Consider the following 57,671-nt stretch of genomic DNA (forward strand, 5'->3'; position numbering starts at 1 on the left):
GGCGACCGTCGACGGGTACGCGAACCCGCGCCGCGGATGGGAGCGCCTGTACGTCGACCACGTTCTGCAGGCCGATCAGGGCGCGGACCTGGACTTCCTCGTCGGATCGACCGGATCGAAGGTCTCCCGTGAGTCGCACTGACACGCTCATCGCACCGGATGGCGCGCTGATCGCTGCGCTCGAGAAGGAGGGCGCGCAGGTCGGCACGCGTGCGACCGACCGGCTCGCCGGCGCCCACGACGCGTCTCACTACCTGCTGACTCCGCAGGCGGTCGTCACCGCCCGCGACATCCACGACGTCTCGCGCATCATGGCGACCACGCGGGCCGCGGGCGTGCCGATGACCTTTCGCTCCGGCGGGACGAGCCTGTCGGGGCAGGCCGGCACCGACGGCATCCTGGTCGACACTCGCAAGGGCTTCCGGCGGATCGACGTCGTCGACGGGGGCCGCCTGGTGCGCAGTCAGCCCGGCGCCACGGTGCGTGCCGTCAACACTCGCCTCGTTCGCCACGGCCGCAAGCTCGGGCCGGACCCGGCCAGCGAGATCGCGTGCACCATCGGGGGAGTGGTCGCGAACAACTCCAGCGGCATGTCGTGCGGCACGCACGCGAACACGTACCAGACCCTCGAGTCCGCGGTGCTCGTGCTGCCGTCCGGGACGGTCGTCGACACCGGCGCACCGGACGCAGATCACCTGCTCCGACAGAAGGAGCCCGCTCTCTACGCAGGCCTCGAGCAGCTCCGCGACCGCCTGCGCGGCAACTCTGACTCGGTCGCGAGCCTGCGCCGGCTGCACGCGATCAAGAACACCATGGGGTACGGGCTGAACTCCTTCCTGGATCACACCGAGCCGGTCAAGATCCTCGAGCATCTCGTGATCGGCTCCGAGGGCACCCTCGCGTTCGTCGCCGAGGCCACCTTCCGCACCCTCCCGCTGCTGACGCACCTGGCCACCGGGCTGCTCGTGTTCGAGACCCTCGCGGACGCGACGGCGTCGCTGCCCGCACTTGTCGCGGCGGGATTCGCGGCGATCGAATTGATGGATGCCGCGTCCCTCCGCGTCGCGCAGCGCGACCCCGAAGCCACCAGCGACCTCGTCGATCTCACCGTCGCCGGTCACGCGGCGCTCCTCGTCGAGTACCAGGAGGAGACCCTCGAAGCCCTCGACGCCCGACTCGCCGAAGCGCCAGGCGTGTTCGCTGCGCTGCCATTGGCCGGCCCCGCGGTGCTGTCCACCGACGCAACGATCCGCGCGCACCTCTGGCACATCCGCAAAGGGCTGTTCACGGCCGTCGCCGGAGCCCGGCCGTCAGGGACGACCGCGCTCCTGGAAGACATCGCGGTGCCCGTGGATCGGCTCAACGAGACCTGCACCCGGCTGATCGGCCTGTTCGACGCGCACGGCTACGAGGGCAGTGTCATCTTCGGGCACGCCAAGGACGGCAACATCCACTTCCTCATCAACGAACGCTTCGACGACCCCGCCAACCTCGCCCGCTACGAAGCGTTCACCGACGACATGGTCGACCTCGTCCTCTCGCAGGGCGGCACGCTCAAGGCCGAGCACGGCACCGGCCGGATCATGGCTCCGTTCGTGCAGCGGCAGTACGGCGCCGAACTGTACGAGGTGATGTGGGAGGTGAAGCGACTCTTCGACCCCGAGCTGCTGCTCAACCCCGGTGTGCTGCTCACCGACGACCCGCAAGCCCACACTCGCAACCTCAAGATCGCACCCACCGTCGAATCCGAGGTCGACCGCTGCGTCGAGTGCGGCTACTGCGAACCCGTCTGCCCATCCAAAGACATCACCCTCACACCGCGGGAGCGGATCGTGCTGCGCCGTGAGATCCAGGCCGCCCGCGACCGAGGCGACGACACGCTCGCCCGCACGCTGGAGAGCGAGTACGGGTACGACGGTGTGCAGACCTGCGCCGTGGACGGCATGTGTCAGACCGCCTGCCCCGTGCTCATCAACACGGGCGATCTCGTCCGCCGCCTCCGCGCCGAGAACCAGAACACCGTCATGCAGGCGGGCTGGAAAGCCGCCGCGCACGGGTGGGATGCGGTCAGCAGCGTCGGCGGCGTCGCCCTGTCCATCGCGAACGCTGTGCCGACCGCGCTGCCCGCACTGGCCACGAAGGTGGCACGCGGCATCCTCGGCACCGACACCGTCCCGCAGTACACCGCGGACCTTCCCGGCGGCGGCAAGCGTCGCAAGACGGTCACGGCCGCGCAACCCATCGCGGTCTACTTCTCCTCCTGCACCACGACCATGTTCGGACCCGTGGAAGGCGACGGCGTCTCAGAGTCGTTCCTGCGGCTGTGCGACCGCGCGGGTGTCCAGGTCTCCACCCCGGACGATCTGCCCTCGCTGTGCTGCGGCACGCCCTGGAAGTCCAAGGGCCTCACCGACGGGTACGCCGTCATGAAAGCCAAAGTCACCGCCTCGCTGCTTCGCGCGACCGACGGGGGCCGACTTCCCGTCGTCTGCGACGCATCCTCCTGCACGGAAGGCCTCGAGATCCTCCTCGACGCGGCAAAGACTGACCGCATCCGGGTGATCGACGCGGTTGCCTTCGTCGACCAGCACGTCCTGCCCCATCTCCCGGCGGGCGACAAGGTGCGGTCCGTGACCCTGCATCCCACCTGCTCGTCCACCCACCTCGGCATCAACCCGGCACTGAATCGCGTCGCCGCGGCCGCAGCCGAAACGGTCGTGATCCCCGAGGACTGGGGATGCTGCGCCTTCGCCGGCGACCGTGGCATGCTCCACCCCGAGCTCACCGCATCCGCGACCGCGAAGGAGGCAGCTGGCGTCGCGGTTGCCGCATCCGACGCGCACGCCTCGGTCAACCGCACCTGCGAGCTCGGGATGACCAGGGCGACCGGGAACGACTACCAGCACATCCTGCAGCTGCTGGATGCCGCCGTGAACCGCACCCCGACGGGAAGGACCCGATGAACCCGTTCGAGCGCATCCCCACGATGGGCACCCCTCGCGTCGCGACGGGTGTCCCGCACTTCCTCGGCGAAGGACCCACCTGGGACCCGATCCGAGGGCACATCCTCTGGGTCGACATCATGTCCGGCGACGTGTACCGCGGAAGCTTCGCGCACGGCGGCGGCATCCACATCGAGGAGCGCATCGCCTTCCCGGATACCGCCGGCGCCGTCGCGATCTCACGAGACGGCGAGCTGGTCGTCGCGGGCACCCACCGCCTCTACTTCCGCGCCCCGGATGGCGCAATCACCGCCGGGCCGGAAGTCCTCGACGGCGACGAGCGACGGTTCAACGACGGCAAGCCGGATCCGGCCGGCCGCTTCATCGTGGGAACCAAGGGACCGACCTCTGCGGAGCAGCTCATCCGCTTCGAGCACGACACGAGCGTCACCGTGCTCGACGACGACCTCACGCTCTCGAACGGACTCGCCTGGACCGGGGACGGTCGCCTGCTCTACAGCGTCGACACCCTCACCCGCCGCATCCTCGCCCGCGACTACGACCCCGAAACAGGCGCCGTCGGCACGCGGACGCTGTTCGCCGAACTGCCCGGCGACGGGTATCCCGATGGGATCACGACGGACGCCGATGACCACCTCTGGGTCGCGGTCTGGGGTGGCGGCTGCGTGCTGCGCTATTCACCCGCCGGCGAGCTGGTCGGGCGTATCGACGTGCCCGCCCCGCACGTGTCGTGCGTCACCTTCGCCGGACCCGACCTCGACACGCTCGTGATCACGACCGCCACCGAGAACCTCACCGAAGAGCAGCTGGCCGAGTACGCGCTGGCCGGCCTGCTGTTCACTGTCAAACCCGGTGTCCGCGGCAACCATCCGAACCTCTGGGCGGGCACCGCCACGCACCTCGCCCCCATCTCCCTGGAAGGATCAGAATGAAGCTCCTGCGAATCGGCGCACCCGGCACCGAGAAGCCCGCAGCCCTCGTCGACGACACTCACTACGCCGACCTGTCAGACGTCGTCAGCGACTTCGACGAAGAGTTCTTCGGCTCGGGCGGGCTGAACCGTATCGCACCCATCGTCGCTCAGCGCGCAGCATCCGGAGCCGTGCTCCCGCTCGGCGATCAGCGGATCGGCTCACCCATCGCGAGGCCGCATCAGATCATCTGCGTCGGCCTGAACTACGCCGACCACGCCGCCGAGAGCGGACAGGCCGTCCCTGACGAGCCCATCCTCTTCACCAAGTCGCCGAACACCCTCATCGGCCCCAACGACGACGTCCGCATCCCGCGCGGCGCGACGAAGCCAGATTGGGAGGTCGAGCTCGGCATCGTGATCGGCAAGCGCACCACCTACCTCGACACGGTCGAGCAGGCGGCCGAGCACATCGCCGGGTACGTGCTCGTCAACGACGTCAGCGAGCGAGCCTTCCAGATGGAGCGCGGCGGACAATGGCTGAAGGGTAAGTCCGCCGAGACGTTCAACCCCGCCGGTCCTTGGCTGGTCACACAGGACGAGGTGGCCGATGTGCGCGATCTGGGAATGTGGCTCGACGTCAACGGCATCCGTCGCCAGACCGGCTCGACATCCACGATGATCTTCGACCCGTATTTCATCGTGCACTACATCAGCCAGTTCATGGTCCTCGAGCCGGGAGACCTCATCAACACCGGCACCCCGCCCGGAGTGGGCTTGGGATTCAACCCCCCGATCTGGCTTCAGGTCGGTGACGTGATGACCCTCGGCATCGAGGGGCTGGGAACGCAACGACAGACGGTGATCGCGCCACGATGAAAGCCCTCGTCATCTCAGGGCCGCATCGCGCCACCGTCGAAGACATCGAAGCACCGGTTCCCGGACCGGGCGAAGTCGTCGTCGATGTGCAGCGGGCCGGGATCTGCGGAACGGACATCGAGCTCTTCACCGGCGAGATGCAATACCTGCACGACGGCAACGCGTCGTACCCCATCCGCATCGGCCACGAGTGGATGGGAACGGTCGCGAGTGTCGCGGAGGACGTGGATGCCTCATGGATCGGCCGCCGTGTGACCGGCGACACGATGATCGGCTGCGGGGTGTGCGACAGATGCCGCACCGGCTTCCACCACGTCTGCGACTTCCGATTCGAGCTCGGGATCCGTGGCGGCAAGCCGGGCGCCCTGGCCGAGCAGGTCGCGGTGCCTGCGCGGTCCCTGCACCCCCTCCCCGACACCGTCGACGACGCCGCCGGCGCCATGGTCGAACCCGGAGGAAATGCCTGGCGGTCCGTCGACGGAGCCCAGCTGCGCCTCGGCGACAGGGCGCTCATCCTCGGCCCGGGCACCATCGGTCTGCTGTGTGCCATGTTCGCGCGCGCGGCAGGCGCGGAAGTGCATCTGATGGGGCGGCCGGGGCGATCCCTGGAGTTCGCCCGGTCTCTGGGATGGGACGGGGTGTGGGCCGCCGATGAGCTGCCTGACCTTCCCTGGAACACCGTGATCGACTCCTCAAACGCTCCTGAGCTCCCCGCGCGGGCCCTCGAGTTGGTCGAACCGGGTCGCCGCATCGTGCACGTGGGGTTGGCGGGCAGTCCCAGCTACGTCGACACCCGGATCATCGCCCTCCGGGACGTCACCGCCGTCGGCATTCTCGGCGCGTCCGCTGGGCTCGCGCCCACCATCGCCGCATACGCAGATGCTTCCGTCGACCCCCGTCCGCTCATCTCGACAGCTGTCACCCTCGCCGAACTTCCGGAAGTCCTGGCCGGCCATCGCCCGGCAGGAGCCGGCCCCGGGCCCAAGATCCATGTCGACATCACTGCATCCTGATCGGAACGGAAACCCATGAAACGAGCACTCATCACCGGCGCGGCCAGCGGACTCGGCGCAGCCTCCGCCGATCGCCTCCGCGCGGAAGGCATCGAGGTCGTCACACTCGACGTCGCGGGCGAAGTCGACCTCCACGTCGATGTGACCGACGAAGCCGCCGTCGCACGTGCCGCTGAAGCGGCCGGCCCCATCGACATCCTCGTGAACTCGGCAGGTATCGTCGGCCCCAACGTGCCGCTGCTGGAGACGACCCCCGAGGCATGGCGCCGCACCCTGGAGGTGAATGTCATCGGCGTCGTCAACACGATCCATGCGTTCGCCCCCGGAATGGTGCAGAGCGGATGGGGACGCATCGTGAACTTCGCGAGCATGGCAGGCAAGGACGGCAACCCGAACCTCGCCGCCTACTCCGCATCGAAGGCCGCGGTCATCGCGTTGACGAAGTCGGTCGGCAAGGAACTCGCCACTACCGGCGTACTGGTGAACGCCATCGCGCCCGCGGTGATCGCAACGCCGATGAACGAGACGACGGCGCCCGACGTTCTCGCGCACATCACGAGTCTCATCCCCATGAAGCGCGTCGGGCGGGCCGAAGAGGTCGCCGAGCTTGTCGCCTGGCTGGCCTCCGACAAGGTGTCCTTCTCGACCGGGGCGGTCTACGACATCAGCGGCGGGCGCGCGACCTATTAGGGGCGGCGCTCCACTGGTTCAACGTATGTGCGGATCGTCGTTCCGAACGCGAAGCACGTCTTCGCGACGGTCGCGATCCTCACGATCCTGAGTTCGTGGGGACAGGTCCTCTGGCCGTCGCTGGTCACCTCGGATTCTGCCTGCCCATGCCGTCCTGCTATTTCATACCGTAGGTATATATCACTGGTATGCTTATCGAGTGAGCCGCGACCATGACATCGAAACACTCATTGTGGCGGCGCACGCGCTGACGCGCGTCGCCGCTCTCGAGACGCGAAGCGAGACCCCCGCCGCGCAGTGGCGCACGCTCACGATCCTTCGGGATCGCGGACCGCTGCGCGTCGGCGACCTTGCCCGCCTGAGTCGAGTCACGCAGCCCGGCATGACTCGGCTTGTGGGCCAGATGGACGACCTCGGCCTTGTGGAGCGGTCGACGGATGCCGTCGACTCGCGCGTGACGATCGTCGCAGTGACGCAGCTCGGCCGCGAGGCCCTCGACACGTGGCTCGTGCAGCTGACGGCGGCGCTGGCCCCGCATTTCGAAGACCTCACCGATGCCGAGTGGGATGCGCTGCGAACGACGGCCGCACTCCTCGCCCGTAAGACCGCGGCCGTCGAGGTCGCCCGGTGAGCGCCGGAACGGGGGTCAGCGTGTGGCGTCAGCCCAGCCAGGTGTGGGCCGTCGCTTTCGCGTGCGTCGTGGCATTCATGGGGATCGGACTGGTCGACCCGATCCTGCCTGCGATCGCCGAGTCGCTGCAGGCGAGCGCGGTGCAGACCGAACTGCTCTTCACCAGCTACCTGCTGGTCACGGGGCTTGCGATGCTCGTCACGAGCTGGATCTCGAGCCGCATCGGCGCCAAGGCGACGCTGCTCATCGGGCTCGGACTCATCGTCGTGTTCGCGCTGTTGTGCGCTCTGAGCGGCAGCGTCGACGCGATCATCGCCTTCCGGGCGGGGTGGGGGCTCGGCAACGCGCTCTTCATCTCGACGGCGCTCGCGACGATCGTCGGCGCGGCGTCGGGCGGGAGCGGAGCCGCGATCATCCTCTACGAGGCGGCCCTCGGCCTCGGCATCGCGATCGGGCCGCTCCTGGGTGGCATCCTCGGCGAAGTCAGCTGGCGCGGACCCTTCTTCGGCGTCGTCGCGCTCATGGCCATCGCGTTCGTCGCGGTGCTCACCCTGCTGCGCGGGCCGTTCGAGAAGCGGGAGCCCATGCCGCTCTCGGCGCCGTTCCGTGCGCTGCGCCGCCCCGCGCTCGCGATCCTCGCGATCGCCGCGCTGTTCTACAACATCGGCTTCTTCGTTCTCCTGGCCTTCTCACCATTCCCGCTCGGCTTCGGCGCGCTCGGCATCGGGCTGACCTTCTTCGGGTGGGGCGTCGCGCTCGCCGTGGCGAGCGTGTGGATCGCCCCGCTGCTGCTGCGCCGGTTCGCGCGGACGACCGTCATGCTCGGCGTCTTGCCCCTCCTCGCGATCGACCTCGTCGCGGCGGGCATCCTGGTCGCAAACCCGGCTGCGCTGGTGGCGTGCATCGTCGTGGGGGGCCTGGTGCTGGGTGTCATGAATACCGTCCTCACCGAGTCCGTCATGGAGGCGACGGACTTCCCGCGGTCCGTGGCCTCGTCTGCGTACTCGGCGGTGAGGTTTCTGGGCGGTGCCGCCGCTCCGCCGATCGCGGCTCTCCTGTGGCACGCGTACGGCCCGTCCATCCCGTATCTCTTCGCCGCGGCATCCGTCGCGGTCGCGGCTCTCGTGATCGCCGTGGGCCGAAAGACCCTCCGCCGCATCGATGACACAGAATCGGACGCCGCCGAAGAGGCGATCGCTCTGCTCATCGGCGAAGCGGCCTGACAGCTGCGATGGTTCCCGCGCGGCGTCAGGTCGTATCGCGCGCGATCACCGTGGCGGCCCTGCCGTCATCGTCGTCGACCGCGAGGCCGAGGAGGGTCCGCGCCGCGCGCCGCCCGAACATGCCGCCGTCGATCCGGACGCTGGTGAGCGCGGGTCGCCAGGCGGCGGCATAACGGCTGTCGTCGAACCCGATCACGGCGAGGTCGTGCGGCGCGGAGAGTCCGAGGTCGGCGAGCGCCGCGAGCGTACGGAAGGCCGCTTCGTCGTCGAAGGCGGCTACTGCCGTGACCTGCGTCTCGTGGCGCAGTTGCGCGAGGGCGTCCCGGGCCTCTTCCGGATCGGCGGAGAGACGGATCGTTCGGGGGGCATCGATCCCCAGGCGGCGGCTGGACTCCTCGGCGAACCGCCGGCGAAGTGCGGCGAGTCCATCGAGGTCCTGCTCTGCGGGGAGGGCGAACGCGATCGTGCGGTGTCCCCGGTCAGTGAGGTGCCGGAGCTGCGTCAGGGTGTGCGCCGCGACGCCGTCGACCCAGCCTCCGTCGTCGATATCGCCGTGAGCGGTGTAGATGCGTGCGAGGTCGATCACCGCGTGCGGGCGCAGGTCGCGCACCAAGTCGGAGTGCCCGGAGTCGCTCGCTGCGCCGGGATAGACCAATAGCCCGTAGCCGTGCGCGTGCAGCTCGCCGCTGATGCCCTGGATGAAACCCTCCAGGCTGCGCCCGCCTCGCAGGCCTCCGATTGCGAGCAGGACGATCCGGCTCTTGCCTTCGCGCAGTGCGCGCGCGAGCCCATGCGGCTGGTAGCCGAGAGCCGCGGCGGCGGCGCGCACGCGCTCCTGTGTCGCCGGGGGCAGGGTCTGGCCGGGCGTTTCGTTCAGCACGAAGCTCACCGTCGCGGTGGAGACACCGCTCGCGCGGGCGACGTCCTTCAGTGTCGCGCGACGCTCCGGCATGCTCTTCCCCTTTGCTCAGAAATCTACGGTACCGTTAACTAATTCGATTTAGTAACCTTGGATGCGGCGGCCGCACCGTCCGCTGCCCGGGTCCGACATCCATCCCGAGGAGCATCGCCATGAAGTCCGTCTACGTCACCGGTCCCGATACCGAATCCTGGGTCGACATCGCCGCCCCCGAGATCGGCCCCGCCGACGTGCTGCTGAAGATCAGGGCCTGCGGCATCTGCGGCTCCGACGCGATGTACTCGCACAACGGCGGCATCCCGCCGCGGATCGGGGCCACCCCGCTCGGCCATGAGCCGGCGGCCGAGGTCGTCGAGGTCGGCGCCGACGTGACGGGTTTCGCCGTCGGCGACCACGTCGTGATCGACACGATGGCCTTCACCGACGGACTGCTGGGCTCCGGTGGCGAGCAGGGCGGCTTCTCGGAGTACGTCGTGGTTCGGGATGCTGCGCCCGGTCGCCAGCTCAAGGTCATCCCGAACCACATCCCGTGGCATGTCGCGGCCCTCAACGAGCCGATGGCCGTGGCGTATCACGCTGTCAACCGCACGCAGCCGAAGCCCGGCGACAAGGTGGTCGTCTTCGGCGCGGGACCCATCGGCCTCGGTGCGGTGCTCGGCTACCGGCGCCGCGGGGCCTCGCACATCGTCGTGGTCGACATCATCCCGAGCCGCCTGCAGAAAGCGCTCGAGATCGGTGCGGATGCCGTCATCAATTCGGCTGAAGAGGATGTCGCGGCCCGCCTGGTCGAGGTGCACGGTGACGGCGCGACGCGCATGAACCGCGGCATCCGTCCCGGCACCGACATCTTCCTCGACGCCGCGGGTGTCGCCGTCATCCCGCAGACCGTGACGCGCATGGCCAAGCACGGCGCGACGCTCGGCATCGTCGCGGTCCACAAGAAGCCCGTCGAGCTCGACTTCGGTGCGGTCCTCACGAGCGAGCTGAACCTCGTCTGGTCGATGGGCTACCCGACCGAGATCTTCGAGGTGACCAACGACATCGTGCAGAACTGGGAGAAGTACGCGCTGATCGTGAGCCACACGTTCCCGTTCGACCAGTCGCTCGAGGCGCTGCAGCTCGCCAAGACTCCGGGCGCCGCCGACAAGATCGTCGTCACCTTCGACTGATCCCGACCCCTTCACGGAGACACCATGGCACTCACCGCACCGCTGATCGACACCGCGCTGATCGTCGTCGACATCCAGCGCGGCACCGCCAAAAACCCCTTCATCACCGCGTTCGACGATGTTGCCGCCCACGCGGCAGAGCTTGCGGCGGCCTTCCGCCGGCGCGGCGCACCCGTCGTGATCGCGACGTTCGCCCTCAGCCGCCCCGCGGCCGACGGACAGCCCGACCGACCCGAGCCGGAAGGGTTCCGCGAGCCGCTCGGGGTGCTCGATGTGCACCCCGACGACCTGACCGTCACCCGGCCGGCGTGGAGCGCGTTCTCGGGCACGGGCCTGGACCGGATGCTGTGCGACCACGGCATCACGCGTCTCGTCCTGGCCGGCGTCGCCACGAGCATCGGGGTGGAGTCGACGGCTCGCGAGGCGCGCGATCTCGGCTACGAGCTCGTGATCGCGTCGGATGCCGTCACCGACCTGCGCGCGGAGACGCACGAGAACAGCATCCAGCGGATCTTCCCGATGATGGCCGAGATCGCGACGACCGACGAGATCCTGTCCGCGCTCGGCGTCTGAGCAACCCGCTGCTGCCCTACTAAACGCGACGGCCGGCTGGTCAGGGCGGCGGCCGCGTCGCTAGGACGGCGACGCGGTCGTGCGCCGGCAAAGGCGTGCGCCGGCACAGTAGACGGGTTAGCGGACGTACGGGCGTCAGGACGCCGAACCGGCCAGCTGCGAGTAGAGCACCTCGATGGGTGCGGCGAGCCCCGCCTTGAGGCGGGTCGAGGTGTCGTCGGCGAGCACTTCGAATTCGCCCGCTTCCGTCGCATCGAAGACGCGGGTCACGAGCACAGCGGGCTCCAGCTTGGCGCCCGCGGCGTTCGCCGCCATCGCCGTGTCGACGTAGCCGACGTGCACGCCGACCACCTGCACGCCGCGCGGGGCCAGCTCGAGACGCAGCGCATTCGTCGCGGACCACAGTGCCGCCTTCGAGACGCTGTACACGCCTGCCACCGCCCACCAGCTCAGCGCCGAGTGCACGTCGATGATCGCCGACGGGCCGTTGGATGTGAGGACCGGGGCGAACGCACGTGCCAGGAGCACGGGGCCGAAGAAGTTGGTCTCCATGTTCGCGCGCAGCTCGTCTTCGCTGATCGTCAGCAGGCTCGATGTGGACGGCGAGACGCCGGCGTTGTTGATCAGCACGGTCACGTCCGGGGCTGCCTGCACGGCGGCTTCGACGGAGGCGGGATCGGTGACATCGAGAGCGAGCGGAACGATCCGCTCGTCGTCCCAGGCGCGCGGTGTGCGTGCCGTGGCATAGACCTTGGCCGCGCCTCGTGCGAGTGCTTCGCGGACGAAGTGGGTGCCGATCCCGCCGTTGGCTCCCGTGACGAAGACGATAGCTCCATCGAGTGTTGTCATATTGCTCTCCCTTTCCCTGCGGCATACGTGACTACACTCATAAGTGAGTCTGGTTCAACCCTATTCCCGGAGGAATGACCTCATGAGCACCACGAGCCCGGCACCGCTCGGTCGGCGAGAGCGGAACAAGCAGCAGAAGCTCGAGCGCATCGTCGCCGCCGCGGGCGAGCTGTTCGCCGAGCGTGGTGTCGATGACGTCACGACGCAGGAGATCGCCGATCGCGCCGACATCGGCACGGGAACGCTCTTCCTCTATGCCAAGACCAAGGGGGAACTGCTTCTGCTCGTGCAGAACTCGCTGTACTCCGAGGCACTTGCGCGCGGCGAAGCGGCGGCGGAGGGCACCGAGGGCGTGCTGGATGGCCTCCTCGCGGTGGCACGGCCGATCGTCGAGTGCAATCGGGTCCAGGTCGACAACGGCCGCACCTACCTGCGCGAGATGGTGTTCGGTGATCCCGCCGAGCCGCACCACGCCGTTGCGCTGGCCATCGTCGCCGAGACCGAGGCCGTCCTCGCTGCGGTGCTCCGCCGGGATTCGCGCATCGACGAACGCGATGCGTCGAAGATCGCGCGCGTGATCTCCGCCGTGATGTTTCTGAGCATGGCGGGAAGCGCCGATGCCGGGGTGACCTCGCTCGATGTCCTCGCGGAGATCGAGAGCCAGCTCCGCGCGATCCTGCCGCGCTGACGCACGGCCGCGAGTCGGCGGGGCATCGGAGGGAGGAGTCGCTCCTCACTCCGTCGTCTGCGCACCGCTCCTTCGTCCACGAAGCGCGCGATCCGTCGCAGCCGGCCGCCACTCGCAGACATCAGCAGGCACTCGCAGGTGTCGCCGAGCCTCGCTGCCGCCCTCCGGCGCTCGCGTGGGGGAGCACCTTCTGCCAGAGTGCATCGGCGGCTCGATAGCATCGTCCCGTGCCGCAGCTGCAGACGAGATGGGCGGTCCTCGGACCGGGTGCGATCAGCCGAGACTTCGTGGTGGGGCTTCGCGCCTCACGACACGGCGTCCTTCACGCGGTGGGCAGCACGTCGGTCGACCGCGCCGGTGCCTTCGCCGCTGAGCATGGGGGAGCGGCGTTCGGAACGTACGACGAGATCCTCGCGCGCGACGACGTGGACGCCGTGTACGTCGGAACCGTCCACACGACTCACGCCGACCTCGCGGTCCGGGCCCTCGAGGCGGGCAAGGCCGTGCTGTGCGAGAAGCCCGCCAGCCCGACGCTCGACGAGGTCGAGCGGATCCTCTTCGCCGCGGAGCGTGCACAGCGCCCGTTCCTCGAGGCGTTCAAGACGCGGTTCGGACCCTTCGCCGATGCACTCCGCGAGCTCGCCGGCGGCGCGGAGCTGGGCGCGCCGGTGCGCTTCGAGGGTGCGTTCGGCTTCGACGCGGGCACCCGTGAAGGCCGTCTGTTCGATCCGTCGCTCGCGGGCGGCGCGATCCTCGACGTCGGGTGCTACCCGCTCGCCCTGGCCATCGATCTTGCGGCAGCTGCCGGGCAGCCGATCGACCCGGACTACCGCTCCTTCGAGGCAGAACTCGTCGACGGTGTCGACGGCACGGCCTCGGCCGAGCTCGCGTTCGGCGACCTGACGGCGGCGATCGCGACCTCCGTGGTCGAGAACCTGTCCGACACCGGCATCCTTCACTTCGCAGATGCCGAAGTGGTGCTTCCGAACGTGTGGGGGAGTCGCACCCAGAGCCCTTCGCAGCTCATCGTGCGCCGCGGCGGCGCGGAGCGGGTCATCGACCTGCCCGTCGTCCAGCCGATGGGCGCCGAGGCCGACGCGCTCTCGCTCGCGATCGCCGAGGGCCGCCTCGAGGTGCCCGAGATGCCTTGGTCGCACACCCGCGCGGCGGCTCGCGTGCTCACCGACTGGCGGGCGGCGGCCCTCGCGGGCTGACTCCGGCCCTTCCGGGGCGCCGACGCGAGTCGGGCGCCGGAGATCCGCCAGTGTGCCCGCACCTCCGCTCAGCGCAGGCGGCGGCCCCGCGCGAGGTCGGTGAGCCGCGACAGCACGTCGCCGGCTCGCAGGCCGTTGTGCTCGTGCTCGGTGGTGATCCAGGGCTTGACGCCCGGCACGAGCGCGGCGGTCTCCATGGCGAACTCGAACGGCACGTAGACGTCGTTGACGTAGACGGCGGTCGCCCCGCGCGCCCCGGATGCCGCGATCGCGGCCGCATCGTAGAGCTGCGGCCACTCGTGCTCGGCCAGCGCGAGCGTGACGTCGCGCCAGGGTCGCAGGCCCGGCACCGTGTCGAGCCACTCGCGGCGCGCGTGCTCTCCCGTGAGCAGCGTCGGATCGGTGCGGAAGTCTTCGGGCTCGACCCGGTCCGCCGACCATCGGGTGGCGTGGCCGTCGGCGTAGCTCGACTCGTGGAACACGTAGTACAGCGGGTTGCGGACGCTGAACGGGAGTGCTGCACCGAGGTCGTGCCGGAAGGCGTTCGTCGCCGGGTCCGCCTCGAGCAGCGACCAGAGGGTCTGCCACTCGTCGTTCGAACCGAGGAGCGTCCCGAGCGAACGCAGCCTCGACACCGAGACGACCTCGCCGTCCTCGAGCACGAGGCGCCCCGCAGCCGCGCGATCGACCAGGCGCCGCATCGCGTCGCGGTGGCCGGGGAAGCGGCGGTAATAGCGCTCCGACTCCGCGCGCATCTTGTCGTAGGTGAGGGAGTAGACATCGTCGGGATGCCGCCCCACGGCGCTGAGCCCGCCGGTGATGTAGACGTCCGCCAGGGATGCGGCATCCGTCGTCAGATAGGCGAGCGTCGTGAAGCCGCCGAAGGACTGCCCGAGCACACTCCAGGTCTGGGCGCCGAGATGCTCGCGCATGGCCTCGCAATCGCGGACTATCGCATCCGCGCGCAGGTGCGTGATGTACTCGGCGAGCACGTCGGAGCCGCGCTCGAGGTCGGAGTCGCTCACCGGCGTCGATCGCCCGGTGCCGCGCTGGTCGAGCAGCACGACCCGATACTCCGCCAGCGCCGCGTCGAGCCACGCCGGCTGGGTCGGCGAATGGAAGGGATGCGGCGCTTCGTGGCCCGGTCCGCCCTGGAGGAAGACGAGGTGCGGAAGCGCCTCGCCTCCGGAACGCGTGACGACGGCGGCATGGATGTCGATCGTGCGGCCGTCGGTCGAGTCGGACCAGTCCAAGGGGACGGTGAGCGTGTGGTGATCGATCGTGAGGTCCAGCATCGTGTGGCGCGTCGTCGGCATGTGACGAGCCTATTCAGGGGTTCGCGATCTTGAGCCGGCTGGATCTCCACCAGATCGATCGGATGACCTCCGGCGGGCGCGCGTCATCGAGTCGCCGGTCAGGGCGAGAGGACGGATGCCGCGGACTCGACGTACTCCGCCGGATCCCGGGGTCCGAGGATCGCGGTGTTCGCGATGTAGCCCTGCGCCAGAGCGGCGATGGTGCGCGCGGTCTCTGCCGCGAGTGCGTGGGCGGCCTCCTCGGACGCTGCCCGAGCGCGCGCCCAGGGCAGTGCGGCCGTCGCGAGCCCTCCGAACAGACGCCCGACCGTCCTGGTCATCTCGCCGTGGAGGTCGGGGTCGACCATCGCCTCGCCCCAGAACTGCAGGACGAGCCCGGGGGAGAGCCCGGCCGTGCTGAAGACCCCCAGCAGCGACTGCAGGATGTCGCGCGGTGCGACGAGTTCGCCGGCCAGACCGCGGGATTCCAGCTCGTCGATCTGCACGACGAGGAACCTGCCGACGATGTACCGCGCGAGCTCGGCCTTGTTCGTGAAGTGCGAGTAGATCGCCCCGGTCGAAAGACCGGACTCCGAGACGATGTCGGCGATCGAGGTGTCGCGCACGCCGTTGCGCTCGAGGCAGCGGATCGCGGCCTGCGCGATCTCGTCGCGCCGAGCCTCGCGATACGCCTCCGTGACCTTGGGCATGGAAAAAGAATAGCCGTTCTGTTATGGTCGCAAACAGAATAACCATTCTCTTTCAGGAGGGCATCATGTCCCACACCTCAGAGGTCACCCCTCGCCCCACCAAGTGGGGATTCGCCGCGCTCTTCGGAGTGCTCGGTGCGCTCATCGTCGCGATCGTCGTCATGGCGTTCGTCTGGCCCACTGCGACAGCGCAGGCCCAGAACCTCCCCGTCGGCATCAGCGGACCCGCGCAGGCAGTCTCCGCGATCGAAGACGTCCTCGCCGAGCAGGACCCGTCGCCGCTCGCGCTCGAAGCCGTCGACTCGCGCGCGGACGCCGTCCAGCGGATCGAGCAGCGCGAGATCTACGGCGCGATCCTGCTCGGTGACCAGCCCGAAGTGCTCGTCGCGAGCGCGGCGAGCCCCGCTGCCGCTCAGGCGCTGCGGGCGATCGCGACGCAGCTGCAGACGAAGATCGACGACACCGCGCAGGAGGCGCTCACGGCCCAGCTCACCGGGATCGTCGGCGCGCTGCAGGCCGGGCAGATGCCGCAGCTTCCCGAGGGCGCCGCGGGCGGCATCCCGCAGGTTCCGACGGTCACCGTCACGGATGTCGTGCCCCTCGCCGACGGCGATCACACGGGTGCCGGCATCGGAGCGTCGCTGTTCCCGCTCGTGCTCGGAGGCATGCTCGCCGGCATCCTGCTGACCCTCCTCGTGCAGGGCGTCGTCCGTCGCCTCGTCGGACTGATCGTCTTCGGGGTCGCCGCCGGTGTGCTCATCGTCCTCGTCATGCAGATGTGGTTCGGCATCCTCGCGGGCGACTGGCTGCTCAACGCCGCCGTCGTCGCGACGAGCGTCACCGCGACCGGCGCGTTCGTCATCGGAATGAGCGCCCTGATCGGCCCGCGCGGAATCGGCGTCGCCGCCGCCATCACGATGCTCATCGCGAACCCGCTTGCGGCTGCGGCGATCCCCGTGCAGTTCCTGCCCGAGCCGTGGGGCGCCGTGGGCCAGTGGTTCGTGCCGGGCGCCTCGGCGAACCTGCTCCGCTCCACGAGCTACTTCCCCGACGCGCCTACGACGGCGCAGTGGCTCGTCCTCGCCGCGTGGATCGTGGGCGGCGTCATCCTCGCCCTCATCGGCCACCGGCGCAACGCAGCCGAAATCGCGCCCGCACCTGAGCAGCTCGAGCACGAGCCGGCACTCGTCGCGGCCTGAACACGGCATGGCGGGCGGTCGCGCCTGGGCTGCGGCAGACTCAGGCGTGCGGGCGGTCGTGGGCCGCGATCGAACGGCGCCTGGTCCGAGCAGGATCAGCGGGGCCGGGCGCGATCGCTTGCGTCTCGACGGTGCCCGTTCTACGATCGGACAGACGGGTTGACATCGTTGTCAAGATGCGATCCAGGAAGAAGGACTCTCCATGCCCCGACTCGCAGCAGCGGCATCCCCCGGCGACTCGGAAGCCGACACCGCAGCCCGAACCGTCGACCGCTCGTCTGAGACAGCGGTCGAGGTGCTCGTCATCGGAGAGGCCCTCATCGACATCACGTCGGGTCCCGACGGCAGCAGGGAGGTGCCCGGCGGGGGACCGGCGAACGTCGCGCTCGGACTGGGGCGTCGCGGCGTCGACGTCGCGCTGCTCACGAACCTCGGACGCGACGCGCGGGGCAGCGCGATCACGCGCCATCTCGAGAAATCCGGCGTCTGGGTGCTCGCCGAGTCCTTCGTCCGCGACACCACCTCGACCGCCGTCGCGACGATCACCGCCGACGGCTCTGCCCGGTACGACTTCGACGTCCGATGGGCTGCCTCGCAGGCTCCCCTTCATGTGCGACCGCGCGCCGTGCACACGGGCTCGGTGGCGGCGTTCCTCGGTCCGGGCGACGCTGTCGTCCTGCAGCAGCTCGACCGGCTCCAGCCCGACATCGTGACCTTCGACCCGAACATCCGTCCTGCGCTCATCAGCGACGCTGCGCATGCGCGGTCGAGGTTCGAGGAGTTCGCCCGGCGTGCGACCGTCGTCAAGCTCTCGGACGAAGACGCCGAGTTCCTGTATCCGGATGTCGCCATCCCGGGCGTGCTCGATGCGATCGGCTCCCTCGGACCGCGCCTGGTCGCCGTGACGCGCGGCTCCCAGGGCGCCGTGCTCGCGGCGGAGGGGCTCGTGGTCGAAGTGCCCGGCAGAGCTGTGTCCGTCCTCGACACGATCGGTGCGGGGGACACGTTCATGTCGTCGCTCATCTTCGACTACATCGCGCTCGAGGAGCAGGCACTGTCGGCAGAGACCCTCGCCGACATCGGCGGCCGTGCGGCCACAGCAGCATCCATCACTGTCGCGCGAGCAGGGGCCGACCTGCCCTGGCAGCACGAACTGGCTGAGCTCGCCTGAGCCGCCCTCCGCGGCCTCCCGCCCTGTGCGACGGAGTCTGCTGACGGACGATCGCTTCGCGCCTCAATGAGGATGGGGAGCGCGCCGTGCATGCGGCGCGCTCCCCATCGGGGTCCTGCTGGTCAGGCTGTCGCCGGCTCCGCGGCGGGGGTGAGGAAGGTGAGCTGCGAACCGTCCTCGACGATCAGCTCTCTGAGCGCACGATTGAACGGTTCTCCGTATGGCGCCGAGATGTGCGCGGCGAAGGCGGCATCGTCGCGGTAGACCTCGAAGACGAAGAACCGGTCCTCGGCGTCCTTGACGCGATACGCGTCGAAGACGACGTTGCCCGGCTCTTGTCGCACGTCGATCACGAGCGCCGTGAGCAGCTCCTCCACGCGATCGGCGAGACCCGCGCGGGCGGTGAACTCGGCGTACAGGACCACAGGGTGGGCGTCGGTCATGAGATCTCCTCGATTCGATGGAGCGGCGCCGCGCGGAACGTGACCCAGTTCCGCGCGGCGCCGGTCGGTCAGGCGGCGGCTGCGCCCGTCATGATGGCGACGGCATCCGTCATGCTGTGCGACTGCGGCGTGATGGTCGCCGCGCGCTTGCCCAGACGCTGGATGTGGATGCGGTCCGCCACTTGGAACACGTGCGGCATGTTGTGCGAGATGAGGATGACCGGCACCCCCTGCTCGCGGAGCCGCTCGATGAGCTCCAGCACCTGGTTCGACTCGCGCACGCCGAGGGCGGCGGTGGGCTCGTCGAGGACCACGACCTTCGACCCGAATGCCGCGGCCCGGGCGACCGCGACGGCCTGGCGCTGTCCGCCCGAGAGGTTCTCGACCGGAACCGTGACGTCCTGCAGCGTCGAGACGCCCAGCCGTTCGAGGTGGCCCCGTGCCTCCTTGCGCATGCCCGAGGTGTCGAGCGCGCGGAAGACGGAGCCGAGCACGCCCGCCTTGCGCCGCTCTCGGCCGAGGAAGAGGTTGGACGCGACATCCAGCGCCGGTGAGACCGCCAGATTCTGGTAGACGGTCTCGATGCCGGCGGCGCGGGCGTCCTGCGGACGCTTGAAGTGCACCTCCTCGCCGTCCAGCAGCAGCTGGCCCTCGTCGGGGATGTACGCGCCGGTCAGGCACTTGATGAGCGTGGACTTGCCCGCGCCGTTGTCGCCGATGATGGCGAGCACTTCGCCCGGGTAGAGCTGCAGGCTGACCCCGTCGAGGCCGACGACGCGACCGAAAGTCTTGACCAGCCGCTTCGCCTCGAGGACCGGCATCTTCGTGGGGACGGCGGAGCCCGCCGGTCCCGTCTGGGGGAGTGTCATTTCCGAACCTTTCTGATCCACTGGTCGACGGCGACCGCGACGATGACGAGGATGCCGATGGCGAGCGTCTGATACAGCCCGTCGACGCCCGCGAGGAACAGCCCGTTGCGGAACACGCCGACGATGATGGCGCCCAGCAGGGATCCCCAGATGATGCCGCGTCCGCCGAACAGCGAGGTGCCTCCGATGACGACTGCCGTGATCGAGTCGAGGTTGAGGTCGGCGCCGGCGTTGGGGCTCGCCGCTCCGGAGCGGCCGATCTGGATCCAGGCCGCGACAGCGAGGACCGCGCCGGCGGCCACGTACACGCTCATGAGCACGCGGCTCGTCGCGATACCGGCCAGGCGGGCCGATTCGACATCGTCTCCCACGGCGTACACGTGACGACCCCACGAGGTGCGACCCAGGATGTAGGCGATCACGCCGTACAGCGCGAGCATGATGATGACGCCGACCGTGAGCCGCACATCGCCGATCGGCAGCGGCGTGGCCGTCCAGGTGAGCAGCTCGGGCATCTCCGACTTCCGCACCGTCTGGCCTCCGCTGTAGAGGAGCGTCAGCGCCACGAACACGTTGAAGGTTCCCAGCGTCGCGATGAACGGAGGGAGCTTCACTCGCGTCACGAGGAAGCCGTTGAGGGCTCCGGCCGCGAGGGCGGCGACGAGGCCGGCGAGGAGGGCCAGCACGGCGGGGAAGCCGTTCTGGTAGGCGGTCTGCGCCATCACCATCGACGCGAGGATCATCGAGGCGCCGACCGAGAGGTCGATGCCGGCGGTGAGGATGATCAGGGTCTGCGCGATCGCGACGGTGCCCACGACCGAGACCTGGTCGAGGATGAGCGAGAGGTTGGCCGGCGCGAAGAAGCGCGGGTTGATCGACCCGAACACGATGATCGACAGGACGAGGACGATCGCGGGGCTGATGGCCGGGTAGCGGTGGAGGATGCCGCGGATGCGGTCGAGCGGCGTGCGCCGATCGAGGAACTCCGCGGCGAGATCAAGGGTGCTGGTGGGTGGTGCCTGCTGGGTCACGAGGTTTCACTCCGTCTGTGTGGATTCGGGAGGGTGGGGGATGCCGCTCGCGACATCCCCCACCCCGCTGGTTACTTCTCGCCCCAGCAGATGCCGGCGGCTTCGGTGGTGTCGATCGAGTCCACGCCGTCGACGGGCGCGTCGGTCACGAGCGAGACGCCGGTGTTGTAGAAGTCGAGGCCCGGCGTGACCTCAGGGGCCTGACCCGTCTCGACCAGGTCGACGATCGCCTCGACGCCGAGCTCGGCCATCTTGACCGGGTACTGCTGGCTCGTCGCGTCGATGATGCCGTCGGCGACCTGCTGGACGCCCGCGCAGCCACCGTCGACCGAGACGATGATGACGTCGCCCGGGTCCTTGCCGGCCGCCTGCAGGGCCTGGTACGCGCCGTAGGCGGCGGGCTCGTTGATCGTGTACACGACGTTGATGTCGGGGTTCTTCGCGAGGAGGTTCTCCATCGCCGTGCGGCCGCCGTCCTCGGCGCCCTGCGACGCCTCGTTGCCTACGATCGTGTAGCTTCCCCCGCTGTACGAGCCGGTCGGCTCCTCGTCGCCGTTCGTCTGCGCGTCGGCGAGGTCGATGCCCATGCCGTCCAGGAAGCCCTGGTCGCGGCTGTAGTCGACGGTGACGACCTTGTCGTCGAACAGGTCGATGAGGCCGATCACTGCATCGCCCCCGTCGAGGGTTCCTGCCGTCCACTGGCCGATCAGCTGCCCCGCGAGGAAGTTGTCGGTCGCGAACGTGATGTCGACGGCATCGGCGGGGTCGGGCACGGTGTCCAGCGCGATCACGAAGAGGCCGGCATCCCGAGCCTTCTCGATCGCGTCGAGGACCGCGGGGCCGTTGGGGGTGATGAGGATGCCCTTGTCGCCCTTGGAGATGGCAGCCTCGATCGCCTGGATCTGGGTGTCTTCGTCGCCGTCCTCTTCGCCCGCGGCGAGCGTCAGGTTCACGCCGTGCTCCTCGGCCGCCGCCTTCGCGCCGTCCTGCATCGCGATGAAGAACGGGTTGGAGTTCGTCTTGACGATGAGCGAGACGCCGATCTCGTCGGACGCCGCCTCGGACGAGCCTGCAGAGCCGGACGACGAGCAGCCGGCGAGCGTGAGCCCTGCGACCGCAGTGAGGGCGGCGAGCGCGACCGCGCCCCGCCGGATCGGGTGCAGCATGTGATTCTTCATCGAATTCCTCTCGGTTCGCGTTGTCCCGCTGACAACGATGTCAGGAGCAATGTCTAGCCGACATCCATCGATATAGTCAAGACGAACTCAACGAATCGAGACCTGACCGTGACACCGATGTCAACTTCCGCCAATGCGTCCGGGCGTCGCCCGCACGCCACGATGAAGCACGTCGCTGCGCTCGCCGGCGTCGGCATCAAGACCGTCTCCCGGGTCATCAACGACGAGCCCAATGTCGCGCCTCAGACGGCCTCGCGCGTCTGGGATGCGATCCAGGCGCTCGACTACCACGTCGACATGCAGGCGGGCAGTCTGCGTCGAGCGGGTGGGCGCACGCAGACCCTCGGCCTGCTCGTCAGCAGTGTCGACAACCCGTTCGCGAGCGCGATGCACCGCTCGATCGAGGATGCCGCCCTGGCCCGGGGAGTGGCGGTCTTCGCGTCGAGCCTCGATGACGATGCCGAGCGCGAGGATCTCGCGGTCAAGGCGTTCCTCCGCCGTCGCGTCGACGGCCTCATCCTGACGACGGCGTCGCGCGCCCAGCCCTATCTCGCGTCGACGGCCGCGCGCGACATCCCCGTGGTGTTCGTCGACCGCGAGCCGGCATCCGGCGGTGTGGACGCGGTCGTGAGCGACAACCGGGCGGGCGCCGCCGAGGCGACCGCGCACCTCATCCGCCGCGGTCACCGCCGGATCGCCCTGCTCACCGACCGCGCGAGCATCCAGACAGCCGCCGAGCGTCGCCGCGGGTTCCTCGATGCGCTCAGCGCGGCGGGCATCCCCGCCTCCGACGGCGAGGTCGTCTCGGAGCTGCACGATTCGCAGACAGCGCAGGAGGCGATGACGGCGCTCCTCGCGCGCGACGAGCCTCCGACCGCCTTCTTCAGCGCCCAGAACCTCATCACGGTCGGCGTGCTCCATGCCCTGCGTGCCGCCGGTCGCACGCGCACCGCGGCGCTCGTGGGGTTCGACGACATCCCGCTCGCGGATCTCGTCGAGCCGGGGGTGACCGTGGTCGCACAGGATCCGCACGAGATCGGTCGCCTCGCCTCGGCGCGGGTGTTCGCCCGCCTCGAGGGGGACGACAGCGAGCCGCAGCGCATCCTCGTTCCGACCCGCCTCATCGAGCGCGGCAGTGGAGAGATCCCTCCGCCGCGTCCCTGAACTTTCCGAGGTCCGCGAGCAGCGGGCGACATCGATGCCAATCGATCTCGCCGGGCGGCTTGCTTTGTCCGGTGGACACTCCTTACGATCGGCCGCGCTACAACTGACATCGATGTCACGTCGATGCGCCACCGCTGGTGCATGGACGTTCGTGCGAAGGAGGACGACCGATCATGGCGATCACTGCCACACCGAGACGACGGAAAGACCGCCCCTGGCGTATAGGGGCGACAGCGCTCGTGAGCGCCGTCGCACTGCTGCTCACCGCAGTGCAGGCGATGCCCGCAACCGCGATCGGGGACGACAACCCCGCGGACCAGCAGTACCGTCCGCTCGTGCACTTCACGCCCGAGCGCAACTGGATGAACGACCCCAACGGGATGGTCTACGTCGACGGCACGTACCACCTCTTCTTCCAGCACAACCCGTCGGGCACGCGCTGGGGCAACATGAGCTGGGGCCACGCGACCTCGCCGGACCTGCTGACCTGGACCGAGCAGCCCATCGCGATCCCGCAGACCTTCAACGACGCCGGCGAGTCGATCGAGGACATCTTCTCGGGGTCCGTCGTCGTCGATGAGCAGAACACCTCGGGGTTCGGCGTCGCGGGCGGCCCAGCGCCGCTCATCGCGCTCTACACCTCGGCCTACACCGACCGGCACCCCACGCACGCGGGCAAGCAGGCCCAGTCGCTCGCGTACAGCCTCGACAACGGTCAGACCTGGACGAAGTACGCGGGCAATCCCGTCGTCGACCGCGGCTCGGCGAACTTCCGCGATCCGAAGGTCATCCGATACGAAGGGCGCGACGGGGCGTACTGGGTCATGGTCGCCGTCGAGGCGACGGACCACAAGGTGGTCATGTACCGCAGCGACAATCTGCGGGACTGGACGTACCTCTCGGAGTTCGGCTCGGCCAACGCCACCGGCGGCATCTGGGAGTGCCCCGACCTGTTCGAGATGCCCGTCGACGGTGATCCCGGCAACACGAAGTGGGTGCTCGTCGTCAACCTGAATCCGGGATCGGTCGCGGGCGGAAGCGGGGGACAGTACTTCGTCGGCGAGTTCGACGGCGTCACCTTCACGAGCGAGAGCACCGTGGCGGGCACGCCCGCCCCGGACGGCGAGACCTTCGCGAGCTTCGACGACGGCACCTACGGCGACTGGATCGTCGGGAACGAGCCGGGCAACGGGAAGAACGGCCCGTGGGGCGCCGCCCCCGCGGGGGGAACGCTGCCCGGACAGAACCCGGTCGGCGGTTTCATCGGCAGCGGACTCGTGAACGGCTTCCTCGACGGCGACTGGCCGCTCGGAACGCTGCAGTCGCCGGAGTTCACCGTCTCCGACCCGTTCATCAACCTGCTCGTCGGCGGGGGTCGCCACCCCCATGTCGCCGGCTCACAGCTGCGCAACGACCCGCCCGCGGGTACGACGCTGTTCGATTTCGAGCTGCCCGATGGGCAGACCCTCGCGGACTCCGGCTGGACCCTCACGGGTGACTTCGCGTCCGAGCCCGGGCGCAACCCGTCGACCGCCGGCGGCGACTACTACCTCGGCGCCAAGCGGATCAACACGTGGGAGGGAGGGCCGCGCGGCGACGACAACGTCGGCACGATGACCTCTCCCGCGTTCTCGATCGACGGGGACTACATCTCGTTCCTGATCGGCGGCGGCAAGCGGGGCGACGGATCGCTCCAGGCGGAGCTGGTCGTCGACGGCGAGGTCGTGCGCGCGCAGACGGGGCCCGAGGCCGGTCAGCTCAACTGGCGCTCGTGGGACGTCAAGGACCTGCAGGGGCGGGATGCCGCCATCCGCGTCCGCGACGAGGCGACGGGAGGCTGGGGCCACCTCACGCTCGATCACTTCGTGATGGGCGACGCTCCCGCCACCGTGCGCTCGGACGAGACATCCGTGAATCTCGTCGTCGACGGCGAGATCGTCCGCTCGGCTACCGGTGCCGACAGCGAGACGCTCGACTGGGCGAGCTGGAACGTCAAGGAGTTCGAGGGCAAGCAGGCCCACGTCCTCGTGATCGACAACAACCGCTTCGGGTGGGGCCACATCCTCGTCGACCAGGTCATGTTCGCCGACGCCGCCGCAGGAACGCGACTGGAGGGCTACGACTGGCTCGATTGGGGACGCGACTACTACGCGTCGGTGTCGTATTTCGGCGCGCCCGACGGCAAGCGGATCATGCAGGGCTGGATGAACAACTGGGACTACTCCCAGGACACGCCGACCACGACGTGGCGGAGCTCGATGGCGCTCCCGAGAGAAGTGCGCCTCGTCACCACCGACAAGGGTCCGCGACTGGCCCAGTCCGTCGTCAGCCAGCTCGACGCGCAGGTGGATGCGCCCAAGGCGCGGACGGTCGAGGACGTGTCCCTCGAGGGCCCCACCGAGCTCGGCCTCGAAGGCGATGTCGTCAAGATCGAGGCGGTGCTGCGTCCGTCGGAATCCGACCGCGCGGGGATCACGGTCTTCGAAGGCGGGGGCAAGGGCACGCGGATCGGGTACGACAGCGAGACCGGCCGCGTGTTCGTGGATCGTCGCAACTCGGGTGAGGTCGGCTTCCACCCCGCCTTCGCGTCTCTCGAGGATGCCCCGCTCGCGCTCCGCGAGGACGGGACCGTCGCGCTCGAGGTCTACCTCGACCGCGCGTCGGTCGAGCTGTTCGCCGGCGACGGTCTCGTGACGATCACCGATCAGGTGTTCCCCGTGGCGGGCGCGAAGGGGATCTCGGCGTGGTCCGAAGGGGGAGGGGCGACGCTGGAAAGCCTCACGGTCACGCCGCTGATCCCCACGATGTGGCAGCGCGCCAGCAGCGTTCCGGCCGACATCTCGATCGTCGGCGGCGACGCGCAGTCGCAGACGGCGGGTGCGGCCTTCGCCACGCCGCTCGCGGTCGTCGTGCGCGACGCGAAGGGCGCGCCTGTCCCGGGACGCGACGTCGTGTTCACCGTCGCCTCGGGGTCGGCGAGCTTCGACGGAAGCGGATCGACGACGGTGCGAACGGGCGCCGATGGCACAGCCGCCGCGCCGCTGAACGCCGGCTCGACGGCGGGGGCAGTCACGGTCAGCGCCGCCGTCGGCGGAGCTCCCGGCATCCCGGTCGCGACCTTCGCCGAGACGGTGCTCGCCGTCACGCACGCGCGAGCGGACCTGTCGGTGGGCATCGCGAATCTGCCGGCCACTCTGGCGGCGGGAGCGTCTCGCACGGTGACCGTCACGGTGACCAACAGTGGGCCGAATGCGGCGTCGTCGGTCCTGACGTCGATCAACGTCGGGCCGAAGCTGACGATCACGGCGGTGCCGGGCGGCAAGAAGTGGCTCGGCAACGCGGCGGCGACCTGGACCGCCTCGAGCCTCGGCTCCGGCAAGACGCTCACCTACACCCTGACGGTGAAGGCCGCGGATTCCGGCGGATCCTCGTTCGTCGCTGCCGCGGTCGTCTCGAAAGTCCCCGACCCTTCGCTCGGGAACAACGCGCTGGCGAGGACTGTCCGCGTCCGCTGACCGCCGGGGCAGCCCGCCCGGGGCGCCGAGGTGCGCCGTCCCACCGGTCGGGCAGGATGATCGTCATCCTGCCCGACCGGCCACGCCGGCACCCCAGAGCTCTTCGCCCCGGCACTGATACCATGAAGTTATACGATTAACCGCGCGTGCGACATCCGCCCCGACCAACGAGTACGAAAGCCGACGATGATCTTCGACCTCAGCTTCTCCGACGACCCGGTGACGGTCGTGGACGCGACACCCGGACGCGCATCGATCGTGGTCGACGCGCGGGCGTCGCAGCAGCGTGCCCTTCGCAGACCGCGTCTCGGGCCCACGCCCGGCGAGGCGGCGCTCTACTTGGACGGCTGGTCCACGTGGGTCGAGCATCACGGCCGAGCTTATGACGACATCGAGATCCGGCTCGCGACGTGGTTCGCACCCCGATCGATCGGGCGGGGCGACGCGCGAGGCTTCACCGCCTTGATCGACGCGACCGACGCCGACGAGGGAGTCGCGCTCGGCCACGCGCACACGGGGCACATAGCGGCCGTGGTGGGCGGTGAACTGCATGTGGGGGATGTGCGGCTCACAAGAGACCGATGGCATCACGTGGTGCTGGCGGTGACGGGAGGGGCTGCGCATCTGCTGCTGGACGGTGCGCTCGCGGGGCGGTTCGCGTTGCCGCGCAGGACTGTCTCCATCCCGGCGATCACCCGCATCGGCCGCCTCGGCGAATCGCCCCTCGTGGACGGGCTGTTCGTGCGCGGCGCAGCGAACGGTCTCATCGCTCGGACATCGGCGGAAGTGCTACGCGCGTGGAGCCCGAGTGACGAGACTTCTTCGTCGACGGAGACTCGCGTCATCGGCGCCTCTGCCGATACGGCTCCCGACAGATCCCGCTACGGGGCCGATCCCCATCGCCCCATCGCTCACGTCACCGCTCCCCAAGGCTGGATGAACGAGCCGCATGCTCCCATCGAGATCGACGGGACCTATCACCTCTTCTCCCAGCACAACCCGGCGGGTCCCTACTGGGGCGGCATCGCCTGGGCGCACACCGTGAGCGAGGACTTGGCGCACTGGCGCGACGAACCCCTCGCGCTCGCGCCGGCCGACACGACGGTCGCGCCCGATGGGATCTGGAGTGGCAGTTCAGTCAGCGGGCCCGACGGTGAGCACCTCCTGTACTTCACCGCGGGCGACATGTCGTCCTCGCCTGACCAGACGATCGCGGTCGCCAGGCCGGATGCACAGGGCTGGGCGGCCGATGGCGAACCCGTGCTTCGCATGCCCGATAGCGTCCCCGGCAGGCCTGAACCTCTGGTGGAGGGTCAGTTCAGGGACCCGTTCGTCTGGCGTGAGGGTTCGACGTGGTTCATGCTCGTGGGCGCCGGGCTCGAAGTGGCCGGCGGGACTGCTCTGCTGTTCGAGTCGAGCGACGGCAGGAACTGGCGACAGCTCGAGCCGCTGCTCGTAGGTGACGTCGAGCAGTTCCCCGCTTCCGGGGTGATGTGGGAACTGCCCGTCCTCCTCCCGATCGGCACCGGCGCGGACGGGCGTGACCGGCACGTTCTGCTGGTCGCCCCCTGGTGGGCGGGGCCGAGCGAGCACCACCTTCAGCACGTATGGCACTGGGTCGGCATCTGGAACGCGGCCGACCGGCGATTCATCCCTGACCACGCCGAGCCCCGCGAGTTCGACGGCGGCGGACACCTGACCGGGCCCAGCGGAACCGTCCTGAGTGACGGCCGATCGATCCTCTGGACGATCGCGCAGGACAAGCGAAGCCTCGAGGAGTTCGCCGCCTCGGGCTGGGCTCATAACGCGGGCTGGCCGCTTCACCTGGGTCTGCACAGCGACGGCCGGCTGTCGGTGAAGCCGGTCAGGGAACTGGAGGCGCTCCGCGGCGCGCGGCTGGCTGCGGGCCCGCATGGCGAACTCGCTCGCGGACGCCATCTGGACATCGAGCTCGATGTCGCCGGGGGCGGGTTCGAGCTGGAAGTCCTGCGTGCCGGCGATGGAAGTGAATGCACAGTCGTGGGCGTCGCGGGCCGCGACGTGTGGATCGATCGCAGCCGGAGCAGCGTGGCCGCCGAGCACCGGGAAGGCCGCAGGGGCATCGTCAGGCCGGACACCGACGCGATCCGGGCGCGTGTCGTGGTGGATGGCTCGATGGTCGAGTTCTACGTCGACGACCGCGTCTCGTTGACGTCGCGCGCGTACCCCCTCTCGCCGGACGCCACCGGCGTGCTGCTGCGTCTCGAGGCCGGCTCCCGCCTCGAGCGCCTGAGCATCCACCCGCTCGAATCGGCGTATCCATCAGCGGGTGCGGCACACGATGACCGTGGACGTGAGCGGCCGGCGGCGAAACAGTTGCATCGCTGATTGCCGGGTGTTACAGTCGGTTATACGATTAACACGATCACAAGGCGGTGAGCACGATGGCACGCAAGGCGACGGCGACGATGTGGCAGGTTGCCGAGCTCGCGGGCGTTTCGCAGGCCACCGTCTCTCTCGTCCTCAACAACACCGGCGGAAGCCGGGTCAACGAGGCGACGCGCGAACGTGTGATGGATGCGGTGCGCCAGCTCGGCTATCGCACCAACGCCTTCGCCAGATCTCTGCGCAGCGGCGAGTCGGGGATGATCGGGTTCATCTCGGACGAGGTGGCGAGTTCCCCGTTCGCAGGCCGTCTTCTGAAGGGCGCGCAGCTGCTGGCGTGGGAGACGGGAAACGTGATCCTCAGCGTGGACACCTTCACCGAACCCGATCTCGAGGCGGCCGCGATCGACATGATGCTGTCGTATCGCGTCAAAGGTGTCGTCTACGCGTCGATGTATCACCGGATGCTCGATGTCCCGACGGGGCTCGATGCCGTCCCCACCGTCATCGTCAACGCGCAGGACCGTGCGGGGCGGGTGCCCAGCGTCTTCCCGGACGAAGAGCTCGGCGGCTATTCCGCCACGCGCCAGCTGCTCGAGGCGGGGCACACCCGCATCGCAATGATCAACATCCAGCCTCCTGAAAGCGATCTCCCCGCAGGCATAGGCCGCCTCGCCGGCTACCGGAGGGCACTCGCAGAGGCCGGCATTCCCGACGACCCCCGCCTGCTGCGCAGCGGGAACGGGATCGTCGAGGATGGGCTCGCTCTCACTCTCGACCTCTTCTCGGGAGAGGATCCGCCCACGGCGATCTTCTGCGGAAACGACCGCACGGCCTGGGGTGCGTACCGGGCGTTGGAATCGTTGGGGCTGCGCGTTGCCGAGGACTGCTCGATCGTCGGCTTCGACAACCACGAGATGATCGCGCCGTTCCTCGATCCCGGCCTCACCACCATCGAGCTCCCGTACGAGCAGATGGCCCGCCAAGCTCTGAACTACCTGTTGGGCGATGTGTCCACGGCCCCCAAACAGACCCTCGTGGAATGCTCGCCGATCCTTCGCGGGTCGGTGGCGAATGCAAAGGTGCACGCATGAGAACAACACCCCCCACGCCCGCGGTCGACGTCGCGGACCCTCGAGCTGTCGGATCCGATGCACCGCGTCCGCGACCCAGCAGGGTGCGCTCGCACCTTCGCCGCGCCCTCCATTCCTGGCAGTTATACGTACTACTAGCGCCGGCGGTCGTGTACGTCGTCATCTTCAAGTACTGGCCCATGTACGGCGCCCAGATCGCGTTCCGTGATTACAACCCCGCACTGGGATTCGCCGGCAGCCCCTGGGTCGGGTTCGAGCACTTCGCGCGCTTCCTCAGCTCGTTCCAGTTCGAGCGACTGATCGTGAACACGCTCACGGTCAACTCCCTGGGACTGCTGATCGCCTTCCCGATTCCCATCATCCTGGCGCTGATCGTGAACCAACTGCAGAGCGACCGGTTCAAGAAGTTCACCCAGACAGTCCTCTACTCGCCCTCGTTCATCTCGGTGGTCGTGGTGGTGGGCATGATCTTCCTGCTGTTCTCGCCCCGCTCGGGCATCGTCAACAACGCGATCGTCGCGTTCGGCGGGCAGCCCGTCTTCTTCATGGGGTCACCGGAGTGGTTCCGACCGCTCTACATCGGCTCGGACATCTGGCAGACCGCCGGGTTCTCGATGATCGTCTATCTGGCCGCCCTGACGGCGATCGATCCCGCACTGCATGAGGCCGCGCGCGTCGACGGTGCGAGCAAGTGGCAGCGCATCCGGCACATCGACATCCCGGGCATCATGCCGGTCATCACGATCCTGTTCATCCTCGCGATCGGGAATCTCTTCAACCTCGGGTTCGAGAAGGTCCTGCTGATGCAGACGGACCTCAACCTTCCGACCTCCGAGGTGATCCAGACCTATGTGTACAAGATCGGTCTCCAGCAAGCGCAGTTCAGCTATTCGGCCGCCATCGGCCTGTTCAACTCCCTCATCAATCTCGTCCTGCTGCTGACCTTCAACTGGGTCGCGAAGCGGGCCGGCCAATCGACCCTCTGGTGATGACGCCATGACTCACACGATCCCCGCACCAACGACCGCCGCCCCGTCGGTGTCTGACACGCAGCCGCATCCTCCCCGCCACACCGCCCCCCGCCGACCGCGCAGCAGGTGGCGAGACCGCGCAGCCGACCCTGTCTTCAACTTCTTCGCGATCGGGATGCTGCTGGTGGCGATCCTCGCCATCCTCTACCCCCTCTACTTCATCGTGATCGCCTCGGTCAGCGAGCCCTCCGAGATCCTGAACGGGAACGTCTGGCTCTGGCCGCGCGGGTTCACGCTCGAGGGCTATACGCGGATCTTCTCCGATCCGACGATCCTGCGCGGATTCGGCAACTCCGTGCTCTACACCGTGCTGGGAACCGCCATCAGCGTCTCCGCGATCCTGTGCGCCGCCTACGCGCTGTCCCGCAAGGATCTCTACGGCCGCACGTTCTTCATGCTGCTGTTCATCATCACGATGTTCATCGATGGCGGACTGATCGCCCGCTACCTCGTGGTCCGCGATCTCGGGATGCTCGACACCATCTGGGCGATCGTCCTGCCCGGCGCGATCGGGGTGTGGAACCTCATCATCGCCAGGGCCTTCTTCGAGAACAACGTGCCTGCCGAGCTTCGGGAGGCGGCTCAGCTCGACGGAGCCAACGACTTCCGGTTCTTCCTGCGAATCGTGCTCCCGCTGTCGAAGCCGCTCATCTTCCTGATGATCATGATCCACCTCGTCGCGAACTGGAACGCGTTCTTCGACGCGCTCATCTTCCTCAACGACGAGAGCAAATACCCCCTCCAGCTCGTGCTGCGCAACGTGCTCATCCAGTCGGAGGTGTCCGCCGCGGGCGGCACCGGCGCAATGGATTCCTATGCCGCCGCTCAGCGACTGGGCGAGCTGATCAAGTACGGAATGATCGTCGTCTCCACGATCCCCCTGCTGATCGTCCTCCCCTTCATGCAGAAGCACTTCACCAAGGGCGCCCTCCTGGGTGCCGTGAAGAGCTGACCCCTCCATCCCTTCTCCCGACCCACCAAGACCGACCAACCAACAAGGAAGAACACCATGAGACATCGTCGTTTCCTCACCGCCACAGCGTTCGCCCTGACCGGCGCGGTCCTCCTCGCGGGATGCACCGCCGGAGGGAGCACGGAGACCGAGGACAAGTCCGCCGACTACGGGTTCAACGAAGAAGGACTGCCCATCGTCGACAAGACCCTCACCCTCACGTACGGCGGAACGAAGGCGCCGCTCGCACCGGACTACTCCGAGATGCAGCTGGTCCAGCAATGGCAGGCCGACACCAACATCGCGATCGAGTGGGAGAACCTCCCCGACCAGGTGTACGCCGAGAAGAAGAACCTCATGCTCGCGAGCGGCGACCTCCCGGACGTGCTGTTCAACACGGGGCTGTCGGACGCAGAGATCGTCGAGAACGGGAGCAACGGCACCCTGCTGCCGCTCGAGGATCTGATCGAGGAGTACGCGCCCACTCTCACGGCGATCCTCGACGAGCGGCCCGATATCCGTGCCGCGATCACGGCCTCGGACGGGCACATCTACACGCTGCCCAATGTCGAGGAGCTCGGCATCGTGCAGTACCCGAACTTCCTCTTCATCAACACGGCATGGCTGGACGCGCTCGGCCTGCCCGTCCCCACGACGATCGACGAGTACCGGGACGCGCTCGAGGCGTTCAAGACGCAGGACCCCAACGGGAACGGCGTCGCCGACGAGATCCCGCTCTCGTTCCGCACCGACTCGTTCTGCGCCAACCCGCACGACCTGATCGCGGCGCTCGGCGGACAGCCCGAGAACAACGACCATCGCATCGTCCGTGACGACACCGTCGAGTTCACCGCGAACACCGACGAGTACAAGGCGGGAGTCGCCGCCCTCGGAGACTGGTATGCCGACGGGCTCATCGATCCGGAGTCGTTCTCGCAGGACGACACCGCGTACCTGGCCAAGGGCAAGGCCGGCACCCCGATCCTCGGCTCGTTCTTCTGGTGGGAGCTGAAGGAGATGGTCGGCGACGACCGACTGGGCGACTACGCGCTGCTCGGCATCCTGGACGGCGTCGACGGCGACAAGCTTGCCAGCGTCTCGAACTACCCGGACGTGAACCGCGGTGCGATGGCGATCACCCGCGCGAACGAGTACCCCGCCGCCACGATGCGGTGGGCGGACCGTCTGTTCGACCCGGTGATGTCGGCCCAGTCGAGCTGGGGACCGATCGGCGTCACGCTCGAAGAGAACGCCGACGGGATCCTCGTCCAGATCCCCGTCGGGCCCGGGGAGTCCGAAGGAGAGCGTCGACAGAGTGTGGCCCCCGGTGGGCCGAGGGTCGTGACGGCCGAGGACTTCGAGACGGTGGTCGCGCCTGAACCGCGGGCGAAGGAGCGCCAGGATCTGGTTCGCGAGTACTACGCACCGTACAAGGCCAATGACGGCTACCCGCCGGTGATGCTCTCGAACGAGGAGCTGGACCAGGTGTCGTTCGCGAACACCGACATCAACACGCTCGTCAAGGAGAAGTTCGCATCGTGGGTCGTCAACGGCACGATCGACGGCGAATGGGACGCCTATGTGTCCCAGCTCCAGACGCTGGGCGTCGAGGACGTCATCGCGACCTACCAGCAGGCGTACGACCGGTTCCAGCAAGGCGGCGAGTAACCGCGAACGGGGGCGGGCTCCTCTTCGCCCGCCCCCGTTCGCCGCATCCGCCCATCGATCATCGCCACTCAAAGCAGCCAGGAGCGCTCATGACCACGCCCCCGACCACAACGACGTCCGCCCTTCGTCCCGCCGCGCACTTCACCACCCGCAACACGTGGCTGAACGATCCGAACGGGCTGCTCTACCACGCCGGCACCTACCACCTCTTCTTCCAGACCAACCCGCACGGGACGACGTGGGGGAACATCTCGTGGGGCCACGCGACCTCGACGGACCTCGTCACGTGGATCGAGCAGGATGTCGCCATCCCGTACACGTCGGAGGAGATGGCCTTCTCGGGAAGCGCCGTCGTGGACGCGCACAACACCGCAGGCTTCGCCGGTCCAGGGGAGACGGCGCTCGTCGCCGTCTACACGAGTGCGCGTCCCGGTCGGGCGGGGGAGGCGACATCCCAGTCCCAGTCGCTCGCCTTCAGCGTCGACGAGGGAGCGACGTGGAGCCGCTACGCGGGCAACCCCGTCCTGGACATCGGGTCCGACGAGTTCCGCGACCCGAAGGTGTTCTGGTACGGCGGCGCCGACGGCCACTGGGTGATGGTCGCCGTCGAAGCCGTCGCGCGACGGGTCGTGGTCTACAAGTCCCAGGATCTGATCACCTGGACGTTCGCGTCGGGATTCGGGCCGGCCCACGCCACCGACGGCGTGTGGGAGTGCCCCGACCTCTTCCCCCTCACCGTCGCCGGCACGGATGAATCGCGCTGGGTGCTCGTCGTGAGCATGAACCCGGGAGGAATCGCCGGCGGCTCGGGCACCCAGTACTTCGTCGGCGACTTCGACGGAGCATCCTTCGTCCCGGACCACGTCAGCGACTCGATCGACCCCGTCGAATTCGACTGGCTCGACTACGGCCGGGACTACTACGCCGCCGTCTCCTTCAACAACGTCCCGGACGATCGCCGGCTCATGATCGGCTGGGCGAGCAACTGGGACTACGCGAACGACACGCCCACACATCCGTGGCGCTCGGCGATGTCGCTCGTCCGCGAAGTGAGCCTCGTCCGCTGCGCCGACGGAAGGCTGCGCGTCGCGCAGCGCCCCGTCCTGCCCGAGGATCGAGCCGGCCTGCACGTCTTCGAGCTCTCTCTGCCCGCCGGTCCGCACGACCATCACGCACTCGTGCTGACGGGAGCCGGAGACGATCGGCTCGTGATCACGGTCGACGGTGAGGATCGCAGCATCACGTGCGACCGGACTCGGAGCGGCGACACCGCGTTCCACGGCGACTTCCCCTCCGTGGACTGGGCGCCCCTGCCGGTCGGGCCCGACGGCGCCGTCGATCTGCTCATCGTCGTCGACGCGATGATCGTCGAGATCTATGCCGGCGACGGCCTGGTGACCATGACCGAGCAGGTCTTCCCGAGCGAGCCCCTTACGACATTGCAGGTCGAGACCCGCAGCGCTTGAGATGAGTCACCCAGGATGATGCGGAGTGAGCACCCCGAGCGGGCGGTGCTCACTCCGTGCGCTCAGGGAGTCTCGGTCTCGCGCAGCCCGAGCGCATCGAGCATGTAGGCCATCTGTCCGACGACGTCGAGTGAGCGGTCGTACATCCACTGGATCACGAAGCCGTCGAAGGCGGACGCGATGACGGCGGCCGCCGCAACAGGATCCGCATCAGCGGGGAACTCGCCCCGCGTCTGCATCTCGGTCAGGGCAGCGCTCGCGACCTCGCGGAACGACTCGTAGCGGTAGCGGATGAAGTCGTGGGCGATGTGATCTTCGCTCGTCGCCTCCATCGTGACGCTCAGCATGAGTCGGCTCCGCCCCGTCTCCTCGAGGCTGTCCGAGAGCGCTGCGAGGATGCGGGCGAGCAGCCCTGCGGTGAAGTCCGTGTGCTCGGGATCCACTTCGACGTTCACGATGTCGCTGTGAAACCGGAGGATCTCGAGGAACAGGGCGTCCTTCGATCCGAAGTAGTGCAGCAGTCCGTTCTGGCTCAGGCCGACGGCATCCGCCAGCTCCTTCACCGTCGCGCCGCTGTAGCCGTTCTGCGCGATCACGTCGAGAGCGGTCTCCAGGATCTCGGCGCGCTTCGCGACGCCCTTCGCGTACGGACCTCGAGCTGCCATAACCGCATGATATGCGGTTTCTGCTTGACGCGCACGAATCCCGCATGTCATGCTCTTTTCAGTTCGAGCGTGAGCGACCCCGAAGCCGACCGTCGAACTGCCCAGTCATCACCGAAGATGGGAGCCCTCCATGGCGGAGACCACGGCCACCGCGCCGAAGCAGAAGGGGAACGTGTTCCTCGACCCGATCGATCCCGGCACGTCGCCGATCCTGATCAAGGGGCCGCTCTCACGGCGCTACCTGACCTGGTACACGATGGTGACCCTCGCGATCACGGCCGTGTGGGGCGCGTCGAGCATCCTGCTCGCCAACCACGTGCAGATCCTCGAGTTCGGGCAGTGGTTCACGGGCAACGACGCGGGAGTCGACCTGCAGGCCCTGACGCTCCTCAAGCAGCAGATCGACGCCGGCGCGGCGACCGCCACCCCCGAGCAGGCGCGCCAGCTCGAGATCCTCGCCGGCTTCGACGCCTCGCGCGCCCAGTCGCTGTCGATCATCGCGTCGATCGGCGTGATCCTCACGATGTTCATCCAGCCGCTCGTCGGCCTCGCGTCCGACCGCACCCGCAGCCGGATGGGTCGTCGTGCCCCATGGATCCTCTTCGGGACGCTCGCCGGCGCCGTGCTCCTCGCGGGCCTGCGATTCGCGCCGACCGTCGCCGCGCTCGCCCTCATCTGGATGCTCGCGCAGGCCGTCCTCAACACCGCGTCGGGACCGCTCGTCGCGACAGTCGCGGACCGCATGCCCGAGAACCGGCGCGGCACTGCCTCCGCTCTCGGCGGCTTCGGCAACTTCTTCGGCGGCGTCCTCGGCGGCGTGACGGCAGGCTTCCTGTTCGGCGCCGTCGGCCTGGACTTCTACTTCCTCATCGCCGCCGCCGTGGCCCTCGCCGGGGTGCTGTTCGTCATCTTCGCCCGCGACGCTTCGTCGAAAGACCTCGAAGTCCCCGAGTTCAACTGGAAGGAGTTCTTCGTCGGCTTCACTGTCGCCCTCCGCTCGCGCAACTTCCGGTTCGTGTGGTTCGCACGCATCCTGCTGACCTTCGGCTACGCGGTCTCGACGGCGCTCAGCCTGTACATGATGCAGAGCTACGTCCAGCCGGCGCTGAGCTCTGCCGAGGCGACGCAGACGGCGGGGCTGCTGGCGCTCGTCGGCGTGCCGTTCATGATCATCGCGGTCCTGGTCGCGGGCAGGCTCTCGGACAAGCTGCAGAAGCGTCGCTCGTTCGTCGTCTTCTCGTCGGCGCTCATGGCGCTGTCGATGCTCATCCCGATCATCTCGCCGACGCTTCCCGCCCTGTTCCTCCAGGCGATCATCGGCGGCATCGCGTTCGGCGCCTATCTTCCCGTCGACCAGGCGCTGTTCATCGATGTGCTCCCCGACCAGAAGGCCGCCGGCCGCGACCTCGGCGTTGCAGCCCTCGGCTCGAACCTCGGTCAGGCGCTCGGCCCGGCGCTCGCCGGCGCCGTCGTCGCGCTCACCGGCGCCTACCTCGGAGTGTGGATCGCGGCCTTCGTGCTCGTCGCGCTCGCGGCCGTCGCCGTCATCCCGCTGAAGGGCGTCAAGTGAGCACCCCGCCGACCGCGGCGATGATCGCCGTCACCGGCGGCACCCACCAGCACACGGCGCCCACGCCGCGACTCATCACGACGGAGGCCCTCCGATGACCACCCCGCTCACGACCGATCTGCTCGACACCGCCTGGATCCTCGACGTCCCGGACTTCGGCACCCCCTACGTCGACATCGACGAGACCCGCGGGACACCCGTCCCGCACCGCTACGTGCACGGCGGATTCGCGGGCACCGACACGCGGTTCTCGTTCTACTTCCCGGCCCCGGAGGCCTACGAGGGTCGCTTCTTCCAGCACGTGACGCCCGTGCCGCAGAGCGAGCACCTCGCGCAGCACGCGACGGGCGAAGAGGACAAGATCACCTTCACGCTCGCGAGCGGGGCCTACTTCGTCGAGACGAACGGTGGGGGACCGGATGCCGCGAACCCCTTCTCGGGCATCGACCCGACGATCGGCGCCTACCGTGCCAATGCCGCCGCCGCGCAGTTCTCGCGCCTGGTCGCATCGGCGATCTTCGGCGAGCACCGACCCTTCGGCTACCTGTACGGCGGCAGCGGCGGCGGGTTCCGCACGATCGGATCCGCCGAGAACACGACGGGGGCCTGGGACGGCTACGTGCCCTACGTCATCGGCAGTCCCATGGCGATGCCCAACGTGTTCAGCGTGCGGATGCACGCCCAGCGCGTGCTGCGCGACGTCTTCCCGGCGATCGCCGACGCGTACGACGTCGGCGGCGACCCCGCGTCGCTGCAGCTGACCGACGAGCAGCGTGCCGCGTTCGACGAGGTCACCCGCATGGGATTCCCGCCGCGCTCGTGGTTCGGCTGGCAGACGATGGGCATGCACGGGTTCAGTGCGCTGTACCCCGGGGTGCTCGCGGCAGATCCGACCTTCGCGCAGGACTTCTGGTCGGTTCCCGGCTACCTCGGCGCCGACCCGTCCTCGTCGGTCCACGCCGACCGCGTCGTGCACTCCACGACGGTGGCGGAGCTCGGATCGCGCGATGCGCACGCGGGTGAGAACACCGGTGGAGTGGACGAGTCCTACCAGCACGCGGCGGGGACGGATGCCGCTCCCGCGGGCCTGCGCCTCGCGCTCGCTCCGACCGGCTGGATGCTGGGCGCCGAGCTGCGCATCACGAGCGGCGCGGCATCCGGTCAGACCCTCCGCGTCGAGTCCGTCGACGGCGACCTCGTCACCCTCGAGCCCGGGCAGTCGCACGTCGTGGAGGCGCTCGCGGCGGGCGATGCCGTCGTGCTCGACAACTCGAGCTTCCTCGCGGCGCAGACCTACCATCGCCACCAGGTGCCGGGAGCGGACTACCCCGTGTGGGACCAGTTCCGTGACGAGGACGGCGCCCCGACGCATCCGCAGCGCCCGATGATCCTCGGGCCGCTGTTCACCGCGAACGCCTCCGGTTCCGTGCCGACCGGCGGCGTGGAGGACAAGATGATCATCGTCGCCTCGCTCCTCGACCGGGAGGCCTTCCCGTGGCAGGCCGACTGGTACCGCCGCCGCGTCGACGAGCACGCCGGCGGCGACGCCTCCGACCGTCTGCGCCTGTGGTTCATGGACAATGCGACGCACGGCGACGACGAGACGCAGCAGAACCAGACGCACACCGTCCCCTACGTGGGCGCGCTGCACACGGCGCTGCGGCAGCTCGCGGCGTGGGTCGAGGACGGCGTCGAGCCCGCGGCATCCACGGCCTACATCGTCGAGGACGGACAGGTCTCGATCCCGGAGTCCGTCGCCGAACGCGCGGGCGTGCAGCCGATCGTGCGGATCACGGCGAACGGGGCAGGCTCGGCCCGTGTGCGGGTCGGCGAGACGGTCGCCGTCGAGATCGCCGTCGACGCACCGGAGCGCGGCCTGCCGGTCGTCGGGATCGCGACCGATCTCGAGGGCAGCGGCCTGCTGAGCGAGATCGTCAGCGTCGCGCCCGCGAGCGATCTCGTCCTGACCGAGCGCACGTCGTTCGACCGAGCCGGCACGTACTTCCTCGCCGCGCGGGCGACGACGCAGGCGATTCGAGATGCCGGCACCGCTGCGGGTCGCGTGCACAACATCGCGCGGGCGCGCGTCGTCGTGACCGACTGACACCTATGCCTCGGCGGGTGCCGTTCGGCGCCCGCCGAGGGCCCGCACCGCCTTGGGGCGGCTCAGCGGCCGAGAGTGGCGGACGGATTCTCCCCGAACTGGGCGCGATATTCCGCGGCGAAGCGCCCGAGGTGGCCGATGCCCCAGCGATGCACGACCGCGGCGACCGTGGTCTGCGTCGGATCCGAATCGCGCAGCTCGGCGTGAACCTGCCGCATCCGGGCTTCGCGAAGGTGCCTGCTGGGGGTGACCCCGAACTGACGGATGAAGCCGTACTCCAGCGATCGCACCGAAACGCGCGCGGCCTCGGCGATCTGGGTGATCGAGATCGGCTCAGCGAGGTGCTCGTCGATGTAGTCGACGGCACGGCGAAGCGCGCGGGGCAGAACGTTCGCGCCCACCGGCGGCGACACGTCTCCCAGGACAGGGAACGCGACGAGCAGCGTCGTGATCACCAGGTCCTGGAGCACGCTGGCGCGGATGGGGGAAGCGCCGTCGTCGTCGGCGACCATGTCCGCTGTCGCATTCCACAGCCGCGCCCCGTGCGGGGAGGGCTTGCTCAGGCCGGCTGTGGGGGAGAGCAGCTTCCGTCCGGAGCCCTCCAGGTGGCGATCGGCGAGGCGGCGAACGACCGCGGGCTGAAGGCTGATGAGCTCGGCGCGCGAGTCTTCGAAGCGGACGACGGACTGGCCCTGCGGGCGCAGGTAGGGCCGAGTCGTGTCGATCCTCTCCGGACCGTATTCCAACGCGATCTTCCCGCCGAGTCGGCGAACCAGGGCGAACTCGTCCGGGTAGTACCCGGAGCTGTGGATGACACCTCCCACGTCGACGCGCGAGTAGGTGATGAAGCCCCTCTGCTCACGCGAGTGGAAGAAGCGGAACGGGCGTCCATCCGGACTCGGTGAGAGACCGAGTCCGGGGAAACTCCGGCTGAGCGCCTCGGCCGCGACATCCCGGTCCGACGTGTCGACGATCATCGTTCACCCCGTTCACCCGTGTCACGCCCAGGGTACGTCGCCGCACCGCCGTCCCGACAGGCATCGGGTGCACGAGTCCGCCGTGCACTGCGGGCATCGGCGCTCCGAAGATCAGCCGACCTTCTCGGCAGCACCCGCGATGAGTTCGACCACGCGTGCGGGCTCATCGATGCCCACTGAGAACACATACGTGGCGGCGAAGCCGAGCTCGCCCAGCGACGACACCACCGCTGCGATCGAGTCCGACGTCGACGCGGGGTTCACGCCGATCATCGCGGTCTTCTCGATGTCGTCGTAATCACGGCCGACGTCGTCGCAGTGGGCGCGCAGAACGTCGAGCTTGTGCGTCGGCATCTCGTCGCGCACGCCGAGGTTGCAGGCATCCGCGTACTGGGCCACCAGCCGCAGGGTCTTCTTCTCGCCGCCGCCGCCGATCATCAGGTATGGATGCGGCCGCGTGATGCTCTGCGGTGAGTTCAGCGCGCGCTCGAGCCGGTAGATCGCGCCGTCGTACGGCTCGTCTTCTTCGGCCCACATCTGCAGGCAGATCTGGATCGTCTCCTCGAGCTTGACGAACCGCTCCGCCAGCGGCGGGAACTCGAAGCCCAGACCCTTCGATTCCTCCTCGTTCCACGCGGCGCCGATGCCGAGGCCGACGCGACCGCCTGAGAGCACATCCAGCGTCGTGACCTGCTTCGCGAGCAGCGCAGGCTCACGGTAGATCACCCCCGTGACGAGCGTGTGCAGCAGCGCCTTCTCGGTGTTCGCGGCGATGAAGCCGAGCGTCGCGTAAGCCTCGAGCATCTCGTGCTCGACCGGACCGATGCCGGGCAGCTGCCAGAAGTGATCCATGACGGTGATCCGCTGGATGCCCGACGCCTCGGCGTTGCGCACGTGCCGCGCGAGCGCCGGCCCGAGGTCGCGCTGACCGCTCGACCACGTGAAGTCTGCGATGTGAAGACCGAATTCCATGCTGTGAGGGCTCCGTTCCGTCCACGGATCCGGATGCCGCACCCGCCCGCCCTTGTCACTTTAGGCGTCGACTCGAGGGGTGTCCTCGTTCGCGCGCAACCCGTCTCCGCTGATCGTCAGCGGACTCGCCGCGGATCAGCGCTGGAGCTGAGCGACCGGCGCAGGCGCGAGCGCGCCGAGCTGCAGCCAGGTCGCGATGACGGCATCCGGATTCAAGGACATCGAGCGGATGCCCCTCTCCATGAGCCATGCCGCGAAGTCGGGATGATCCGACGGCCCCTGTCCGCAGATGCCGACGTACTTGCCACGCCTGTTGCACGCCGTGATCGCGCGCTCGAGGAGCACCAGGACTGCCGCATTGCGCTCGTCGAAGGCGTCCGCGACGAGCTCGGAGTCGCGGTCGACGCCGAGCGTCAGCTGCGTCAGGTCGTTCGAGCCGATGGAGAAGCCGTCGAACAGATCGAGGAAGTCGTCCGCGAGGAGCGCGTTGGCCGGGATCTCGCACATCATCAGGACCTCGAGGCCGTTCCGGCCGCGGCGCAGGCCGTTGTGCGCCATCGCCGCGAGGGTCCGTTCGCCTTCGCTCCGCGTGCGGACGAAGGGGATCATGACCTGGAGGTTCGTCAGCCCCATGTCGTCCCGCACGAACCTGATCGCCTCGCATTCCATCGCGAAGCACTGCTCGAAGCTCTTCGTGGCGTAGCGGGATGCGCCGCGCCACCCGAGCATGGGGTTCTCCTCCTTCGGCTCGAAGAGATCACCGCCCAGAAGACGCGCATACTCGTTGCTCTTGAAGTCGCTCAGTCGCACGATCACCGGCTTCGGAGCGAATGCCGCCGCGATGGTCGACACGCCCTCGGCGACCCGTCGCACGAAGTAGTCCCGCGGCGATGCGTAGGCGGCTGTCCGTGAGGCGACCTCCGTGCGCAGCGGCTCGGCGAGCTCGTCCGCCTCGGCGAGCGCGCGCGGATGGATGCCGACCATCGTGCTGACGATGAACTCGAGCCGGGCCAGTCCCACGCCGTCATTGGGGAGCTGCGCGAGCGAGAACGCCTGGTCAGGCACCGCGACATTGAGCATCACTTCGATGGGGAGGTCAGGCAGGTCGTCCACCACCGTCTGCTGCACGTCGTACTCGAGCGCTCCGCGATAGACGAGCCCGTCCTCGCCCTCGGCGCACGAGACGGTGATGCCGACGCCGTCGTCGAGGAGGCGCGTGGCGTCCGCCGTGCCGACGACGGCGGGGATGCCGAGTTCTCGCGCGACGATCGCCGCGTGACACGTGCGCCCGCCGCGGTCCGTGACGATCGCGGAGGCCCTCCGCATGATGGGCTCCCAGTCCGGGTCGGTCCGGTCGGCGACGAGGACGTCTCCCTCGTGGAAGAGGTGCATCTCGGCGAGGTCGTGCATGACGCGCGCCGGGCCGGCGCCGATCTTCGAGCCGACGGCCCTGCCCCGCACGAGGACGTCGCTGCGCTCGCGCAGCGCGTACCTCTGCAGGACGCCCCTGTCGAGATGGGCCACGGTCGTCTCGGGACGGGCCTGCACGATGTACAGCCGCCCGTCGATTCCGTCGCGGGCCCACTCGATGTCCATCGCGCGGCCGTAGTGGCCCTCGATGACGAGGGCACTGCCCGCCAATTCCTCGACGTCTTCGTCCGAGATGCTGAACCGCGCGCGATCGTCGGCGGGCACCTCCACCGTGACCGTGCTCGCCCCGACGCGGGTGCCCTCGGCGAACCGCATGGCGATCGCCTTCGTACCCAGCTCGCGTTTGATGATCGCGGGCCGCCCGACGCGCAGAGCCGGCTTGTACACCGAGAACTCGTCCGGGTTCACGGCGCCCTGGACGATCGTCTCGCCGAGGCCGTAGGCGCTCGTGATCACGACAGCCTCGTCGAAGCCGGACTCGGTGTCGACCGTGAACATGACGCCGGACGCCCCGACATCGGATCGCACCATCCGCTGTATCCCCGCCGAGATCGCGACGGACTCCGCCGCGAACCCGTGCTGCGCACGGTAGACGATGGCCCGGTCGGTGTAGAGCGACGCGAACACGCCGCGCACGGCATCCAGCACGTTCTCGACGCCTGCGATGTGGAGGAAGGTCTCCTGCTGGCCGGCGAACGAGGCATCCGGCAGATCCTCCGCCGTCGCGGAGGACCGCACAGCCCACGTCACGCCGTCCGGGTGCGCCTGTGCGGCGACGAGCGTCGCGTGCGCGGCGCGGATCTCGCGTTCGAGCGTCGCGGGGAACGGCTGCGCGAGGATCCACCGGCGGATCTCAGCGGCGGTCAGGGCGAGCATCGCGACGTCCTCGACGTCCAACGATGCGAGCGCGGCCTCGATCCTATGGTCGAGGTCCTCGTGCTCGAGGAACGAGCGGAACGCGCCGGCGGTCGTCGCGAATCCCTCCGGGACTCGCACCCCCGCACGGGCGAGGGTGCCGATCATCTCGCCGAGCGAGGCGTTCTTGCCGCCGACCACGGGGAGATCCGCCATCGTGATCTCACGGAACCAGAGAATGCTGCTGTCCTGCATGAGACCAGGATTCCCGGCATCCCCTGGCCGCCGAAGGGTCGAAGGTCCTGCGAGCGGAGCGGGCAGGATCGCTTCAGGCCTCGAGCTGCGGGCGTGCGCTCAGCCCCACCGCGATCGGCGCGGCGGAAGGCGCGAGGTCGATCGGCCGACCGCTCAGGGCGCGCAGCGCGAAGAGGATCGTCGCGAGATCCACGAGCTCCTGGGTGAGCGCGCCCGCCACCGCGGGAATGGCGCCGGTCGTGGCGACGAGCATCAGCCCCAGGCTCACGCCCATGCCGATCCAGATCGCGGTGAGGGCGACCGTGAGCGTCCGGCGTGCGATCGAGACCGCCTCGACGACCTTCGCGAGCGAGTCGACGAGCACGACGATGTCGGCCGCCGCGCCGGCCGCCGTCGCGCCCTTCGCGCCCATGGCCACGCCGACGTCCGATGCCGCGAGCACCGGGGCATCGTTGATCCCATCGCCCACCATGACGACGGGCCGTGGCTGCAGTCCCGCGGCCAGATCGATCTTCTCGGCAGGGAGCAGCTCGGCGTGGACCTCGTCGATCCCGACGGCGCGCCCGATCTCCTCGGCGGTCGTCCGCGCGTCCCCCGTGAGCATCGCGACCCGCTCGACGCCGTGCGAGAGCAGCCAGTCGACGACCGCGCGCGACTCGGGGCGGGGATCGTCGGCCAGGATCAGGGTGCCCGCGAAGCATCCGTCGACGGCGACGTACGCCGCGGCCTGTCCCGGATCGATCTCGGCGGTCGGGACGCCTCGCACCAGATCCTGGATGAACCGCCGCTTGCCCACGGTGACGGAGTGGCCTTCGATGTCCGCCATGACCCCGTCGGTGGCCGCTTCGCTCGCCTTCTCGGCATCCGCCAGCGTCATTCCCCGCTCGACGGCCGCGTGTCTGATCCCCTCCGCGAGGACATGCGTCGAGTACTGCTCCGCGGACGCTGCGAGCCGCAGCAGTTCGCGAGCCTCGAATCCCGGTGCGGGGCGGACGGCGATGAGGGCCGCCTTGCCGCGGGTGAGGGTCCCGGTCTTGTCGAACGCCGCCGTCTTCGCCTGCGCGAGACGCTCGATGGCGGATCCGTCCTTGACGACGACGCCGTTCCGCGCGGCGCGGGACATGCCGCTCACGAAGGCGACAGGTGCCGCGATGAGCAGCGGGCAGGGCGTCGCGAGCACCAGCACCTCGGCGAAGCGCGTCGGGTCGCCCGAGAAGAGCCACGCGAGCCCCGCGATCGCGAGCGAGACCGCCGTGAAGGGGATCGCGAACCGGTCGGCGAGTCGAACGACGGGCGCACGCGACGACTCAGCGTCGCGCACCAGTGCGACGATCTGCTGATACTGGCTGTCTGCGCTGAGCCGCAGCGCCTGCACGCGCACCACCTGCCCCCCGTTGATCGCTCCCGACATCACCTCCTCGCCGGGCGATCGAAGGACGGGCATGCTCTCGCCCGTGAGCGAGGACTCGTCGAAGCTCGCCTCTGCGCCGAGCAGCATCCCGTCGACGGGGACGATCTCCGACGGCCGCACCAGCAGCACGTCGCCGATCGCGACATCGTCGACGGGAACGTCTGCGATGGCGTCGCGTCCCGAGTCCCTGGATCGCGTGAGCACGTGGGCGATGCGGGGCGACCGGTCCAGGAGCGCAGTGAGATCGCGCCGAGCGCGACGCGACGCGAATTCCTCGAGCGCTTCGCCCCCGGCGAGCATGAGGACGATGATGAGCGCCGCGACGTACTCGCCGACCGCGAGCGTCGCGACCATGGCCACGACCGCGAGCACGTCCAGGCCGACATGCCCGCGCATCACATCGCGCACCATGCGTGCGATGGTCCAGCCGACGAACGTGATCACCGCGGCGACGGCCACCCACCGAGCCGACCTGTTCGCGCCGACGGCGGACAGGCCCACGACGATCCCGAGCGCCGCGAGAGCTGCCACGATGACGGCGTTTCGACGCCCCGGGCCCTTCACCGCGGCACCGGCGCCAGCGCGCACCACTCCGCGGTCCGGCCGCGGGCGGCAGCGCGGCCGTCGTGGCCGAGAACCACCCGTTCCATGATGACCTCCGAGTGCGGCGCCGCCCGACGCCCTGTGCCGACGCTAGGCCGCGTGTGGTCACGCCGATGGGCCGAAGGTCCTGTCGACGCGACACCACGGGACCTTGGACCCGATCCGCCGCCTCGGAGAGGACTCGACTGAGGGGAAGAGAAGGGAACTCTGATGTCGGACCTCGGCCATCGCTTCACCGACTGCGCGATCATCGTCACGGGGGCCGGCTCCGGGATCGGCCGCGCGACCGTCGAGCGGCTCGTCGCCGAGGGTGCCCGCGTGGTCGCGGTCGATCTTCTGCCCGACCGTCTCTCGACCCTGACCGACGAGGTGGCGGGCGAGATCGTTCCCCTGGCCGTGGACATCACCGAGCCCGCCGCAGCCTCCGCCATCCTCGAGGCCGCGGGACCTCAGGTCGACGGCCTCGCCAACGTCGCCGGGATCATGGACGGATTCGAGCCGACGGCCGAGATCGACGATGCGACGTGGGACCGGGTCCTCGCCGTCAACCTGACCGCGATGATGCGCCTTACGCGGGCGGTGCTGCCGGGGATGGTCGAGCGCGGGCGCGGCAGCATCGTGAACGTCGGGTCGGAAGCAGGACAGCGGGGTTCGGCCGCCGGCACGCCGTACACGACCTCGAAGCATGCGGTGAACGGGTTCACCAGGAGCACGGCGTTCTTCTACACGCCGAAAGGCGTCCGGTGCAACGCTGTCGCGCCCGGCCCGGTCGCGACGAACATCGAGGCCCCGTTCCGCTCCGAATGGGCGCAGCAGCGCCTCGGCCCGCTCTTCCAGACGAACATCCCGGCGGTCGCGCGTCCCGAAGAGCTCGCGTCGGCGATCGCCTGGCTGCTGAGCGATGACGCCTCCAACGTCTCGGGGTCGGTGCTGTCCGTCGACGGCGGATGGGCGGCCATCTGATGGCCCGCGGATCGACCCTCCGATTCCTCGGTGCCACCGACACGGTCACGGGATCCCGATATCTGGTCGAAAGCGGCGGACGCCGCATCCTCATCGACTGCGGCCTGTTCCAGGGCTACAAGAAGCTGCGCGAGCGCAACTGGGGGTCCTTCGGCGTCGACCCCGCGAGCATCGACGCGGTCGTCATCTCACACGCCCATCTCGACCACACCGGCTACCTGCCCGCCCTGGTGCGCGACGGATTCCGCGGGCGCGTGCACGCGACGCACGGCACGACCGAGCTGAGCCGCCTCATCCTGACCGACAGCGGCCGCCTTCAGGAGGAGCAGGCCGCGTACGCCGAGCGACACCGCACGTCTCGGCACTCTCCGCCGCGGGCCCTCTACACGGAGGACGACGCGGAGGACGCGCTCGAGCGCTTCGTCGCCCACCCCTTCGACGAGGACATCGACGTCGAAGGAATGCGTGCGCGGTTCCTTCCGGCGGGACACATCCTGGGCGCTGCCCAGGTGCGGATCGAGGCGGACGGCAGGTCCGTCCACTTCACGGGCGATCTCGGTCGCGTCGACGATCCCCTCATGCGGCCGCCGCGCCCGTTCGGCGGCTCGGACGTGCTCGTGTCCGAGTCGACGTACGGCGACCGGGCGCATCCCGCGGTCGAGGCAGCGACCGCGCTGGGCGACATCATCACGCGAGTATGCCGGCGCGGCGGTGTCGTGATCATCCCGTCCTTCGCGATCGGCCGGGCCGAGAGCCTGCTGCTCCAACTCAGCAGGCTGCGTGCCGCCGACGCGATTCCGGAGGTCCCGATCTTCCTCAACAGCCCTATGGCGGTCGATGCCTCCGAGATCTACGCGCGCTACCCCGAGGAGCATCGCCTCTCACCGGGCGAGTTCGACGCCGTGTACCGGGTGGCGACGCTCGTGCGCTCGGTGGAGGAGTCCAAGCGGCTCAACCTCCTCGCGGGCCCCGCCGTCATCATCTCGGCCAGCGGCATGCTCGAGGGCGGACGCGTGCTGCACCACGTCGCGGCGTATGGCGGGGACCGTCGCAACGCGATCGTCCTGACCGGGTTCCAAGCGGGCGGCACCAGGGGCGCGGCACTTCGGCGCGGCGAGAGGTCTCTGCGGATCTACGGCCGCGACATCCCGATCCGTGCAGAAGTCCACTCGCTCGAGATGCTGTCGGCGCACGCGGACGCCGCTCAGCTGACGGACTGGATGGCCCATGCCGAGCGGCCGCCCGACGCCGTGTATCTCACCCACGGCGAGCCGACCGCGGCGGATGCGCTGCGCGTGCGCATCAGGCAGACGCTCGGCTGGACGGCGCACGTGCCCGAGTTCGGCGAGACGGTCGACCTGGGAGTGACGGGGGATCGGCGCTCGCCGGAGCCCGGACCGGCAGCCGAACCACGCCGAGGTACTTTCGGCCCGACCCTCGTGCGAGAAGCGACGTTCGCTGGAACCAGCGATCGCGATGCGGCGATTCGAACCGACGGAGATGACGCCATGAAGACAGCAGGCGATGAGACTGTGGTCTCGCTGACCGAGGACGAGTGCTGGGACCTGCTCGCGCGTCACGAGCTCGGCCGGCTCGCCCTGGCCGTTGCGGGCGAGCCGGAGATCTTCCCCGTGAACTACGTGGTCGATGGCCCCCGCATCCTCTTTCGAACGGCGCCCGGCTCGAAGCTCGCGGAGCTGACCGTCAATCCGCACGTGGCCTTCGAGGTCGACGAGTACGACGAGGATGCCGCGGCGAGCGTCGTGGTGAAGGGGACCGCCCACCGCCTCGAACTGCAGCGCGAGATCGACGAGGCCGACGCCCTTCCGCTCATGCCGTGGATCCCGACCCTCAAGTACCGCTGGGTGCGGATCGCTCCCACGGCGGTCACCGGCATCCGCTTCGCACGCGTCCCGGAGCCGGATCGGTACGTTGCGTCGACGACCGACGCGTGATCCGCCGTCCGGTCGCGGAGGGAGATTCCGCCACGACCACCGGAACGAACCCCGAAAGGTGAAGAAGATGAATGCACTGATCGTCTACGAGTCGATGTTCGGCAACACGAGGCAGGTCGCGGACGCCATGCGCGAGGCGCTCGAGTCGACCGACGTCGAGGTGACCCTGACGACCGCGGCCGGTGCGCCGGCGGATCTCGGCGGGTTCGAGCTCGTGATCGTCGGAGCGCCGACGCACGCGCACACACTCCCTCAGCCGACGTCGAGGGTCCAGGGCGGCGCATGGGCCGATGACCCCGAGAAGGATCTGCGGCTCGAGCCGGGCGCCCACGAACCGGGCGTCCGGGAATGGATCGAGCGCATCGCGACACCCGACACCGCCGCGCGCTTCGCATCGTTCTCGACGCGCGTCGACATCCCGCGTATCTTCTCCGGCGATGCGGCGCTCGCGATCGCGAAGCGTCTGCGCAAGCGCGGCATCGTCGTGACGCTCCACGCCGACTTCCTCGTCGACCGCGACAGTCACCTGCTGGAGGGGGAGGTGGAGCGCGCGCACGACTGGGCGACGCAGCTCCTGGCAGTGCCCTCGCGGTGAAACCCGGGCGGCGGACCCCCGCGGCGGCACGAGGTCGCGTCGCGGGGAAGAGCCGGCTTCTTCAGCGCAGTCCGCCTGCGAGGGGCCGGAGATGCGGGATGGGATCGGGTCGCTCAGCGCGGCTGGAGTGGTTGGGCGTCGGTCCCGCGAAGACGAGCCACACGTCTTCCGCGGTGATTGCTGACGTGGGCGTGGTCGGTGGGACCGGCTCGACGGGGCTTCCCTCTCGGGGGAGCAGTTCTTGTGCATTCATGATCGAGTCTCCTTCGTGCTTCCATCCCACCTCCGCTGCCCTTTCGGCGAGGGGACGAAGGTCCCTCGGGTGCGGTCCGGCCGCTCCCTCCCGGCGCCGCCCCGGGCGCACTGGCTACGGCGGACGCCGGAGCCTAACCTGACAGGTGACGGCGATCATGGGAGGTGACGCGGTGTCCGAGACCGACGCGCTCTCCTTCCCGGATGGGCCCAGGGCCGACCTCGAAGCGGCGATCACGAATCTGCTGGCCCAGGGCGAGCGGGTGATGCGGACCCAGGGTCGACTGCGCTCGCTGCTGCGCGCGAGCCAGACCGTCGTCGAGCAGATCGACCTGCCTCAGGTGCTTCGGCGCGCGGTGGAGGCCGCGATGGATCTCGTCGAGGCCGACTACGGGGCGATCGGAGTGCTCACGCCGGAGAAGGATGGGCTGGAGAAGTTCATCTACGTCGGGATGACGGAGAGGGAGGCCGAGGCGATCGGCCACCAGCCCTCGGGACAGGGTCTGCTCGGAGCTCTCATCGACGATCCGAATCCCATCCGACTGGACCGCGTCGCGGACGACGCGCGCGCCGTCGGGTTCCCCGCGGGGCACCCGCCGATGGACGCGTTCCTCGGGGTGCCGATCCGAGTCCGGGGCGAGGTGTTCGGGAATTTCTATCTCACGAATCGGCGACAGGGGACCTTCACCGAGGAGGACGAGCAGCTGCTGAGCGCCCTCGCGGCGACCGCCGCGTTCGCGATCGACAATGCGCGCCTCTTCGCCGATGTCGAAGTGCGCGAGCGATGGGCTTCCGCGGCTGCCGAGCTCGCCTCCGCGATCGTGTCGACTCCGAGCGACTCGGTGCTCGATCTGGTCGCCGGCCGCCTGCACGACGTCGCCGCGGCAGACCACGTCGCGATCCTGCTGAGGGGTTCCGACGACCGGCTTCGGGTCGCGGCATCCCGTGGCGACTCGCCTTCCCTCGTCCCGGGGTCGGTGGTCGAGCCTTCCGGCCTCGTCGCGTCCGTCCTGATCGACGGGCAGCCGCACGCTGAGGGGCGGAAGCCGGAGAGCGGCGAGGAGCCGCTTCTCGTATCGGGCGGCGGGGTCAGCGGTCCCGCACTCGTGACACCCCTCCATTCACGCGCCGGCATGTGGGGAGTGACGCTGCTCGCGCGCGCGCCCGAGGGGAGTAGGTTCTCGGCCGCCGAGATCGGCAGCGCAAGCGACCTCGCCTCTCGGGCGAGCATCGCGCTGGACCTCGCCCGCGCACGCGAGGACGCGCAGCGCGCCCTCCTCGCGGACGACCATCGACGTATCGCACGGGATCTGCACGACCACGTCATCCAGCAGCTCTTCGGCACGGGCCTCTCCCTGCAGAGCGTCTCGGCGCGCCTCGGCCCGGGCCTCGACAACGATGAGATCGGCGACGCGATCGACCATCTCGACGACGCGATCCGGCAGATCCGGACCGTCGTCTTCGCCCTCTCACAGCGAGACGAGGCATCCCTCCGGCATCGCCTGCTGGATGTCGTGGGTGAGCTGTCGTCGCACGGTCATCGTCCCCCCGCAGTGCGCTTCACGGGGCCCGTCGACCACCTGGTGCGCGACACGCTCGCCACAGAGGTGGTCGCCGTCTCGCGCGAGCTGCTGAGCAACGCCCTCCGGCACTCGAACGCGGATCGCGTCTCACTCGACGTCGCCGTCGCCGAGGATCAGGTCACGGTCGTCGTCGTCGACGACGGCGATGGAATCCCACCGGATGCCGCGCGACGCGGCCTCGCGAACCTCGACGAGCGGGCGCGCGCCCTGCGCGGCCGGTTCCACGTCGAGACGAGCCCACTCGGCACCTCTGCCACGTGGATCGCGCCACTCGGACAGCCCCTGGCAGTCGATGCGGAGGGTGTCGGGTGATCGGCGTCTTCCTGGTCGATGATCACGAGATCGTCCGGCGCGGGCTCGGCAACCTGATCGACGGCGAAGCGGACATGCACGTCGTCGGTGAAGCGGGCACCGCGCGCGAGGCGCTGGGCCGCATCGAGGCGACGCGCCCTGACGTGGCGGTCCTGGACGTCCGGCTCGCTGACGGCAGCGGGATCGACGTATGCCGAGACGTCCGCTCTCGCATGCCCTCCGTCGCCTGCCTGATCCTCACGGCGTACGACGATGACACCGCGATGTCGGCGGCCGTGCTCGCGGGTGCAGCCGGCTATGTCCTGAAGAACGTGCGGGCGTCGCACCTGACCGATGCGATCCGCGCTGTCGCGAGCGGTCGCACGCTGCTCGACGCCGACGCTCTGCGCACTGCCCGCTCGCGCATGCAGGATCCGGCCGACGACGACCCTCGGCTGGGTTCGCTCGGTCTGCGCGAGAGGCAGATCCTGCGCCTCATCGCCGAGGGCATGACGAATCGCCAGATCGGCGATCAGCTCGGGATCGCCGAGAAGACGGTGAAGAACTACGTGTCGTCGATGCTGAGCAAGCTCGGACTCGAGCGGCGCACCCAGGCCGCCGTCTTCCAGCGCGACCACCCGGATCCGGCCCGTCCGCGCGGCTTCGGCTCGTGACGACGCTGTCTCACATGCCGCACATCGGATCCGGTTCTAGGCTCTGACCGAGCCGACAGGGGAGCGAGGGTGTCCGAGATCACTGACGCAGCACGCGCCGAGCTCCTCTACGTCGAGGACGACGCCGACATCGCCGGCATGACCGTCGAGGTGCTGTCCGAGGCGTATCACGTCGACCATGCCGCGACGGGCGAAGACGCTCTGCGGCTCGCCCTCCGCGGTCGCTACGACGTGATGGTCGTCGACCGGCGGCTGCCGGGAATGGACGGCGTCGAGTTCATCCGAGCGGTGCGGACCGCCCGCATCACGACGCCGATCCTCATGCTCACGGCACTGGGCTCTGTCGACGACCGCGTATCGGGACTGGACGGGGGAGCCAACGACTACCTCGTGAAGCCGTTCGACTACGACGAGCTGCTCGCGAGGCTGCGTTCACTGCGGCGGGGATTCGCCGCGGACGCCGGTCGGCGTCAGCTCGGCGAGTGGGCGTTCACTCCGGCGTCCCAGGCGCTCTACGATCCGAGCGGCTACCGCATCGCGCTCACGGCGACGGAGAGCGCGCTGCTCGAACTGCTGAGCGGCAGTCCGGAGCACGTCTTCAGCCGCGAGGAGATCCTCGGGGCGGTGTTCCGCGAGGGGGAGACGGCGAGCTCCGTGGACACGTATGTGCACTACGTGCGGCGCAAGTCCACGCGGGACATGATCGAGACCGTCCGCACCCGTGGCTATCGCGCAGGCAACCCCTCATGAGCGACGAAGACGACCGCCGCAGGGTGCAGCGCGCGGCGCTGTCGATCGGGCTGTACGTCGGGATCGCGTCCGCGATCGCGATCGCCTGCGGCGTCGGCATCCTGATCGCGGTCATCCTGCTCAATCGCAGGGTCGAATCGGTCGAGCATCCGGGGGCGTTTCCCGGCAGTCACGGACCCGGCGACGATTTCGTCATCGACGTCGACAAGCTGGTTCCCGTCGTGGTCGTGCTGGGACTGCTGGGGGTGCTGCTGCTCGGCGCGGTCGCCTGGTTCGCCGCGCGCCGATCGGTCGGGCCTCTGGCCGAGGCGCTGCGGCTTCAGCGCAACTTCGTGGCCGACGCCTCCCACGAGCTGCGCACGCCGCTGACGACGCTGACGAGCCGCGTCCAGTTGCTGCAGAGACGCCGGCAGCGCGGCGAGCCGATCGACGAGACCATCGTCCAGCTGCGAGGCGATGCCGCGATGATGTCCGACGTGCTCGACGATCTGCTGCTCGCGGCGGAGGGAGGGGCCGCGGGCGCCGGAGCGTCGGCCTCCGTCTCCGCCGCCATCGGAACGGCCTTCGAGATGCTGCGCCCGCTCGCGGACGAGGCGGGCGTGGCGCTCGCCGTCGACGCGCGACAGCAAGCCGAGGTGCAGCTGGCCCCGGTGACGCTCGTGCGGCTCGTCGTCGCGCTCGTCGACAACGCGGTGCAGCATTCGCCGACGGGCACCACCGTCGCCGTCACGGCAGGGGTCGAGAACGGGATGGCCGAGATCCGCGTCTCCGACCGCGGCGCGGGCATCAGCGGGATCGAGCCCGATGCCGTGTTCGACAGGTTCGCGCGTTCGTCCGAGAGCGGTCGGCGCCGGAGCTTCGGGATCGGGCTGTCCCTCGTGCGCGACGTCGCGGTGCGCGCGGGCGGCAGCGTCGTCGTCGAGAGCACCTCGGGGGAGGGGGCGACGTTCCTGCTCCGGCTGCCGTCGGCGCGCTGAGCTCAGGGCACCGGGGCCGGTGCGGAGGTCAGCGTCGGGTCGGCGCCGACGACGTCGACGCCGGTCCCGCCGAGCCACCGCGCGACGCGGCCGTCATCGGCGATGAGGATGCCGGTGCGCGTGCCGGCGTGCGCGATCCACGAGCGGTCGTCGAAGCCCGCCACGACGGCGGCGGTCGCCCAGAGATCCGCGCGGGCGAGACTGCCGTCCACGACCGATGCGCTCGCGACGCCGACAGCAGGGTCTCCCGTGCGCGGGTCGACGATGTGATGACCGCGCTCCGCGGAACCGGATGTCGCGACCGCTCCCTCGACGATCTCGAGCTGTGCGACGATCTCGCCGGGCCGGCTCGGGTCGGCGATGCCGACCGTCCAGCGCCAGTCGGCCGTGGGGGCCGTGAACAGCTGCATGTCGCCGCCGGCGTTGATGCCGACCGCGACGTCGTCGATCGCGCGCGCGACCAGGGGGGCCAGATGCCGCCGCGCGGCGTTCTCGACCGACCAGCCCTTGACGTAGCCGGTGGGATCGAACCAGCCCTTCCAGTGCGCTCCGAAGAGTCCGCCTGTCTCGATCCGCGCTGCTCGGCAGGCCGCTGCGACCTCCGCGACACGCGGGTCGGCGTCAGCGAGGTCGAGCTCACCGCGCGCGATCCGACGGATGTCGGAGTCCTCACGGTAGGTCGAGAAAACGCGGTCGATGTCGCGGAGTTCGGCAAAGCATCCGTCGATCGCTCGCTGCGATGTGCCGCTGAGCGCACCGCTGTCGTTGAGCACATGGATGCTGATCGGCATCCCCATGATCTCTTCCACGCGCACGATGCGTCGCGGCGTCAGGCGGTCGGATCCGATCCGGGTCATCAGGAGCTCGCCTGATCGATCGCGCTCTGGAGCGAGGCGATGTACCCCTGACTCGTATAGGTGGCGCCCGAGACCATGCTGATCTGCGAGCTCTGCGCGCGAGTGGTCTCAGAGACCAGCACGGGGATCGCGCGCTGGTTGATCGCCTGATCGCGGCCGTTGCTGTGGGGGTAGTCGATGACCTGCACATCGGCGATCTGACCGTCCGACACGGTGATCTGCACCTGCACGGGGCCGTAGCGCGTGTTCGCGGACCCACCCGTGTAGGTGCCGTCGCTGAGGCCCGAAGTGGTCGAGTCGCTCCCCGACGACGAGGTGCCGGTGTCCGACGACGAGCTGTCGGACGAGTCCTTGTCCGACGCCTCGCCCGAATCCGATTCGTCGTCGGACCCGGACGCGTCGGAGGTCGTCGGTCCGGCTGTCGTCGTCCCGCTCGACGAGACAGGTTCGAGCGCGGCTCCGGGCTGGACAGCCTCGAGCGATGTGCGGTAGCTGAACAGCAGCACGAGCCCGCTGAGGGTCGCGAGCAGTGCGTAGACGATCTTCTTCATGATGGCTCCTGCTTCGGCGGGTCAGACCGTGAACGCTTCGGAATGGATGCGGTCGGGCGCGACGCCGGCGTCGCGGAGGTCGGCCTCGACGGACGCCATCCAGGGGATCGGTCCGCAGAGGTAGACGTCGTAGGCGTCGAGATCGGGCGCGACGTGGCGGATGAGCTCGGCTCCTCGCCACGCGCCGTGGCTCGCGGGAAGCCACGACGACGGCCCGGGCGAACGCGGCCCGGGCAGCGGCGCGAAACGGATGCCGCGCTGCGCGACGAGGTCGCCGATCGCGCCCAGGCGCAGCGCATCGCCTTCCGCGTGGTCCCGGGTGATGAGCATCGCGTCGCCGGGCGCGTAGGGCTGCTCCTCGAGCAGCGAGACGAGGGGCGCGACACCGGCGCCGGCACCGATCATCAGCAGCTTCGTCCCCTTCCGGGCGGCGCCGGTCATGTGTCCGTAGGGGCCCTCGACAAGCACCCGTGTGCCGGGGCGGAGGCGCGTGAGCCGCTCCGTGCCGTCTCCCGCGATGCGCGCCGAGATCGAGAGTCCCGCGGAGGCCGGTGCGCTCGAGAGCGAGAACGGGTGTCCGCGGGTCCAGCCGGGTCCGTCGGCGAATCGCCAGACGAAGAACTGGCCCGCCCGGGCTCCGAGCCTGTGAAGTCGGCGCCCCGACATCCGCACGGTCACTCCCTGGTCTCCGTCGCGCTCGACAGCCGTGACACGGATGCCGTGACGCGCTGACTTCAGCAGCGGCATCCCGATGCGGAAGATGACGACGGATGCCGCGGCCGCAGCCCAGAGCGTCCACCAGTACGCGGTGGCCAGGGGTGAGGAGAGGAAGTCGGCGCCGGTCCACAGCTGGTGAGGGAGGGCGAGCCCGACGCCGAGGTACGCGTAGAGGTGGAGGAGGTGCCACGATTCGTAGCGCAGCTTGCTCCGCGCCTTCCGGATCGACGTCACTACGACCAGCACGATCAGGACGGTCCCTGCGGTCGCGAGCAGCATCCCGGGGTAGTCCACGACGAACTGCCAGAGCTGCACGAACGGGTTGATCGCGGCGGTCGCGGCGTAGCCGAGCATGAGCAGCACGATGTGGGCTGCCAGCAGCCAGAACGACCAGAACCCGACGAAGCGGTGCATGCGGGTCATGGCGTCGCGACCGAATCCTCGCTCGAAGAGGGGGATCCGCGCCATGAGGAGCACCTGGTACAGCAGCAGGTTCGCCGACACGAGTCCCGTGAGCCGGCCCAGCGTCGTGAGCGTCTCGGCGGTGAAGCCGATCGTCGCCGTCACTCCGCCGCCGACGACCCACAGGGCGACGACGAACAGGCTCGTGAGCCAGATGACGATCGTCGCGCACGCGTGCCAGACGGCGGTGCGCGGGTTCTGCGGCACGAGGAGACGTGCCGGCGACGCCGTCGTCGCGATCCTTCCGGTGCGGGGAGCGAGTGCGGTCATGGACTCATGGTCGACGCCGGATTCTGAGGCGAGTCCAAGAATCGGCCCGACACAGTCACCTCATAGGGAACGCTCGGCTCGCGGCGAGAGGGACTGCCCGTTGTGCGCTCTCCACGACGAGCTCGGGTCTTCTGCCGTGCAGCCTGACTCCGCGAGAAGGAGGTCCTACGGTGGTGGCGTGAGCATGCATGGTGGCGAGCCGCACGTCGCGGGGATCGCGGGAAAGCTGAACTGGTTGCGCGCGGGAGTACTCGGCGCGAATGACGGCATCGTGTCGGTGGCGGCGATCGCCGTCGGTGTCGCCGCGGCGACACCGGATCTCTCGGCGATCATCCCCGCCGCTTCGGCGGCGCTGATCGGCGGTGCCCTCTCGATGGCGCTGGGCGAGTACGTGTCGGTGAGCAGTCAGAGCGACAGCGAGCGGGCGCTCATCGCGAAGGAGAGGGAGGAGCTGCGCACGATGCCCGAGCAGGAGCTCGCCGAACTCGCGAGCCTCTACCGGGCGCAGGGTCTGAGCGCCGAGACCGCGCAGCGGGTCGCTGTCGAGCTGACCGAGCGGGATGCGCTCCGCGCGCATCTGTCGATCGAGCTCAACATCGATCCCGACGACCTCGTGAGCCCGTGGCGCGCGGCCGCAGCGTCCGCGCTGGCCTTCGTCTGCGGCGGCATCCTGCCCTTCCTGACGATCCTGCTTCCCGAACCGGTGCGCATCCCCGTGACCTTCCTCATCGTGCTGGTGGCACTCGCGATAACGGGAGCGCTGGGCGCGCGCATCGGTGGAAGTCCCGTCACCCGGGCGACCGTCCGCGTCGTCGTGGGCGGGGCGATCGCGCTGGCCGCCACCTTCGCGATCGGGGCGCTGCTCAATACGAGCGGGATCGCCTGATCGCCGGCACCACCGGCTCGGCAGCGAGGTCGACCGAGGCGCCGGACCTCAGGATGCCGGGGGCGAGCCGTTCCAGGTGCACGCGCACCATCTCGGCGAAGTCGATGGTCCCGCGGGAGAGCACCCACTGCAGCTGGAGGCCGTCGGCGACGGCGACGCACTCGCGCGCGAGCG

General features: G+C 69.2%; 47 protein-coding genes and 2 pseudogenes (1 of these 49 running past the window's edge). 32 read left to right on the forward strand and 17 right to left on the reverse strand.

What is annotated here, in order from left to right; all coding sequences use genetic code 11:
- The first annotated feature begins 128 nt into the window (after positions 1 to 128).
- The 7 genes from MJ607_RS18675 (at position 129) to MJ607_RS18705 (ending at position 8,309) form a co-directional block, all read left to right on the forward strand.
- Positions 129 to 2,963 (forward strand): FAD-binding and (Fe-S)-binding domain-containing protein, encoded by a 2,835-nt coding sequence (locus MJ607_RS18675; protein WP_243077143.1) that lies wholly within the window; start codon positions 129 to 131, stop codon positions 2,961 to 2,963.
- Entirely contained in the window at positions 2,960 to 3,895 is a 936-nt protein-coding gene (locus tag MJ607_RS18680) for an SMP-30/gluconolactonase/LRE family protein (protein ID WP_243077144.1), read from the forward strand. Before MJ607_RS18675 ends, MJ607_RS18680 begins: the two co-directional genes overlap by 4 nt.
- Entirely contained in the window at positions 3,892 to 4,752 is an 861-nt protein-coding gene (locus MJ607_RS18685) for a fumarylacetoacetate hydrolase family protein (RefSeq protein WP_243077145.1), read from the forward strand. Before MJ607_RS18680 ends, MJ607_RS18685 begins: the two co-directional genes overlap by 4 nt.
- Positions 4,749 to 5,765, forward strand: a complete 1,017-nt coding sequence (locus tag MJ607_RS18690; protein WP_243077146.1) for a zinc-binding dehydrogenase — start codon at positions 4,749 to 4,751, stop codon at positions 5,763 to 5,765. Before MJ607_RS18685 ends, MJ607_RS18690 begins: the two co-directional genes overlap by 4 nt.
- A gap of 15 nt (positions 5,766 to 5,780) precedes the next feature.
- Positions 5,781 to 6,455, forward strand: coding sequence for an SDR family NAD(P)-dependent oxidoreductase (locus MJ607_RS18695; RefSeq protein WP_243077147.1), 675 nt, complete (start codon positions 5,781 to 5,783; stop codon positions 6,453 to 6,455).
- A 199-nt stretch (positions 6,456 to 6,654) separates the two neighbouring features.
- Complete coding sequence (locus MJ607_RS18700; protein WP_243077148.1) at positions 6,655 to 7,086, forward strand: MarR family winged helix-turn-helix transcriptional regulator; 432 nt, start codon at positions 6,655 to 6,657, stop codon at positions 7,084 to 7,086.
- Positions 7,083 to 8,309 carry an MFS transporter gene (locus MJ607_RS18705; protein ID WP_243077149.1) on the forward strand — a complete coding sequence of 409 codons (1,227 nt, stop codon included), beginning with the start codon at positions 7,083 to 7,085 and terminating at the stop codon, positions 8,307 to 8,309. The genes MJ607_RS18700 and MJ607_RS18705 overlap by 4 nt, the downstream gene beginning before the upstream one ends.
- Before the next feature lie 25 nt (positions 8,310 to 8,334).
- Here MJ607_RS18705 and MJ607_RS18710 read toward each other — a convergent pair whose 3' ends face one another.
- Positions 8,335 to 9,261: a LacI family DNA-binding transcriptional regulator gene (locus MJ607_RS18710; protein ID WP_243077150.1), complete on the reverse strand. Its 927-nt coding sequence runs from the start codon at positions 9,259 to 9,261 to the stop codon at positions 8,335 to 8,337.
- 119 nt (positions 9,262 to 9,380) lie between these two features.
- Between MJ607_RS18710 and MJ607_RS18715 the strand changes: the two genes are divergently transcribed.
- Positions 9,381 to 10,397 carry a zinc-binding dehydrogenase gene (locus MJ607_RS18715; RefSeq protein ID WP_243077151.1) on the forward strand — a complete coding sequence of 339 codons (1,017 nt, stop codon included), beginning with the start codon at positions 9,381 to 9,383 and terminating at the stop codon, positions 10,395 to 10,397.
- 24 nt (positions 10,398 to 10,421) lie between these two features.
- A complete protein-coding gene (locus MJ607_RS18720; RefSeq protein WP_243077152.1) occupies positions 10,422 to 10,970 on the forward strand; it encodes an isochorismatase family protein in 549 nt (182 codons plus the stop codon).
- Between the two features lie 135 nt (positions 10,971 to 11,105).
- Here the strand turns inward: MJ607_RS18720 and MJ607_RS18725 are convergent, their stop codons facing one another.
- The gene (locus MJ607_RS18725; protein ID WP_243077153.1) at positions 11,106 to 11,819 is read right to left on the reverse strand and encodes an SDR family oxidoreductase; all 714 of its coding nucleotides are present in this window, start codon (positions 11,817 to 11,819) and stop codon (positions 11,106 to 11,108) included.
- Between the two features lie 82 nt (positions 11,820 to 11,901).
- On the opposite strand from MJ607_RS18725, the gene MJ607_RS18730 reads away from it, so the two are divergent.
- Together MJ607_RS18730 and MJ607_RS18735 are read left to right on the forward strand one after the other, a co-directional pair.
- Entirely contained in the window at positions 11,902 to 12,507 is a 606-nt protein-coding gene (locus MJ607_RS18730) for a TetR/AcrR family transcriptional regulator (RefSeq protein ID WP_243077154.1), read from the forward strand.
- A gap of 227 nt (positions 12,508 to 12,734) precedes the next feature.
- Complete coding sequence (locus tag MJ607_RS18735) at positions 12,735 to 13,721, forward strand: Gfo/Idh/MocA family protein (RefSeq protein ID WP_243077155.1); 987 nt, start codon at positions 12,735 to 12,737, stop codon at positions 13,719 to 13,721.
- 68 nt (positions 13,722 to 13,789) lie between these two features.
- Here MJ607_RS18735 and MJ607_RS18740 read toward each other — a convergent pair whose 3' ends face one another.
- Together MJ607_RS18740 and MJ607_RS18745 are read right to left on the reverse strand one after the other, a co-directional pair.
- A complete protein-coding gene (locus tag MJ607_RS18740; protein ID WP_243077156.1) occupies positions 13,790 to 15,037 on the reverse strand; it encodes an alpha/beta fold hydrolase in 1,248 nt (415 codons plus the stop codon).
- Between the two features lie 98 nt (positions 15,038 to 15,135).
- On the reverse strand, positions 15,136 to 15,726 hold the full coding sequence (locus tag MJ607_RS18745) for a TetR/AcrR family transcriptional regulator (RefSeq protein WP_243077157.1): 591 nt from the start codon (positions 15,724 to 15,726) through the stop codon (positions 15,136 to 15,138).
- A 65-nt stretch (positions 15,727 to 15,791) separates the two neighbouring features.
- Here MJ607_RS18745 and MJ607_RS18750 point away from each other — a divergent pair, with 65 nt between their 5' ends.
- On the forward strand, positions 15,792 to 16,925 hold the full coding sequence (locus MJ607_RS18750) for a hypothetical protein (RefSeq protein WP_243077158.1): 1,134 nt from the start codon (positions 15,792 to 15,794) through the stop codon (positions 16,923 to 16,925).
- A gap of 202 nt (positions 16,926 to 17,127) precedes the next feature.
- On the forward strand, positions 17,128 to 18,096 hold the full coding sequence (locus MJ607_RS18755; protein WP_243077159.1) for a carbohydrate kinase: 969 nt from the start codon (positions 17,128 to 17,130) through the stop codon (positions 18,094 to 18,096).
- Positions 18,097 to 18,218: 122 nt separating this feature from the next.
- Here the strand turns inward: MJ607_RS18755 and MJ607_RS18760 are convergent, their stop codons facing one another.
- The 4 genes from MJ607_RS18760 to MJ607_RS18775 all read right to left on the reverse strand — a co-directional run bounded on the left by MJ607_RS18760 (position 18,219) and on the right by MJ607_RS18775 (position 21,617).
- Positions 18,219 to 18,539: a putative quinol monooxygenase gene (locus tag MJ607_RS18760; RefSeq protein WP_243077160.1), complete on the reverse strand. Its 321-nt coding sequence runs from the start codon at positions 18,537 to 18,539 to the stop codon at positions 18,219 to 18,221.
- A 68-nt stretch (positions 18,540 to 18,607) separates the two neighbouring features.
- Positions 18,608 to 19,408 (reverse strand): ATP-binding cassette domain-containing protein, encoded by an 801-nt coding sequence (locus MJ607_RS18765; protein WP_243077161.1) that lies wholly within the window; start codon positions 19,406 to 19,408, stop codon positions 18,608 to 18,610.
- Positions 19,405 to 20,439 (reverse strand): ABC transporter permease, encoded by a 1,035-nt coding sequence (locus tag MJ607_RS18770; protein ID WP_243077162.1) that lies wholly within the window; start codon positions 20,437 to 20,439, stop codon positions 19,405 to 19,407. Before MJ607_RS18770 ends, MJ607_RS18765 begins: the two co-directional genes overlap by 4 nt.
- Before the next feature lie 71 nt (positions 20,440 to 20,510).
- Positions 20,511 to 21,617: a substrate-binding domain-containing protein gene (locus MJ607_RS18775; RefSeq protein WP_243077163.1), complete on the reverse strand. Its 1,107-nt coding sequence runs from the start codon at positions 21,615 to 21,617 to the stop codon at positions 20,511 to 20,513.
- Between the two features lie 117 nt (positions 21,618 to 21,734).
- Between MJ607_RS18775 and MJ607_RS18780 the strand changes: the two genes are divergently transcribed.
- The 8 genes from MJ607_RS18780 to MJ607_RS18815 all read left to right on the forward strand — a co-directional run bounded on the left by MJ607_RS18780 (position 21,735) and on the right by MJ607_RS18815 (position 34,871).
- A complete protein-coding gene (locus MJ607_RS18780; RefSeq protein ID WP_243077164.1) occupies positions 21,735 to 22,781 on the forward strand; it encodes a LacI family DNA-binding transcriptional regulator in 1,047 nt (348 codons plus the stop codon).
- Positions 22,782 to 22,954: 173 nt separating this feature from the next.
- Complete coding sequence (locus tag MJ607_RS18785) at positions 22,955 to 26,296, forward strand: GH32 C-terminal domain-containing protein (protein WP_374238081.1); 3,342 nt, start codon at positions 22,955 to 22,957, stop codon at positions 26,294 to 26,296.
- A gap of 186 nt (positions 26,297 to 26,482) precedes the next feature.
- Positions 26,483 to 28,663 (forward strand): GH32 C-terminal domain-containing protein, encoded by a 2,181-nt coding sequence (locus MJ607_RS18790; protein WP_243077165.1) that lies wholly within the window; start codon positions 26,483 to 26,485, stop codon positions 28,661 to 28,663.
- Between the two features lie 56 nt (positions 28,664 to 28,719).
- A complete protein-coding gene (locus tag MJ607_RS18795; RefSeq protein ID WP_243077166.1) occupies positions 28,720 to 29,754 on the forward strand; it encodes a LacI family DNA-binding transcriptional regulator in 1,035 nt (344 codons plus the stop codon).
- Positions 29,755 to 29,903: 149 nt separating this feature from the next.
- Positions 29,904 to 30,743: a sugar ABC transporter permease gene (locus MJ607_RS18800; protein ID WP_243077167.1), complete on the forward strand. Its 840-nt coding sequence runs from the start codon at positions 29,904 to 29,906 to the stop codon at positions 30,741 to 30,743.
- Positions 30,744 to 30,750: 7 nt separating this feature from the next.
- A complete protein-coding gene (locus tag MJ607_RS18805; RefSeq protein ID WP_243077168.1) occupies positions 30,751 to 31,737 on the forward strand; it encodes a carbohydrate ABC transporter permease in 987 nt (328 codons plus the stop codon).
- A gap of 57 nt (positions 31,738 to 31,794) precedes the next feature.
- Positions 31,795 to 33,405, forward strand: coding sequence for an ABC transporter substrate-binding protein (locus MJ607_RS18810; RefSeq protein ID WP_243077169.1), 1,611 nt, complete (start codon positions 31,795 to 31,797; stop codon positions 33,403 to 33,405).
- A gap of 89 nt (positions 33,406 to 33,494) precedes the next feature.
- Complete coding sequence (locus tag MJ607_RS18815; protein ID WP_243077170.1) at positions 33,495 to 34,871, forward strand: glycoside hydrolase family 32 protein; 1,377 nt, start codon at positions 33,495 to 33,497, stop codon at positions 34,869 to 34,871.
- 62 nt (positions 34,872 to 34,933) lie between these two features.
- Here the strand turns inward: MJ607_RS18815 and MJ607_RS18820 are convergent, their stop codons facing one another.
- The gene (locus tag MJ607_RS18820; RefSeq protein ID WP_243077171.1) at positions 34,934 to 35,536 is read right to left on the reverse strand and encodes a TetR/AcrR family transcriptional regulator; all 603 of its coding nucleotides are present in this window, start codon (positions 35,534 to 35,536) and stop codon (positions 34,934 to 34,936) included.
- A gap of 130 nt (positions 35,537 to 35,666) precedes the next feature.
- On the opposite strand from MJ607_RS18820, the gene MJ607_RS18825 reads away from it, so the two are divergent.
- Both MJ607_RS18825 and MJ607_RS18830 read left to right on the forward strand, forming a co-directional pair.
- A complete protein-coding gene (locus MJ607_RS18825; RefSeq protein ID WP_243077172.1) occupies positions 35,667 to 37,106 on the forward strand; it encodes an MFS transporter in 1,440 nt (479 codons plus the stop codon).
- 94 nt (positions 37,107 to 37,200) lie between these two features.
- On the forward strand, positions 37,201 to 39,210 hold the full coding sequence (locus MJ607_RS18830; RefSeq protein ID WP_243077173.1) for a hypothetical protein: 2,010 nt from the start codon (positions 37,201 to 37,203) through the stop codon (positions 39,208 to 39,210).
- A 62-nt stretch (positions 39,211 to 39,272) separates the two neighbouring features.
- Here MJ607_RS18830 and MJ607_RS18835 read toward each other — a convergent pair whose 3' ends face one another.
- From MJ607_RS18835 to MJ607_RS18850, 4 genes are all read right to left on the reverse strand, one after another.
- Positions 39,273 to 40,187, reverse strand: a complete 915-nt coding sequence (locus tag MJ607_RS18835) for an AraC family transcriptional regulator (protein WP_243077174.1) — start codon at positions 40,185 to 40,187, stop codon at positions 39,273 to 39,275.
- Between the two features lie 111 nt (positions 40,188 to 40,298).
- On the reverse strand, positions 40,299 to 41,159 hold the full coding sequence (locus MJ607_RS18840; RefSeq protein WP_243077175.1) for an LLM class F420-dependent oxidoreductase: 861 nt from the start codon (positions 41,157 to 41,159) through the stop codon (positions 40,299 to 40,301).
- A 135-nt stretch (positions 41,160 to 41,294) separates the two neighbouring features.
- A complete protein-coding gene (gene ppsA, locus MJ607_RS18845; RefSeq protein ID WP_243077176.1) occupies positions 41,295 to 43,700 on the reverse strand; it encodes a phosphoenolpyruvate synthase in 2,406 nt (801 codons plus the stop codon).
- A gap of 73 nt (positions 43,701 to 43,773) precedes the next feature.
- On the reverse strand, positions 43,774 to 45,642 hold the full coding sequence (locus MJ607_RS18850) for a heavy metal translocating P-type ATPase (RefSeq protein WP_243077177.1): 1,869 nt from the start codon (positions 45,640 to 45,642) through the stop codon (positions 43,774 to 43,776).
- Positions 45,643 to 45,924: 282 nt separating this feature from the next.
- Here MJ607_RS18850 and MJ607_RS18855 point away from each other — a divergent pair, with 282 nt between their 5' ends.
- The 8 genes and pseudogenes from MJ607_RS18855 to MJ607_RS18890 all read left to right on the forward strand — a co-directional run bounded on the left by MJ607_RS18855 (position 45,925) and on the right by MJ607_RS18890 (position 53,754).
- Positions 45,925 to 46,677, forward strand: coding sequence for an SDR family NAD(P)-dependent oxidoreductase (locus MJ607_RS18855; protein WP_243077178.1), 753 nt, complete (start codon positions 45,925 to 45,927; stop codon positions 46,675 to 46,677).
- Positions 46,677 to 48,038: pseudogene (locus tag MJ607_RS18860) on the forward strand (MBL fold metallo-hydrolase RNA specificity domain-containing protein); the annotation flags it as partial. The gene MJ607_RS18855 and the pseudogene MJ607_RS18860, both read left to right, overlap by 1 nt.
- Positions 48,039 to 48,236: 198 nt before the next feature.
- A pseudogene (locus tag MJ607_RS20345) lies at positions 48,237 to 48,632 on the forward strand (pyridoxamine 5'-phosphate oxidase family protein); the annotation flags it as partial.
- 67 nt (positions 48,633 to 48,699) lie between these two features.
- A complete protein-coding gene (locus tag MJ607_RS18870) occupies positions 48,700 to 49,227 on the forward strand; it encodes a flavodoxin domain-containing protein (RefSeq protein WP_243077179.1) in 528 nt (175 codons plus the stop codon).
- Positions 49,228 to 49,652: 425 nt separating this feature from the next.
- Positions 49,653 to 51,374, forward strand: coding sequence for a GAF domain-containing protein (locus tag MJ607_RS18875; protein ID WP_243077180.1), 1,722 nt, complete (start codon positions 49,653 to 49,655; stop codon positions 51,372 to 51,374).
- Complete coding sequence (locus tag MJ607_RS18880) at positions 51,371 to 52,027, forward strand: response regulator transcription factor (protein WP_243077181.1); 657 nt, start codon at positions 51,371 to 51,373, stop codon at positions 52,025 to 52,027. The genes MJ607_RS18875 and MJ607_RS18880 overlap by 4 nt, the downstream gene beginning before the upstream one ends.
- Positions 52,028 to 52,096: 69 nt before the next feature.
- A complete protein-coding gene (locus MJ607_RS20285) occupies positions 52,097 to 52,777 on the forward strand; it encodes a response regulator transcription factor (RefSeq protein WP_308193864.1) in 681 nt (226 codons plus the stop codon).
- On the forward strand, positions 52,774 to 53,754 hold the full coding sequence (locus tag MJ607_RS18890; protein WP_243077182.1) for a sensor histidine kinase KdpD: 981 nt from the start codon (positions 52,774 to 52,776) through the stop codon (positions 53,752 to 53,754). The genes MJ607_RS20285 and MJ607_RS18890 overlap by 4 nt, the downstream gene beginning before the upstream one ends.
- Positions 53,755 to 53,756: 2 nt before the next feature.
- On the opposite strand, the gene MJ607_RS18895 is transcribed toward MJ607_RS18890, so the two are convergent.
- From MJ607_RS18895 to MJ607_RS18905, 3 genes are read right to left on the reverse strand one after another with little or no spacing between them, the layout of a single operon-like run.
- The gene (locus MJ607_RS18895; RefSeq protein WP_243077183.1) at positions 53,757 to 54,611 is read right to left on the reverse strand and encodes an FAD:protein FMN transferase; all 855 of its coding nucleotides are present in this window, start codon (positions 54,609 to 54,611) and stop codon (positions 53,757 to 53,759) included.
- Positions 54,611 to 55,162, reverse strand: a complete 552-nt coding sequence (locus MJ607_RS18900) for an FMN-binding protein (RefSeq protein ID WP_243077184.1) — start codon at positions 55,160 to 55,162, stop codon at positions 54,611 to 54,613. The genes MJ607_RS18895 and MJ607_RS18900 overlap by 1 nt, the downstream gene beginning before the upstream one ends.
- 21 nt (positions 55,163 to 55,183) lie before the next feature.
- Entirely contained in the window at positions 55,184 to 56,611 is a 1,428-nt protein-coding gene (locus MJ607_RS18905; RefSeq protein WP_243077185.1) for a ferric reductase-like transmembrane domain-containing protein, read from the reverse strand.
- A 184-nt stretch (positions 56,612 to 56,795) separates the two neighbouring features.
- Here MJ607_RS18905 and MJ607_RS18910 point away from each other — a divergent pair, with 184 nt between their 5' ends.
- Positions 56,796 to 57,497: a VIT family protein gene (locus MJ607_RS18910; protein WP_243077204.1), complete on the forward strand. Its 702-nt coding sequence runs from the start codon at positions 56,796 to 56,798 to the stop codon at positions 57,495 to 57,497.
- Here MJ607_RS18910 and MJ607_RS20290 read toward each other — a convergent pair.
- On the reverse strand, positions 57,475 to 57,671 hold the end of the coding sequence (locus tag MJ607_RS20290; RefSeq protein WP_243077186.1) for a TetR/AcrR family transcriptional regulator. It continues 478 nt past the right edge of the window; only the last 197 of its 675 coding nucleotides appear in the window; its start codon lies off the right edge, out of view; its stop codon occupies positions 57,475 to 57,477. The genes MJ607_RS18910 and MJ607_RS20290 overlap by 23 nt on opposite strands.

Source organism: Microbacterium sp. SS28 (genome assembly GCF_022761035.1).
Taxonomy (GTDB): Bacteria; Actinomycetota; Actinomycetes; order Actinomycetales; family Microbacteriaceae; genus Microbacterium.

Bases quoted from the DNA above. Each gene is read 5' to 3' on its own strand.
- MJ607_RS18680 (WP_243077144.1), top strand. From the start codon at position 2,960: ATGAACCCGTTCGAGCGCATCCCCACGATGGGCACCCCTCGCGTCGCG.
- MJ607_RS18895 (WP_243077183.1), bottom strand. From the start codon at position 54,611: ATGACCCGGATCGGATCCGACCGCCTGACGCCGCGACGCATCGTGCGC.
- MJ607_RS18725 (WP_243077153.1), bottom strand. From the start codon at position 11,819: ATGACAACACTCGATGGAGCTATCGTCTTCGTCACGGGAGCCAACGGC.
- MJ607_RS18710 (WP_243077150.1), bottom strand. From the start codon at position 9,261: ATGCCGGAGCGTCGCGCGACACTGAAGGACGTCGCCCGCGCGAGCGGT.
- MJ607_RS18910 (WP_243077204.1), top strand. From the start codon at position 56,796: ATGCATGGTGGCGAGCCGCACGTCGCGGGGATCGCGGGAAAGCTGAAC.
- MJ607_RS18870 (WP_243077179.1), top strand. From the start codon at position 48,700: ATGAATGCACTGATCGTCTACGAGTCGATGTTCGGCAACACGAGGCAG.
- MJ607_RS18720 (WP_243077152.1), top strand. From the start codon at position 10,422: ATGGCACTCACCGCACCGCTGATCGACACCGCGCTGATCGTCGTCGAC.
- MJ607_RS18745 (WP_243077157.1), bottom strand. From the start codon at position 15,726: ATGCCCAAGGTCACGGAGGCGTATCGCGAGGCTCGGCGCGACGAGATC.
- MJ607_RS18820 (WP_243077171.1), bottom strand. From the start codon at position 35,536: ATGGCAGCTCGAGGTCCGTACGCGAAGGGCGTCGCGAAGCGCGCCGAG.
- MJ607_RS18815 (WP_243077170.1), top strand. From the start codon at position 33,495: ATGACCACGCCCCCGACCACAACGACGTCCGCCCTTCGTCCCGCCGCG.
- MJ607_RS18830 (WP_243077173.1), top strand. From the start codon at position 37,201: ATGACCACCCCGCTCACGACCGATCTGCTCGACACCGCCTGGATCCTC.
- ppsA (WP_243077176.1), bottom strand. From the start codon at position 43,700: ATGCAGGACAGCAGCATTCTCTGGTTCCGTGAGATCACGATGGCGGAT.
- MJ607_RS18685 (WP_243077145.1), top strand. From the start codon at position 3,892: ATGAAGCTCCTGCGAATCGGCGCACCCGGCACCGAGAAGCCCGCAGCC.
- MJ607_RS18715 (WP_243077151.1), top strand. From the start codon at position 9,381: ATGAAGTCCGTCTACGTCACCGGTCCCGATACCGAATCCTGGGTCGAC.
- MJ607_RS18810 (WP_243077169.1), top strand. From the start codon at position 31,795: ATGAGACATCGTCGTTTCCTCACCGCCACAGCGTTCGCCCTGACCGGC.
- MJ607_RS18775 (WP_243077163.1), bottom strand. From the start codon at position 21,617: ATGAAGAATCACATGCTGCACCCGATCCGGCGGGGCGCGGTCGCGCTC.
- MJ607_RS18740 (WP_243077156.1), bottom strand. From the start codon at position 15,037: ATGCCGACGACGCGCCACACGATGCTGGACCTCACGATCGATCACCAC.
- MJ607_RS18855 (WP_243077178.1), top strand. From the start codon at position 45,925: ATGTCGGACCTCGGCCATCGCTTCACCGACTGCGCGATCATCGTCACG.
- MJ607_RS18755 (WP_243077159.1), top strand. From the start codon at position 17,128: ATGCCCCGACTCGCAGCAGCGGCATCCCCCGGCGACTCGGAAGCCGAC.
- MJ607_RS18690 (WP_243077146.1), top strand. From the start codon at position 4,749: ATGAAAGCCCTCGTCATCTCAGGGCCGCATCGCGCCACCGTCGAAGAC.
- MJ607_RS18765 (WP_243077161.1), bottom strand. From the start codon at position 19,408: ATGACACTCCCCCAGACGGGACCGGCGGGCTCCGCCGTCCCCACGAAG.
- MJ607_RS18795 (WP_243077166.1), top strand. From the start codon at position 28,720: ATGGCACGCAAGGCGACGGCGACGATGTGGCAGGTTGCCGAGCTCGCG.
- MJ607_RS18900 (WP_243077184.1), bottom strand. From the start codon at position 55,162: ATGAAGAAGATCGTCTACGCACTGCTCGCGACCCTCAGCGGGCTCGTG.
- MJ607_RS18790 (WP_243077165.1), top strand. From the start codon at position 26,483: ATGATCTTCGACCTCAGCTTCTCCGACGACCCGGTGACGGTCGTGGAC.
- MJ607_RS18825 (WP_243077172.1), top strand. From the start codon at position 35,667: ATGGCGGAGACCACGGCCACCGCGCCGAAGCAGAAGGGGAACGTGTTC.
- MJ607_RS18785 (WP_374238081.1), top strand. From the start codon at position 22,955: ATGGCGATCACTGCCACACCGAGACGACGGAAAGACCGCCCCTGGCGT.
- MJ607_RS18905 (WP_243077185.1), bottom strand. From the start codon at position 56,611: ATGACCGCACTCGCTCCCCGCACCGGAAGGATCGCGACGACGGCGTCG.
- MJ607_RS18890 (WP_243077182.1), top strand. From the start codon at position 52,774: ATGAGCGACGAAGACGACCGCCGCAGGGTGCAGCGCGCGGCGCTGTCG.
- MJ607_RS18730 (WP_243077154.1), top strand. From the start codon at position 11,902: ATGAGCACCACGAGCCCGGCACCGCTCGGTCGGCGAGAGCGGAACAAG.
- MJ607_RS18840 (WP_243077175.1), bottom strand. From the start codon at position 41,159: ATGGAATTCGGTCTTCACATCGCAGACTTCACGTGGTCGAGCGGTCAG.
- MJ607_RS18695 (WP_243077147.1), top strand. From the start codon at position 5,781: ATGAAACGAGCACTCATCACCGGCGCGGCCAGCGGACTCGGCGCAGCC.
- MJ607_RS18835 (WP_243077174.1), bottom strand. From the start codon at position 40,187: ATGATCGTCGACACGTCGGACCGGGATGTCGCGGCCGAGGCGCTCAGC.
- MJ607_RS18760 (WP_243077160.1), bottom strand. From the start codon at position 18,539: ATGACCGACGCCCACCCTGTGGTCCTGTACGCCGAGTTCACCGCCCGC.
- MJ607_RS18780 (WP_243077164.1), top strand. From the start codon at position 21,735: ATGTCAACTTCCGCCAATGCGTCCGGGCGTCGCCCGCACGCCACGATG.
- MJ607_RS18750 (WP_243077158.1), top strand. From the start codon at position 15,792: ATGTCCCACACCTCAGAGGTCACCCCTCGCCCCACCAAGTGGGGATTC.
- MJ607_RS18805 (WP_243077168.1), top strand. From the start codon at position 30,751: ATGACTCACACGATCCCCGCACCAACGACCGCCGCCCCGTCGGTGTCT.